Genomic DNA, 54,172 nt, shown 5'->3' with positions numbered 1-54,172 from the left:
CCACGGCGCCGTGCGACGCGGTTCTGGTGGAGGTACGAGCCGAGCTGACGGCACGGGCCGAGGCAAGCTCTGGGGGAAATCGACGCGGCGCTGTTCCGCATGTCCAGGGGCGCCTTCGGGCGGTGCGAACTGTGCTGGGCGACGATCCCCGCGGACCAACTGGAGGCGATCCCGACGACGCGCCTGTGCCTGCGCTGTGAGCAGCGTCGTCGACGGATTGGTACCAGCTGCGCTCGGCCGTGAATTTCGTCGTCTTTTGCGGGTACCGGCGGTGTGTTGACGAGGGAGGCAGCCATGCAGACATACCGTCTGTTCTGGAGAGCCGGAGCCGGTGCGGTCCTGCTGCTCTTGCCGCTGGGGTCGTCACGTTGTCGCTCCAGATTTGGCTCATCCTGGGGTTGCCGGCGGCCCTGCTCTGGCTGGCACTTTCGACGGCGGGGGACACCGCCGATGACCGCCGGGGGTTACGTCGGCGGATGGTTCGGGTGGCGTTCACGGTCTATCTCGCGACCATCGCAACGCTCGGATCCGCAGTGCTCATCGACTTCGGAGCGGCGGTCGTGCTTGCCCTCGTGCTCGGGAGTTCGCCGCGCGCGATCCGCTGGTACGCCGGTCGGCTCGGCTCGGACCGCTCGTCGGGGCACGAGCCGACCGCCCGCAGTACCAGCGAGCTGTGCCGGGAATGGCTCGACAGCTATGTGGAGCTGAATCGCGCGCCTTCGCCCGTGGCACGCCTTCGCGTTGTGATGGCACGCGAGCGATGCCTCGATGAGCTCGAACGACGTGACCCGGAGGGCTTGCACGCCTGGCTGGCGTCGGCAGCGACCGCCGCCGGCGATCCACGCCGCTTCTTGTCCGACACGAACGGCTGAACGCGGGACCTGCTAGCTGCCGAGAAGAGCTCTGGATCCTCTACCGCGGATGTTCAGACTGTGGCAGGTTGCGGGTGTCGACCAGGTCTTGGGCGACGTTGCGGAGCTTGCGGTTGTTCTGCTGGGAGTAGCGTTTCAGGACCTGGAAGGCGCGGTCGGCGTCGAGGTCGTAGCGCTCCATCAGGATGCCCATAGCTTCGCCGACGAGCTTGCGGGCATCGACGGCGCTGGCCAGGTTCTCTGCGTTACGCGCCGTGGCGAGTGCCACCGACGCGTGCCGCGCAAGAATGTGCGCCACCGCCTCGTCGTCTGCCCCGAAGGCATCAACCTCGGCGCTGTAGAGACCGAGAACGCCGACGACGCCGCTACCCGTCGTCAGCGGCACGTCGAGGACGCTCCGTACCCCCAGTTCGCGGACGCGATCGGCCCATTCGGGCCAGCGCTGGTCGATCGCGGTGTCCCGGACCACCACAGTGACGTGGTCTCGCATCGACTCCACCAGCGGACCTTCTCCGCCGCTCACCTGGAATTCGTAGATCTTCGTGACCACCGGATCGGTCGCTGCCGGCACCTCGAAATCACGACCGCGGACAGCGAGAGCGATCCCTGCGTAGGAGCAACTCAGTGCCTGCAGCGCGAACTCGACGACTACGTCGACGGTTTCCTGCACACCCTCGGATTCGTGCAGCTCGACCGCGAGTTCGGCGAAGCGTGCCACGATCCCGCGAGTCTGATCAACACCGCCCATCCTCGCTCCTCTCAGCGCGGCAAAATCCGCCGTAAGTCGAAGTTACCTGTTCGGGGACGTGGACGCATGGTTAGGCGTTGATGGGGTACCCGCAAGTCGGCCGTGCAGGTGATTAGCCTGGGTGGGAGAGTACGGCGATGCGGTGCCGGAGGTATCACGATGGATGACGGGCGGATGCTGGCAATCGGGGTCCGGGACCGGGCGACCGACGTTGTCGTGGCCGTCGCGGGGGAGCTCGATTTCGGGTCGACCCGTGAACTCCTGGCCGTCGCGGAGCCGCTGGCCAGGGCGGGCCGCTCGATCGTTCTCGATCTGGTCGATCTCACCTTTTGTGACTCGACCGGCCTCAGCGCGCTCGTGCGACTGCATCGGCAGGCCGAAGCCGCCGGCGGCGAGCTGCGACTCGCGCGGCTGCGCACGCAGGTCGAGGGGCCCATCGTCGTAACGATGCTGGACCGCTTGCTCGAAATCTGCCCCGAGGTGCCCGAGGCTCCAGCTGGGGCCGGTGCGGCGGGAGTCGACGAGCCGAACGCTCGGAGAGCCGATGCGCCATGACCGAAATTGGACCGCCGTTCCCTCCGGCAGACACGCCTACGTCTGACCTCGAGACCCAGGTGTCGGCCTTGCGGGCGGAGGCTCGGCTGGTCGATACCCTGCAAGTGATCGGACGGAGGCTGACTGCTCAGCTGGATCTCGGCGAGCTGGTCCAGGACGCCACCGATGCGGTGACGGGCGCCACCCAGGCCGCTTTCGGAGCGTTCTTCTACAACCTCGTCGATGAGTACGGCGAGTCGTACACGCTCCACGCCCTGTCCGGCGTACCCAGGGCGGCGTTCGACGGCTTCGGTACGCCGGCCTTCAGTGAAACCTCTACGGTCCGCCTGGACGACATCACTCAGGATCCCCGCTACGACTGCAACACACCGCACGGCGGAAGCCCGCTCGGGCACCTCCCGGTGTGCAGCTATCTCGCCGTGCCCGTCGTGTCGCCGTCGTCCCATGAGGTGCTGGGCGGCTTCTTCTTCGGCCATCCGGAGCCGGCCCGGTTCAGCGCCCGCCATCAGCAGTTGGCCGAGGGCATCGCCGGGTACACGGCGATCGCTCTGGACAACGCCCGCCTGTTCGCGGCGCACCGGAGTACGGCCGCTGAGCTCACCCGGAGCATGCTCCCGGTCGTGCCGTCGGTCGTCGACCTGGAAATAGCCTCCAGGTACCTGCCGGCGGCGGTCGGCTCCGAGGTCGGTGGCGACTGGTTCGACGTGATCGAGCTACCGGCCGGCCGCACCGCCTTCGTCATCGGCGATGTCGCGGGCCGGGGCGTCAAGGCTGCGGCAGTGATGGGTCAGATGCGGACCGCCGTCCGCTCCTACGCATCTCTCGACCTGCCGCCGGCAGAAGTCCTGCGCCACTCGTCGGAGCTGGCGCGGACTACGCCAGGAGCCGAATTCGTGACCTGCTTCTACGCCGTACATGACCCGGTCGACCGCACTCTGATCTTTGCCAACGCCGGCCATCCACCGGCAGTCCTCGAATCCCCGTCGGATGGACCGCGGCTGATCGGGGAAGGCCAAGGGATGCCACTGGGGGTCGGTGAGATTTTCCCGCAGGACGATGTCGAGTTCCCGGTGGGTGCACGGCTCACGCTGTATACGGACGGTCTGATGGAGAGCCGGGAACGAGCCATCGATGACGGCCTCGCCGAGCTGCTCGGCGCCCTGAACACCTTGTCGCACGACCCTAGCTTGCCCGCCGCCTGTGACCGGTTGATCGAGGAGATGACGCAAGGCCGCCATGACGACGACGTGGCTCTGTTGCACGTGCATCACGTCGGTGGTCAGCGCAGAGTGGCGTCGAGGCCGGTGGCGACCGATCCCTCGGCCGCCGCGGACGCGAGAGCCTTCGTCGCCGGAATCCTCGGCGACTGGAGGCTGACCGCGCTCACGGACACCGCGCTGACGATCAGTAGCGAGCTGGTTGCCAATGCCGTCCAGCATTCGAAGCAGCCAGGCGAATTGCGACTGCACTACGACGGCCGCTCGCTGACGATCGAGGTTGCCGATCGCGGCCCGGCGATGCCGCAGCTGTATCACGCGGCAATCGACGGTGAGGGGCATCGCGGGCTGTTCCTCGTCGACGCGTTCGCCAGTCGCTGGGGGACACGGATGACCCGGCGCGGCAAGGTCGTCTGGGCGGAGCTCAGCGCCGTCTCAGCGACCCTGGAAAGGCCGGTGGCTGCAGGATGACCGGCGTCCTCCCTGACGCGAAACCGATCGTGCCAACCAGCGGTCAGGAGCGCGATGACGCGCCTAGAGTGTTCGGTATGCAGCGTGAGCGAGCACCTGAGACCGGCGCGCCCCGTCACGTCTGCTGGCAGTACGACAGCCCCGACGAGTTCCAGGCCAAGGCGCGCGCGTTCCTCGCGGAGGGATTGTCTCGCACATACCGCGCTCTCTATGTCGCAGACAACCCCGAACAGTTGCAGGCCGATAGCATGATCCAGGTCGCCGGCTGCGAGGACTTCCTGCCGTCCGGGCCGCAGTTCGATCCTGAGAAAGCGCTTGGAGCATTCAACCTCGCGACCGAGAAGGCAATGGCCGAGGGGTTCGCTGGACTGTCCGTGGCTGTCGACTGCACGACACTCGCTCTCGATGCGCTCGAGTCCTTAGCGCGCTTCGAGTACCTGCTTGGTGAGTACGTGGCTACTCATCCGCTGTCCGCCCTGTGCGGCTACAACCGCTCACGCCTGGATGGCGAGCGGACCGCTCAGGTGGTCTGTTTGCACTCGGACAGCAACGTGGACGGTCCCGGTTTTCGCCTTCATGCAGGTGATTGTCGAACGCTCGTACTCAGCGGCCAACTCGATCTGTTCAGCGCCGACCTGCTCGCGCTGACGTTGCGCAGAGCGGCCCTCGAGCCGCAGAACGGTGAGCTGGTAGTAGACGCGTCGGCGCTGACCTTTCTGGATCACAACACTTTGTTGCGGCTGGCTGAGTACGCGCAGTCCTTGAGGTCTGTCCTCGTCCTCCGTACCAGTTGGCCGGGTGCGGCCCAGCTCGCCAGGCTTCTCGATGTATCGGGCGTACGGGTGGAGCCGGCACCATGACGGCTGGATTCGTCCACCCAGCGGTCTTCTACAGGTCGGACGAGGAGTACCTTGCGATGCTGCGGCCGTTCGTGACCGAAGGTCTGGCGGCCGCTCATGCTGTCGCCGTTGCGGTCCCAGGCCGAAGGCTGGACCTGGTGCGGGACAGCCTCGGAGATCTCGCCCATGATGTCGAGTGGATCGACATGGCCGAGGCTGGACGTAATCCCGGCACGATCATTCCCACGGTGCTGCGCCGGTTCGCCGATGCGTACCTCGGCCGGTACGTCCGCATCGTCGGCGAGCCGGTCTGGCCGGGCCGGGGCGCCGACGAGTATCCCGCCTGCGTTCAGCACGAAGCGTTGATCAACAGCGCATTCGCCGGTCGGGATATCACGATTGTCTGTCCGTACGACGTCACCGCACTCGAGCCTCGCCAGATCGCTGACGCCCGGCAGACGCATCCGCTGGTCTGGGAGGCAGGGGAGCGTCATCAGAGCCCGCAGTACGCACCGCAGACCGCCGTACGCCGTTTCAACCTGCCTCTCCCGCGAGATTCCCGCGTGGCGCAGTTCGTTGTGAAGGTGCAGAGGGATCTTCGCGCGGCGCGCACGTTCGTGGCGGAGCAGGCCGCCCGGTGTGGCGTGGGATCGCGGACGGCCGATCTGCAGCTGATTGCCACTGAGCTGTTGAGCAACTGTCTTCGGTATGCGTCCGGTGACTCTCGAGTGCGGATGTGGTGTACCGACGAATACGTCGTGTGTGAAGTCGAGGGCGGCGGGAATCTCGCTGATCCACTGGCCGGCCGTCGACCTGCGAACGACGGCCACGGCCGCGGGCTCCTGCTGGTGAACCAGTTGGCAGACCTTGTGCGCATCTACAGCAGCGGCCACGGCACCGCCGTCGCCGCACTCCTTCGGGCCGACCGACAAACGGATGGTGAGACATGACACGGTCTGAACCGGATCCACAGCCGACTGATCAGCGGCAGGTGGACTCGAGCAGCGAGGAGCTGTCCGCTGCAGAGGTTTTCGCACAGTTGGCGCTCGAGTTGCATGACGCGAAGGGTCTCGAAGAGACCGTCGAAGCCGTTGTCGACTTCGCGCTGCAGGCGGAGGCGTGCACGTACGCCGGTGTGATGCTGATCGCCCGTGGTATTCGCGAGGTCGGCGCGGTGACCGATCCGGTGGTTGCCGAGATCATCCAGTTCCAGCTGGACCGTGGCGAAGGGCCGATTCTGTCGGCACTGGCCGAGGGCGCCGCCGTGAGCGTTCCCGACATAACCGCCGAGACGCGATGGCCGGGAATCACCGAGCGGGTAGGCAGTTATGGTATCGGTTCGGCGCTACACGTACCACTGTGGCTCGACGTCCAGTTGCTCGGTGTGCTCTCGCTGTTCAACCTCAAGCCGAACGCCTTCGACGTGGATGACGAGGCGATCGCCCACATCCTGGCGCGGCACGCCTCGGTCGCTGTCGCGAACGCGCGGGACGGCGAGACGATGACCGCCGCGGTCGATGCTCGCAAGCTGGTCGGACAGGCGATGGGGATCTTGATGGAGCGCTACGACCTGGACTCCGATCGCGCGTTCGCCGTACTGCGAACCTACTCGCAGGAGACCAACACCAAACTCCGCGATGTCGCCCAGCAACTGATCGACAACCGCACTCTGCACTAACCGACCGTGTCGGAAGCTGATAGGTCGATCAGCGCCAGTCCGATGTCGGGTCGTTCAGTCTTGCGCAGACGGCTTCGCGTTTCCCGCACGAGGACTTCCAGAGTCGGCCACACGGAGCCGGCGAGCAGGTGTCCGCCACGCACCTGCCCGTCGGACAGGCCGAGTACGACGTGCAGGTGCGCCACAGGTCCGTTCTTCGAGGCCGCGATGTCGCCGAGCAGTGAGAGAACCTCACATTGCTGGCCGATCTCGATCCGCCGGTAGTCCTTGGCCGCTCGATCGAACCAGCCAACCGTCGCCTTGCTGAACGCCCCGACCGCGGTAACCTGCGCCGCCGTCACTTCCTGCTCGCGCGCGAACTGATTGATGATCTCAATCGCGTCGTCGCCTTCGTCCCCAACGACCGCGTAAGTCAGCACCTCGTGCCGATCTTCGAGCACACTCCACTTCATCCGCCACCTCCCGTCTTCGGCCGGAGCCATGCGATCGGTACCCGCCTGCCGGCCACCTATGCACGCGGCTCAGTGGCTTGGGCGCCGCTGATGCGTTGGGCTGCTTCGGCGAAGCTTGCCATGCCGGTGCTGAGGGCGTCGCGGGCTTCGGGGGGCATTGCGGCCAGTACGTCGCTGAGGCCGCTTTGGCGGGCGCCGCGTAAGCGGTCCAACGCGCGGCGGCCGCGGGCTGAGAGGGTCAGTAGGAGTTGGCGGCGGTCGTGGGGATGGGGTCGCCTGAGTAGTAGGCCGTCGTCAACGAGGCGCGTTACCAGGCGGCTTGCGAATGGCTTGGAGAGCTGAAGGTCAGCCGCGAGGTCGCTCAGGTTCAGCCGCTCGTTCCGGTCCACGCTCAGCAGGACGCGGACCTGCAGCACCGACAGCTGGCTCGCGGTGGATAGCGCTTGCAGCGTCAGTTCGACCATTGCCAACGACGCAGCCTCGATGCTTGCTGCCGGGACTCCTTCGTCTTTCACATCCCCAACTGTACCGTCGCCGACCAGATAGTTGCTGATCAGCAACAGTTGAGAATCGGCAATCAAGTCCCAGAGTGCCGGGTTTCCGGTGGAACTTCCCGGGTACCGGCGGATTCGGACGACGCGCGTGCGTTTGCCCTTCATCGGATCCTGAGAGGAGTGTCCATGAACTCGGGCAGCGAGACCGGCATGGGCGTGATGTCGTTGGACGACCTGGAAGCCGGCCTGCGGGAGTCGGTCGACGGCGAAGTGCGCTTCGACACCGGCTCGCTGGCGGCGTACTCGTGTGACTCGTCGAACTACCGCCAGATCCCCCTCGGCGTTGTGATCCCGCACTCTGTCGACGCAGCGGTGTCGGCAGTCGCGGTATGTCGCCGGTTCGAGGTACCCGTACTGTCCCGTGGCGGCGGCACGAGTCTGGCCGGCCAGACAACCAACACGGCCGTGGTCATCGACTGGACGAAGTACTGCCACCAAGTTGTCTCAGTCGACACTCAGGCTGCGACGTGTGTCGTCGAGCCGGGCGTCGCTCTCGACGACCTCAACGCTGTCCTGGCCGGAGACGGGCTCATGTTCGGTCCTCGGCCCTCGACGCACCAGAGCTGCACGATCGGCGGCATGGTCGGCAACAACTCGTGCGGCGCGACCGCACAGGCCTACGGCAAGACAGTCGACAACGTCATCCGGCTGGAAGTTCTCACCTATGACGGGGAACGTCTGTGGGTCGGTCCAACGACGGAGGACGAGTACGCCGAGATCGTGACCGCGGGTGGCCGCCGCGCGGAGATCTACCGGGCCATGCGGGAACTGTGCGACCGGTACCTGGCCGACATCCGGACCGGTTACCCCAAGATTCCGCGCCGGGTCTCGGGCTACAACCTCGATTCGCTCCTGCCCGAGGCGGGCTTCGACATCGCGAAGGCGCTTGTCGGCAGCGAGGGCACGTTGGTGACCGTGCTGCATGCCGAGCTGCGCCTCGAGAAGGTTCCGGGCCACAAGACGATGGTCGTGCTCGGTTACCCCGACATCCAGTCCGCCGGCCGTGCCGTCAAGCGGATCCTCCCGCATCATCCCTGGCAGTTGGAGGGGATGGACGACGTACTGATCCAACTCGAGCAGGCCCAAGGCCGGGCCGGGAAGGCGATCAGGCAGCTACCGCGCAGCCGCGGGTGGCTGATGGTGCAGTTCGCCGGCGAGAACGCCGAGGAGCCACGCGATGCGGCGCACAAGCTGATCGAGGATCTCCAGGAGGACCAGGAGCCGCCTGCGGTGGAGTACCTCGACGACCCACATCGTGAGGCGGAGCTGATCGAGGTTCGAGAAGCGGGACTTGGTGCGACGGCGCACCCAGCGGCCAAGCACGAGACCTGGGAAGGCTGGGAGGACTCGGCGGTTGATCCGGCCGATCTGGGTGAGTATCTGCGGGACCTTCGCGACCTACTCACCGAGTTCGGCTATGACGAGTCGGAGACCGCCTTGTACGGGCATTTCGGTCAGGGCTGTGTCCATACCAGGATCCCGTTCGAGCTCCGTACCGCGGACGGCATCGCGCACTACCGGCGGTTCGTGGAGCGAGCGGCACAGTTGGTCGTCCGATACGGCGGTTCGCTGTCGGGAGAGCACGGTGACGGGCAATCGCGCGGCGAGCTGCTGAAGGTGATGTTCGGGGCTGAACTGGTGGCCGCCTTCGGCCAGTTGAAGGCGATCTTCGATCCCGGTAACCGGATGAATCCCGGCAAGGTGGTGGATCCTAATCCGCTCGACTCACACCTGCGCCTGGGGACGCAGTTCGCGCCGGGGCCCTTTCGCACACACTTCTCGTATCCGGAGGACGGCGGGCGGTTCAGCAAGGCTGCGATGAGGTGCGTCGGGGTCGGGAAGTGCCGCAAGTCGACCTCGGAAGACGACGGGCAGGTAATGTGCCCGTCGTACATGGTGACGCGCGAGGAGGAGCATTCTCCTCGCGGCCGCTCGCGGCTGTTGTTCGAGATGATCCGGGGTGAGGTCATTCCGGACGGCTGGCGATCGACCGAGGTACGGGACGCTCTGGACCTCTGTCTGGCGTGTAAGGGCTGCAAGGTCGACTGCCCGGTCAACGTCGACGTCGCTACCTACAAGGCCGAGTTCCTGTCGCATCACTACGCGCATCGCTTGAGGCCGATGTCGCACTACTCGATGGGCTGGCTGCCGCTCTGGGCCCAGCTCGCGAGCCGATCACCTCGAGCGGCCAACGCGGTCGCTCAGCAACCGTTCCTTGCCAGGGGCATCAAACGTCTCGGTGGAGTGGCGCAGCAGCGGGACATCCCGCCGTTCGCCCAGCAGCCGTTCACCGAATGGTGGCGATCTCGACGACCGCAGGGGGATGCGCCGAGAGGACCGGTGATGATCTGGCCAGACACATTCAGCAACTTCTTCCATCCCGCTATCGGCCGGGCCGCGGTCGAGGTACTGGAGGCTGCGGGTTTCGAGGTGCTGGTGCCGGAGAAACCGCTCTGCTGTGGCCTGACCTGGATCTCGACCGGCCAACTGGGGATCGCCGAACGGATCCTGCGTCGTACGGTCAAGGTCGTGCGGCAGCCACTGCGTCAAGGCGTCCCGATCGTCGGGCTGGAGCCGTCGTGTACGGCGGTCCTGCGATCCGACGCCGGCGAGCTCCTGCCGGGCGATGACGACATCCGCAGATTGTCCAGGCAGACCTTCACGCTGGCGGAGTTGCTCGAGCAGCGCGCGGCAGATTGGCAACCACCAGCCATGAGCGCCGCGGCGATCGTCCAGACCCACTGCCATCAACATGCGGTCATGGGCGCCGACGCCGATGCCGATCTGATGCGCCGCGCCGGGGTGGAGGCCGAACAGCTGCAGTCAGGCTGCTGCGGACTGGCCGGAAACTTCGGCTTCGAGCAAGAGCACTACAGCCTGTCCATGGCCGCCGGTGAGCGGGTTCTGCTGCCGCGGGTGCGAGATGCCGAGGCGGAGACCGTCGTACTTGCTGACGGTTTCAGTTGCCGCACGCAAATCGAGCAGGGCTCGACCGGGCGGTCCGCAGTACACCTCGCGGAGCTACTTGCGGCCGGCCTCGCCCGGCAAGAGCTCGGTCGCTATCCGGAACGCACGATCGCGCATCACCGACAGGAGGAATCATGACCAGCAAGGTTGCTGACGAGGTCCTTGATCGACTGCGCCAGTGGGGTGTCGAGCACGTCTTCGGGTACGCTGGTGACGGCATCAACGGACTGCTCGCCGCCTGGCAACGGGCCGGCAACGAACCGCAGTTCATCCAGGCCCGCCACGAGGAAATGGCGGCCTTCGAGGCGGTCGGGTACGCCAAGTTCACCGGCAGGGCCGGCATCTGTACGGCGACCAGCGGACCCGGCGCGGTGCACCTGCTGAACGGGTTGTACGACGCCAAGCTCGACCATGTTCCAGTCGTGGCGATCGTGGGCCAGACCGCGCGTACCGCGATGGGAGGCAACTACCAGCAGGAGATCGACCTGCTGTCGTTGTACAAGGACGTCGCCTCGGAGTACTGCCAGCAGGTGATGGTCCCCGAGCAGTTGCCAAACGTGCTCGACCGGGCGATCCGGATCGCGTCATCTCGTCGTACGGTGACCGCCGTCATCATCCCGGCCGACGTCCAGGAGCTCGAGTACACCGCTCCGGGGCATGCCTTCAAGATGGTGCCGTCGAGTCTGGACCTGGGATGGTCCAAGCCGGTTCCGTCAGAGAACGACCTTCAGCGAGCTGCAGACGTACTGAATGCGGGGGAGAAGGTCGCGATCTTGATCGGGCAGGGCGCCCGGACCGCGGCCGCCGAGGTGACCGAGGTGGCGGACGCCCTTGGCGCGGGCGTCGCGAAGGCGCTGCTCGGCAAGGACGTGTTGCCGGACGAACTGCCGTGGGTGACCGGTTCGATCGGGTTGCTCGGCACCCGGCCGTCGTACGAGATGATGATGGGCTGTGACACGTTGCTGGTCGTCGGGTCGAACTTCCCGTACTCGCAGTTCCTGCCGGCCTTCGACCAGGCGCGCGCGGTCCAGATCGACGTCGATCCCACGATGATCGGTATGCGGTACCCGTTCGAGGTCAATCTCGTCGGCGACGCGGGCGAGACCTTGCGCCGCCTGCTCCCGCTGCTCCACGAGCACACGGACCGATCCTGGCGAGACGGCATCGAGTCGAAGGTGCGGCGCTGGTGGGAGGTCATGCAGCGCCGCGCGTACACCTCGGCCGACCCGATCAACCCCGAGCTCGTGCTGCACGAGCTGTCGCCACGGTTGCCCGACGACGTCATCGTCGCGTCGGACTCCGGCTCCGCCGCCAACTGGTACGCGCGGCACCTGCGGTTCCGCGACGGTATGCGCGGTTCGCTCTCCGGCACGTTGGCCACGATGGGACCGGGGGTTCCGTACGTGATCGGCGCGAAGTTCGGCAATCCGTCGCGGCCGTGTGTGGCCGTCGTCGGTGACGGAGCGATGCAGATGAACGGCATCAACGAGCTGATCACCATCGCGAAGTACTGGCGGGACTGGGACGACCCGCGGATGATCATCGCGGTCCTGCACAACAACGACCTGAACCAGGTGACGTGGGAGCTACGGGCGATGAGCGGTTCGCCGCAGTTCCTGCCGTCGCAGGAGCTGCCAGACTTCCCGTACGCCGGATTCGCGCGCAGCCTGGGCCTGGACGGCGTACTGGTCGAGAAACCCGAGGACGTCGGGCCGGCCTGGGAGCAGGCGTGGGCGGCGGACCGGCCCTGTGTGGTCGAGTTCCTGACCGATCCCGCCGTACCGCCGATCCCTCCGCACGCCACCTGGGACCAGCTCGAGAAGGCGATCGAGTCCGTCGTCCGCGGTGACTCCGACCGCGTCGACGTCATCAAGGAGGGCGTCAAGTCGAAGATCCAGGAGTTCCTGCCCGGTACGAAGGACCGGCCTTCCTGATGAGCGTCGGCGACATCTCCGTGTCGGCGTACATCGTTCCGACGGATGCGCCGGAGGCGGACGGGACCTTTGCCTGGGACAGTACGACGTTGGTGCTGGTGCAGGTCAGCGCCGAAGGCCAGACCGGCACCGGCTGGACGTACGGCTCGGTTGCGTGCGGCACCGTGATCGAGCGGGACCTGCGGCCGGTGCTGGACGGGCGCGATCCGATGGATGTCGGCGGTGCCTGGTCGGCGATGGTCGCGGCGATCCGGAACATCGGCCGTCCCGGGGTGGCGGGCATGGCGTTGTCCGCCGTGGACTGCGCCCTGTGGGATCTCAAGGCGCGGATCCTCGGTGTGCCGTTGCATCGCCTGCTCGGCCGAGTCCACGAGAGCGTTCCGGTCTACGGCAGCGGGGGATTCACGACATACGGCAGACAGCAGTTGAACGATCAGCTCAACGGGTGGGTCTTCGATCAGCGGATACCGCGGGTGAAGATCAAGATCGGTGAGAGCGGTGGAACGTGTCGCCGGCGCGACCTCGAGCGGGTTCGCGAGGCGCGCCGCATCGTGGGATCGTCCGCGGAGTTGTACGTCGACGCGAACGGGGCGTACACACCCGGACAGGCGGTTCGCGTCGGTCATGGGCTCGACGAGTCGGGTGTGCGCTGGTTCGAGGAGCCGGTGTCCAGCGACGACCTTGACGGCTTGCGATACGTCCGTTCGCGTCTCGGTTGCGACATCACGGCCGGTGAGTACGGGTACGACCTCGTGTACTTCGAGCGGATGTGCCGAGCCGGTGCGGTGGACTGCTTGCAGGTCGACGTCACGCGCTGCGGTGGTGTGACCGAGCTGCTCCGGATCGCCGCCGTGGCCGCGGCGCGTGGGCTCGACGTATCCGGCCATTGCGCACCCCACCTGCACATCGCAGCTCTCGCCGCAGTACCGAACCTGCGCCATCTGGAGTGGTTTCACGACCATGTGCGGATCGAGCAAATGCTGTTCGACGGTACCGCGGATCCGCAGGACGGGACGGTGGCCCCGAGCAACGAACCTGGACACGGCTTGGCCTGGCGCCAGGACGTTGCCGCGCCGTACCGGGTGAGCTGAAAGGAATGGATCCAGTCGGATCTGACGGACAGCAGGAAAGGGTGAACATCGAGATGGACAGGTCGAAGGTTGTCGTGGTGACCGGGGCCAGCGGCGGTATCGGTCGGGCGACCGCGATCGCGTTCGGCCGACGTGGCGCCAAGGTGGCGTTGCTGGCCCGGGGAGAGGCGGGCCTGGAGGGTGCGGCAAAGGAGGTGGAAGCAGCCGGCGGTACGGCGCTGCAGGTGTCCGTGGACGTGGCCGAGTACGACCAGGTCGAGCGGGCCGCGGCCTGGATCGAGGACGAGCTCGGCCCGATCGACACCTGGGTGAACGTGGCGTTCACGTCGGTGTTCGCCCCCTTTACCGAGATCGATCCCGACGAGTTCAAGCGCGCGACCGAGGTGTCGTACCTCGGCTACATCTGGGGCACGCGGGCAGCGTTGGACCGTATGGTGCCGCGCAACCACGGAACGATCGTTCAGGTCGGATCCGCGCTGGCCTACCGGGGCATTCCCTTGCAATCGGCGTACTGCGGGGCCAAGCACGCGATCCAGGGATTCCACGACTCGTTGCGCTGTGAGTTGATGCACGACAAGAGCAAGGTCCGCGTGACCATGGTGCAGATGCCCGCGGTGAACACGCCGCAGTTCTCCTGGGTGCTGTCTCGACTCTCCAAGCACCCGCAACCAGTGCCGCCGATTTATCAGCCAGAGGTAGCGGCAGAAGGGGTCCTGTACGCCGCGGACCACCCGCGCCGACGTGAGTATTGGGTCGGCGCCCCGACCATGGCGACGATCATCGCGAACAAGTTCGTCGCGGGACTGCTGGACCGCTATCTCGCGCGGACCGGATATCGCTCCCAGCAGATCGACATGCCGGACGATCCCAATCGAGCCGCCAATCTGTGGGCGCCTGCTGATCGTGAAGGCGGCCACGACTACGGAGCACACGGTGTCTTCGACGAGAAGGCGACCTCTCGCAGCTACCAGCTGTGGGCCTCCCAGCACCGCGGACTTCTCGCCCTGGCCGGTGCTGCAACGGCGGCCGGAGTGGTCGTCGCGAGCCGTAAGAACTGAGGCCGGGCGATGCCGCTGCAACTCGAGGACTACGGCCTGATAGGCGATACGGAGACCGCCGCTCTGGTCGGGTACGACGGATCCATCGACTGGCTGTGCGTGCCGAGATTCGATTCCGGCGCGTGCTTCGCGGCCCTCCTCGGTGACCCAGGACATGGGCGCTGGCTGCTCGCACCAGCGGGCGATCATCGCGCGACCGGCCGTCGCTACCGGGAGAACACTCTGATCCTGGAGACGGACTTCACCACTGCGGACGGCACAGTCCGCGTGATCGACTGCATGCCGATCCGGCACCGGCGGCCCGACCTGGTACGTCGGGTCGAGTGTCTGTCGGGCAGCGTACCGATGCGCAGCGAGGTGGTGATGCGTACGGAGTACGGCCTCATCACCCCGTGGGTGAAGGAGACGGGCCGCCGGACGTCGGCCTTTGCCGGACCCGACCGGCTGACGCTGGACTCCGATGTCGAGCACCGCCACGAGGACGGCGATGTCGTCGCCGAGTTCCGGCTGGCCGCGGGGGAGCACGCTGACTTCCGGCTGTCGTGGTCGATGCCGAACGAGAAGCCTCCGGAGACGCTCCACGCGGCCCGGTCGATCAAGGAGACGGAGCGGTGGTGGCGCGAGTGGGCCTCGCGCTGCAGCTACAACGGCGGGTATCGGGAGTTCGTGGTTCGCTCGCTGATCACCCTGAAGGCAATGACCTACGGTCCTAGCGGTGGAATCGTCGCCGCGCCGACCACGTCGTTGCCCGAGCAACTCGGCGGCGTCCGGAACTGGGACTACCGCTTCTGCTGGATCCGCGACGCGACGTTCACGCTGCTCGCCTTCCTAGGCGCCGGCTACGAGGCGGAAGCCGCGGAATGGCGTGAGTGGTTGTTGCGGGCGCTCGCAGGGCGGCCCGATCAGATGCAGTTGATGTACGGCGTCAACGGTGAGCGACGGCTGACGGAGTACGAACTCGACTGGCTGCCCGGCTACGCGGACTCGCGGCCGGTGCGAGCGGCAACGCTGCCTCCGAGCAGTTCCAGTTGGATGTGTACGGCGAGCTGATGGATGCCCTGCACCAGACCCGGACCCACGGGATTCCGCCGGAGGAGGCCGCGTGGGACGTCCAGACGACGCTGCTCGACTTTCTCGAAGGGCACTGGCGTGACCCGGACGAAGGGATCTGGGAGTTTCGCGGCGATCGACGCCAGTTCGTGCACTCGAAGGTGATGGCATGGGCCGGCGTCGACCGCGCCGTACGGGCCGTCGACGACTTCGGCCTCGACGGTCCGGGCGACCGGTGGAAACGACTCCGCGGAGAGATCTTCGAAGAGGTCTGTGAACGCGGTTATGACAGCGAGCGGAACACCTTCACCCAGTACTACGGGTCCCGGACCCTCGACGCCTCCCTGTTGCTGATCCGCTCGGTTGGCTTCCTGCCCGGCAACGACCAGCGGTTCCGGGGCACGATCGCGGCCGTCGAAAAGGAGCTGAACCACGATGGCTTCCTCAACCGGTACTCGAGCGCGAAACATCTCGACGGCTTGCCGCCGGGGGAGGGGGACGTTCCTGCCCTGCACGCTGTGGCTCGCTGACGCGTACGTACTCTCGGGTCGCAGGGACAAGGCGCGCGAGATCTTCGAACGGGTCACCGGCGTCGCGAACGACCTCGGTCTGCTCTCAGAGGAGTACGACGTCGGCAATCATCGCCTGATCGGCAACTTCCCGCAGGCGCTGACTCATCTGGGCGTGGTCAACACCGCCCTCGACCTGGAGTCGGATCGCGGCTCCAGCCAGCGCCGTTCCGGTAGGAGTCGTGAAAGGTGACAGGCCCGTCCGCCTTGGGTCGTCGCCTTCCCGTCGTACTGCTATCGCTCGCTGGGTTTGCGATCGCGATGACGTTAACGCTGTTCCAGGCCGGCGTACTGGACAGCGTATGGGAGCCCTTCTTCGGTGACGGCAGCCGGCAGGTACTGACCTCATCGGTAGCGCAGGCGATCCCGATCCCCGACGCCTCGCTCGGGGCCGCGGCCTACCTGATCGAGGCCGTCCTCGAACTCATCGGCAGCCCGTACCGCTGGCGCGATCGTCCATGGCTGGTCGTCCTACCCGGCGTCGTCGCAGCCGGCCTCGCAGCCGCCGCAATCGGCCTCGTCGCGGCCCAGATCTTCATCGTCAAGGCCTTCTGCACGCTCTGCCTGGGCTCGGCCGCCATCTCCCTGCTCGTAGCAGTGCTGGTGGCACCGGAAGCCGCGGCAGCAGTCCGTCGCCTCAGAAATCGGTCCAGCTGAGGTGTGACCTAAGCTGCGGTCATGACCTTCTCTCCGACACCCCAGGAAGCTTTCGAACTGCTCCTGGACGGCAACCAGCGTTTCGTCGCCGGCCTGCCGGAGCACCCGAACCAGGATGCCGCGCGCCGTACCGAGATCGCGCCGGGCCAGCGCCCGTTCGCCGTTCTGTTCGGCTGCTCGGACTCGCGACTGGCCGCGGAGATCATCTTCGACCGCGGACTCGGGGACCTGTTCGTCGTACGAACCGCGGGGCATGTGATGGGCCCGGAAGTGCTGGGCAGCGTCGAGTTCGGCGTGGACGTGCTGAACTGCCCGCTGGTCGTTGTCCTCGGCCACGACTCGTGTGGCGCGGTGGGTGCGGCCATCGCCGCGCTGGCGGATGGGGTGCCGCCGTCCGGGTATGTCCGCGACGTCGTCGAACGTGTGACGCCGAGCGTGCTGACGGCACGAGCAGCAGGCCGTGTGGAACCGGACGAGATCCTGGCCGAACACATCAAGCTCACCGTCGACCTACTCCTGGACCGCTCCCGTGCACTCGCCGAGCGCGTCGAGAGTGGCCAGGCCGCCGTCGTCGGCCTGTGCTACCGCCTGTCCGACGGCAGCGCTGAGGTGGTGGCCGGCCGCGGCCTCGTTACATCCTGACGCCACGCATGGAGTACGTGGTATCGGGCACTGAAGGTGCACGGAGGAATCGCCACGCAGTTGGTGCCGCCCTCTGAGAGATCGGATTGCCGATGCCTGATTCCGGCGGGACCCCGGCCAGTCGCGGATTTGCCGATGCCAGCAGCGCGATCGACATCGCCGAAGGAATCCTCATGGAGCGCCACGACGTGACCTCCCGGGACGCGCTGGAGATCCTCCGCCGCCACGCGACAGGACGCCAGTTGCCCGTCAGCGAGATCGCCCGCTGGTTGATCAAGACCCGACACCTGCTGTGAAGGGACGCATCGGTTAGAGAGGTATCAGCCTGACGCCAGTGGCCGCGCTGATCACGGCGCGGTCGCCAAGTGGCGTCGCCAGGGTGACGCTGGCAGCCGAACGATGCTCGACGTCAAGTCCGCAGGTGTCGGCTCGCCTCGGACCGTAACTCCCACCGACGACGACCATGTCATCGAATTCGACGACGTGGGCATGCAGGTCGGTCTCACAACCGCCGTAGAGCACGTTGAAGATGAGGGTGTTTCCTTCAACCCTGGTGAGGTCGTCGACTCCGAGCAGGCCAAGTGGCAGTTCTGCGAGGCCGGGTGGTGGGACAGGCGCGAATCTGGGTTTGAGCACCTCGTTGGAGACGGCGATGACGACGATCGACCGCGAGAGACCCTTCGCGGTGAACGACCAGGCGGGAACGGTCGCCGGTCCGCGACTCGTGACAACGTCGGCGGTCCGGAGCGACGCGCTGGTGACGGTGAGCGTGTAAGCCGCTGCCGCGAGTCCCCTGCAGTTGCTCGGAGTGCTTCCGACCTGTCCGGCAAGGGCGGTCCGGGCACCGAGGACGTTCACCGGCAGGCTTGACCCGTCCGCGAAGTCGAGGTGCGAATCACCGGCTGCTTCGAGTTGAATGCCAGGAGCGAGAACGACCTGTCCGGCCGACCACGCCAGCTTCTGCTCGGTCGTGTCGAAGGCGAGGCCAGGAGTGCGGGACGAGTACAGGAAAATGCCCGACGGTGGAGCCGGAACGCCGGCCGCCCGGACGGCGCGCTGCACTGCGTCTGCTCGGGCGCGAAACGCCGGACTGGCAGGGCTAGACGGGACCGTCGTCCGCACCGCGCCCCGGGAGACTGCCGTTGCGCCGCTAGCCCCTGAAGCTCGGGCGGCTTCGGTCCCGCAGGCCGAGAGGAGGGCGCACAGGAAGACGATGGCAAGACCAACAGCCGCACCGCGTTTGACCCGGATGCACGCGGTGTCTGGCTGCAACCGGCCGATCCGGCGCGCCATGGCTTTGGTCGCCATAGGCAGAGTATCCACACCGCCGTCGGCGGGATCAAGAAGCGCGACGCGCAGCATCTGCAAGCGACGGTCAGTCGGCGAGGCCGTACGTCTGGAGTGCTTGCAGGAGCTTGCCGGTGGCCCGTGCGTCGACCAGCTCGAGCGCCACTGTGCTGAGCCTTACCGTGGCGGTTTGTGAGCAGCGCACCAGGAGGTCTGCAGCGACGTCTGAGCTGATGTCGTAGCGGTGCATCAGGATGCCCTTCGCCTGCCCGATCACACGTCGGTTGCCGAGCGCGGTCTGCAGGTACTCCACCAGTTGCCGGCCCTTGTCGTAGCCGGCATGTCGAGCGAGCAGCAACACGACGTCGTACGGCGTACTTAGGAACGCGTCGGGTTTGGTGGAGAAGAGACTGAGCGCCGACGGGGTGCTGTCGGAGTCCGGGAGCGCCAGGAACAGACAGCTGTTGTAGCCGGCGTTGATCCCGGCTTTGCCGAAGACGGGCCATCGGCCCTCGGCGGCCAGGTTGCCGATGCGGCGCGGTTCGCCGTACGTCAGGACCTGCTGCAACGGGCCAACCGAGCTGCTCAGTTGTGCGTCGAGCGCCTCACGGGACGATCTGCCGACGTGATCCGCGGTCCTCTGCCGGCGAGCGAGGATCTCTGGAGTCTCGTCCGTCAGAACGGCGATCGCAGCTTCTTCGCACTCGGCGATCGTTTGACAAACGCGGCAGACGAACCAGTCGAACGCGGTGGTGAGGTCGTCGTCGTCCACCAGCCGCCGGATGTCGGCCAGTTCCTGCGCCACCTCCAGAGTCTCTCTCGCCATTTCAGCCCATCCCTTTGTGCCCGGCCCGGATCACGGAGTACCGCCGACTACTTCGGGGCCGCCGGCGCGGCGGATGGGTGGACGACTGTCACCCATCGGGTGCAGGTGGGCGCAGAGGCCGGGCAGAGCGCCGAGAGGACGAATCCGGGTCTGACTCTCGACGCCCTGCGTCCGTGGGGCCCACAGCCTGTTCATGCGCTTGCTTCGGACCGGCGATGCTACCGGATGGGTCACAGGTCCGAAGATGTGAGGCCGAAAGGCGGGTACAAGAATTGGTCGGGTAGTTCGACATCGGGAACGAGGTCGCCTGACTTCGTGCCGCATCCGCCATTTCGTCGCAGTTCGTCTTTCTCGTCGTCGTACCCATCTGGATCGTTCCATGCTCCGAACTGGTAGCTGGAAGCAACCTTTGTTGCCCAACGACACCTAGGAGATATGACATGGACTACCACTCGGGTCTCAATATCGTCATCGGGCTGTACGTCGAGATCAGCTCCCGCTGGAGCGGCGGCGGCCACTGGGGCCACAGCCTCCTCGGCCTGTTCCACTGATCGACCGGCTGGGCGAGCTGACAGCCCCACCGGCTGAGTAGCGGTGGTGGTTGTCCGTCCGGCCGGTCACGTTGTCCCGTCGGCGCGCCTCGGCGCTCCTGAGTGCGTTCAAAGGCGTGACGACATGGCAACGACTGCTTCCCCGGGCCTCCGGTCCGAGCGCGCCTGGCAGGTTCCGATGTCGGGACCATCGTTCCCTGACAGGTGATTGCGTGGCCGGACCTGATAGCCAATGGGGCCCGGGGAAGCCTCTCCAACGGTGCGGCCACCCGGCCTGAGCTGATACCCGGGCGTCCTCCGGTCTGCCGGAGTACCGCCGTACCAGGCGCGGCTACACGGCCGCGCCCCGAATCTCAGGTGATAGGGAACATATTCGACAAACTGTTCATCCGTGGCTTTGACAGTTCACCAAGGCCTACGCGATCCACCCGTTCGTCCAGGCCGCCGACGAGAAGGTCCTGACCAAGACCATCGCGCGCTACGGCCGCGTCGACCTGCTCTGCATCGATGAGCTGGGCTGCAAACACGGCACCTTGATGCCGGGCGCCGCACGGCCCTGGCCTCCCAGGAACGGCGATGAGCACACCCCAAAAGACGAGCTGGCTATCGGACGGTCCCGACCCTTGACCATTGCGCCGGGACCGCCGACCACACCACCGTGGGTGCCGAGACTGCGATCCGGGAGCCTGGCATGTGACCTAGCTGAAATGGTCCGGACACGTCCTCGTCTACACCGCACTTGCACGAGCAGGCGAAACATCTCGTGAACGACTGCCACGCCCCTCTGCCCAGGCACAGACATGACATTTGCGGTTCTACAGCGGGGCGCTCGACCGCGAGCCCGACACCGAACATGGCCAGGATCGCGTCTCCCACACGAAGAATCGCTTCGGTCACCCGCTCATCGCGCAGCATCTTGGCGGTCGCCGATGAACGGAGGGATGACGCTCATCCACTCCAGGGAATACCGCACACTTCGAATATGCACTCGTTGCCAGTCGTTTCGCCCTGCTCGACCCCACCATCATGCACCTCACTACCGCCCACACAGGGGGCTGAAGTTTGGGGTCTTGACTCGCCAATCTGCCGCCAAAGGTCAGCAGTGATCGGACCGGTCGGCGGATCCGGCTCGTGTCCCGCTGGTTGTGTCAGAAGTGGCCGACTCAGACCCGCAGCCGACCCGGCGGCCGCGCCGGGCGAAGGCCGTCCGACCGACGCCCAGGACCCGTTTCTCGACGCTCGCGGCGGCGTACAAGTCCCGCTCGGCCTGGTCGCGGCGGCCGGTCCAGCAGCACCGTGACTTGCCTCCACAGCAACTGAGCGAGAACTTGTTGCGCAGCTGGTCCGGCACCACCTCACGCGATCGTAGCCATCATGTACTGCAAGTTACGGCCAGACAGCCCGCGCATCTGCGACTGCAGGTGCGCAGCTGGGCTCCGGTGGTATCGGTCGTTACCTGACGCAGGGCGGATCGGCCAGACTGAGTCGGCCGTCAGACCGGATAATTCTGTTCCGCGCTATGACGGCCAAGTGTGGGCCACCTGCTGACCCGCCGGCCAGACCTGGCCGTCAACGATGCCTTGCCTTCGGCCTCAATCGCCGCCGCCAGGTCGGCGTCAGTGGGTGGCTCGGCGTAGGCACCCAACGCGGCCAACGCATCGGACAAGGCACGAACGGAGACAGCCTCAGGCCGGTTCACACCGGACACCGTAGAACTCCGGGCCTGTTATCTGAAGCCGGTCTTGGCCAGCTACCACCAGCCTGGAGCTTGTTATCTGAAGTGAGATGGGGCTTCCCTGCTTATCTGAACTCGTGCAGGGCGGCGGCTGAGACAACCGGGATCGTCTGTTGCGGGTTTCCGGCGTACTCCAGCCGGCCCCCAACTACATGATCGGCAATGCTCGTCAGCCGGGCAGCGCGCGGGCGAAGACATGGCACGCGACGTCGACGAACGAGCGGATCAGGGGGCTGGTTTCGGTGTCGCGCCAGGCGAGTACCAGTTCGTTGGGTTTCCGGTCCTCGGCCGGTACGACGATCAGCCTGGCCGGAAGCAGTTGGTCGACCGGTGCGAGGGCCGATTGGCCGTTCCAGAGGACTGCGTGCAGGCACTCCTGGATCGTGTGCATGGCGCGCCCCGCGTCGGCGTGCCTGGCGCCCGCCCCGGTCCAGTAGGTGACCCAGGCGGCGTCGGTGTCCGGCGGCAGTTGGATCCAGTTGCGGGCGGTCAGCTCGTCGACCCGCACGGAGGTGGCATCGGCGAGCGGGTCGTCGTCGCGCATCACGAGCCCGACTGGCTGGCGGGCCAGTAGCTGGGTTCGCAGCCCGCTGGTGTCGAAGGGCATCCGGGTCAGTGCCACGTCGCACGCGCCGGTGCGCAGCCCGGCGGTGGGGTCGCCGAGGTCGAATTCGTGCAGCACCACGTCTGCGCGGGCGTGCAGTTCGCGGAACGCAGTCACCAGGCGCCCACCGACCAGGTCGAGGGTGTCCGCGAGTGAGCCGACCGCGAGCCGTGGTTCGCCGGCGGCACGGCGTACGTGGGCCCGGATGGCGTCGGCCTGCTCCAGCAACGCCGCCGCGTGCTCCTGCAGCGCCCGGCCGGCCGCCGTCGGCTCGACGCCGCTGCGAACCCGGTTGAGCAGAGTCACGCCCAGCTCCTCTTCGAGCCGCCGCATCGCCCGGCTGAGTGGCGGCTGGGTCATGTGCAATCGCGCCGCCGCCCGCCCAAGATGGCGCTCCTCGGCGACCACGACGAAGTAGCGCAGCACCTGCAGGTCTACGCGCTCACGGTAGCCGCTGACCTGCGGTGATACCGCGACGGTATGCCCGTGTCCCGAAGGGTCGTGGACGCCGGTCCGGATCCGGCGCAGCGTGGATCACATGACCACCACATCCACACTCGACAATCTGAGCGTGCGGCTCGGCGCCTACCGCTACGCCACCACCAAACCCCTTCTGGACGGCACCATCACCCTGCCCGGCGCCCGGGAGACCCGGACCTCGACCGGCGCCACGCTGCCCGAGGTGTTCAAAGCCTTCGCATACGGCGACACCGACGTCTCCGAGTTCGGCCTGACATTCCTGCTCCGCGCGCTCGAGGCGGGCGAGGAGTACGTCGCGGTGCCGGTCTTCCCCAACCGGGTCTTCCGGCACTCCTGCGTCTTCGTCAGCGCCGCCAGTGGCATCACCTCCCCCGAGTAGCTTGTTGACCGCAGCATCGGCGAGTTCGGCATCTACGGCCAGGACTCCGGTGTCTGGGCCAAAGGGATCCTCATGGACGAGTACGCCTTCCGGCCCGAGGCCAACCGCTGGGTGATCGGCGGCCTCGAGTACCCGATGGCGCCGTTCGACTTCACCACCCACCCGGCCCCCGACGACGTCGACGTCAAGGCCGTCCCCGACCGCTCACTGGTCGAGATGCTCGCCGAGGGTGAGCTGGACGCCTTGTTCACCGCCAACGTCCCGTGGCTCGAGCTGGACGGCGATCCGCGGATCAAACGGCTGTTCCCGGATTACCAGGAGCGCGAGCGCGACTGGTACGCCCGGACCGGCATCTTCCCGATGATGCACACCGTCGCCGTACGACGCGGGCTCGTCGAGCGCCACCCCGACCTGCCCCGCGCCGTCTACGACGCGTTCAGCGCCGCCAAGCAGTCGGCCGTCGACGAGGTCGAGCGCGGCCGCTACGTCTACGGCGTCACGTCGATGCTGCCGTGGACCAACGCGCTCTACGAACAGGACGTCGCGCTGATGGGCCGTGACTGGTGGCCCTACGGCATCGAGGCCAACCGGCACGCTCTCGACACCTACCTGCGGTATCACCACGAGCAGGGGTTGTCGGCGCGTCGCTGGACGGTCGACGAGCTGTTCGCCCCCGACCTGCTCGACACATGAACGCCGAGTCGTTCGGCCCTGTCGTCGCACTGGACGAACATGTGGTGCTTCCCGTCGTCCTGGACGCGTGGCGCCGGGTCGAGCCACGGGACGGTGGCGCGACCTCGCCCCGTCGAGCGAGGGCCGTTCGGGTGCGGAACCCTTCGGCCTCGGGGAACAACAGACTAGCCGCTAGCGCTAAGGCGGATCTCGTGCGCTCCGCGGTCGTTCGGACCGATGCCATTCTTGGGGTCCTTGGTGGTGTTGCGCAGTTGATGTCGGAGGCTACGCCGGGGCGACGGCCAACTGCGCGGCGACGACCAATCCGACAGCGACGGCTGCGACAGGTTTGCGGGTCATGGACGGTTCGCCCTTCGGGTGGGCGGTTCCCCGAGTAGCCAGAGGATAGGACGCCTCGACCTGGCCGAGGAAGATCAGCAGTGCCTTGGCCATCTCGGTGGCCGGCCCGGGGACCCGGGTGTCGAGCGGGATCGGTCCGCCGAGGACGTTCACGTGCACGCCCATCGCGGTCAGCTCGGTGAACAGCTGGATCATCTCGGTCTGCGACCGGCCGAGCCGGTCCAGCTCGGGAGTACCTCGTATGGCGTCCAGACGTTCAGGCCGCGCAGTGGCAGCCCGGTCGTGTCCCATACTTTCTCCAGGGTCGCCCGGGGCCGGGTGTGCCGGGAGGTTGCCGCGAGGCTGACCTCCTCAAGCAGCGAGCGGAGGAGCCGGAACCACACCGCGGCGGGCACTGCCCGGCTGGGGAGATCGACCCGGCCGGGCGTCCAGGGCGCTGTAGGTGTATCGCTCGAGCGTGGCCAGCGGTTCGGGGATCGGTCGCGGCGGCATTGGCCGCCCGTTGTTCAGCAGTGCTGTGGCAGGTGGCGGTGTAGAAGTCCTCGAGGTAGCAGCCGTGCACGCCGCAGCCGAGCAGCGCTGGCAACCGCCACATGAGGTCACGGCCTCGGCCGGGCTCGGTCAGGCAGACCGGGCAGGCGCGGGTCAGCGGCTCCGGTGGCTGCCGGGGTCCCATCCAGCGGCGCAAGTGCCCGTCGGGGTCTTGCACGCCAGCTTCACCGAGTGGGAACAGCACCGGGTTGCCGCGCACGTAGTTGGAGAACGTCTGCATCACGCGGCGGGCGTTCAGGGGCGGCAGTTCGTCGGTCAGGCACGGTCCCAGCCGGACGTGTCATCGCCTGCAGCCGGTCGACCGGAACGCCGGTGCGATCGGCCAGCGTCCGGCCGTGGCCGCCGGCGTCGCCTGGGCTCAACGGCGCGGCATCCGGAAGGTGGAGGTCCAGGTCGACGACGGTCCATGGCAGCCGGCGCAGTTGGCTGCGCAGGACACCATCGACACCTGGCGCCAGTGGACCTTCCACTGGAACGCCACCCCCGGCACACACAAACTCACCGTACGCGCGACGGACGCGACCGGCCGGCTGCAAACAGCCGACCAGGCACCACCACGCCCGAACGGCTCAAGCGGCCTGCACAACGTCGTCTTCATGGTCGACTGACCCCAACCGGGACGGTGAAACCGTTGGCGAGGCAGCCCCGAGTACTTCGCTGCCGAGCCCCGGGGGTCAAACGACTTGACTGCGGGAGAACGATCAGGTGGTGTCGGTCACTGCCATGCCTGCTGGGACAGTTCGTCGCGGGTCAGGACGCCGGGTTGCTCGCCGAGGTGCTGCTTGCGGGCCGCGGCGAAGGCGTCGCCGAGTTCGTTGCGGCGCTGCACGGAGAGGTTCGAGCGCATGCCGGGGAGGACCTTGGTCTCCTCTTCCTCGACATGGTGTGTCACCGCTTCGACAAGGTTCTGGAGAACAGTGTCGAAACCGGGGTCCACGGTCATGAGGGCTCGCTCTCGAGGATCGTTTTGATGGCGGTCAGGGTCCGGTCGAGTTCCTCGTCCACGCCGGTGGACTCGGTGGTGTGCAGCCGGACGGTCAGTGTCGAGGTTCCGTCGGCAACGAAGCCGACGATCAGCTCACCGCCGTACCGATGCTCACCGTCCATGCCCCAGCGCAGCGTCCGCTCCTCGTCGAGCACCTCGATCCAGCCGTCGCGGTGTCCGCCGCCGACCGTGACATCGACATGCTCGTGCACGGCCTGGTGCGGCCGCCGCGTCTCAGCCCCTTGCGCGGTGGCCGGAACCTCGGGGGTCGGGTGCAGCGACGTCAGCCAGGGGATGTATCCGGGGAGTTTGCTGAGGTCGGAGAGCCTCTCGAACACGATGTTCGGCGCGACGTCGACCGTGGTCGATGCTTCGTGTTCACCCATGGGAGTACTCCTTCCGGAGTTGGGGCAGTACCTCGGTTCGGTAGAGGTTCATCATGTCGACGCTGTGCGGCCCGATGTTCGCGACGTACACCTCGTCGAACCCGGCTTCGGCGTACGGCGTGAACGCCTCGAGGTGCGCCTTCGCGTCGGGGCCGCAGGCAACTGACTGCGCCGTGGACTCTTCGGTCACCAGTTGTGAAGCCTGCTCGAAGTGCCGCGGTGACGGGAGCACTTGAGCGAGCTCCCCGGGGAGACCGGCGTTGGGCCAGATCCGGTGGGCCTGTTCGACGCCCTCGTCCGCGGTCGGTGCGTAGCTGACCTTGAACCCGGCCTGGGCCGGTCTGTCGCCGCCGCCGTGGTCGCGAAACCGCCGCAACAGCTCGGGATCCGACGTCGTGGTCAGATACCCGTCCGCGATCCGTGCCGCGACATCTGTTGCCTCCGGCCCGAATCCGGACAGGTAGATCGGCAGCGGCTCGTCCGGCCGGGTGTAGATCCGCGCGGTGTCGACCATGTAATGCTTCCCGTGGTGGTTGACGAACCCGTCTTCGGTCCACAGCCGCCGCATGATCTCGACCGCCTCCTCGAGCATCTCCAGCCGTACGTCGACGCTCGGCCAGACGGAGCCGAGGACGTGCTCGTTCAACGCCTCGCCGGTGCCGACGCCGAGCCGGAACCGTCCGTTCAGCAGTACCGCGCTGGTCGCGGCCGCCTGTGCGATCACGGCCGGATGGATCCGTACCGTCGGACAGGTGACCGCGGTCGTTACCGGCAGCTCGCAGACCTGTGAGATCGCGCCGATCGTTGACCAGACGAACGCGCTCTGGCCCTGCTCGTCGTTCCACGGATGGAAGTGGTCGCTGATCCACAACCCGTCGAACCCGGCCTCTTCGGCCAGCCGCGCCTGCTCGATCAGCTGGGCGGGCGTGTACTCCTCACTGGACAGGAAGTATCCGAACTTCACGCTGCAACCCTCCGATCAGTCGCCTACCTTCCGGTGCCCGCAGCGACGCCCTGCATTCGCCGGAATGCAGACCAGGGCGGCGGGCACCCGGCGGGGATGATGACTCCGGTCGCCACAACTACCCGTCCCACGGGCTCCTTCTCAGTGCGCTGCCTGGCGCTCGAAGATCTCGGTGATCTCCTCGACCGACAGTTCCTTGGTCTCCGGGATGAACGAGTTCACGAACAGCAGCGCGACTGCCGACAGGACGGCGAACATCACCATCAGCCAGGCCAGCCCGAAGCCGTTCAGCATCGTCGGCACCAGCAGGATCAACGCGAAGTTCGCGATCCAGTCCGCCGCGGCGCCGAGCGCTGCGGCGCGGCCGCGGACGGCGGTCGGGAAATACTCGCCCTGGATCAGCCAGCCGGTGCCGCCGACGCCGATCGCGAACGCGGCGATGAAGACGTTCAGGCCGACCATGATCAGAATGATCCGGGCGAGCCCGCCGGTGAACGCGACGCCGGCCGCGCCGATCAGCATCGCAACCGCCATCACGGCGTATCCGCCAAGGGCGAGCTTGCGGCGGCCGACCCGGTCGACGAACTTGAACGCGAAGAACGTCGCGACCACGTTGACGACGCTCATCAACGCCGTGACCGCGACGGCCGCGATGGCGGCCTGCACCTTGTCGCTGCCGCTCTGCAGATAGGGCTGCAGCACCTTCGGCCCGTAGTAGAAGGTCAGGTTGATCCCGGTGATCTGCTGGAACGCGAAGAATACACAGACCACGATCAGCGCCCGCTTCACGCCGCGTGTCCAGTTCCGCTGGTTGCGGCCCGCCCGGGCCTCCTGTTCCTCGACCTCGTGGGCGCTGCGTTCGATCTGTTCCGCGCTGACGTCGATGTCGAGTTTGGCGAGCGCGTCATGCGTGTCGTCGTACCGCCCCTGCCGCATCAGCCAGCGGGGTGACTCGGGCATCCGGGTCCGCAGTACCAGCGCGAAGAGGGCCGGTACGGCGCCCAGTCCGAGCAGCAGGCGCCAGTCGAACGAGTGCGCGTGCTGGGGGAGCGGCACCAGGACCGCGAGCGCGATCAGGTACGAGACCGTGATCATCCACTGCTGGAGGATGCCGAGCGCACCACGCCGTGCCTTCGGTGCGTATTCGGCGATGTACGCGGTCGCGATCGCGGAGTCGGCACCGATCGCGAGACCGATCAGCGTCCGTGCGAACAGCAGCACCCACGCGTCCCACGCGAACGCGGACAGCAACGCGCCGATCGCGTAGATCGCGGCGTCGGCGATCAGCAGCGACTTGCGGCCGAGCCGGTCCGAAGTCGGACCGGCGGCGAGCGCGCCGACGGCGGCGCCGATGACGCGCCGGCCACCAGGTATCCGAGCGCGAGTGAGCCGAGGTTCCAGGGCAGGAAGTTGACGACGGACCCGATGTTCGCGGTGTCGTACCCGAACAGGAATCCGCCGACGGTTGCGAGCAGGGTCAGCGACCAGTAGAACGATGTCGGCACCTGGGCGTCGAGATGATCCAGCACCCCGGTGGCCGATTCATGCTGCGGCGCCATGCTGAACACGCCTCCTTGATCGATCCGATATCCCATCCCCCGGTTGACCGGAGCGGGCCGCTCGAAACGTGTTTGCTGCAAAGTGCCCCGGGTCCCGGCCACGAGGTCTGGAGGTCGCCAGTGATGGCACACGTCGAGGTCGACAGCCTGGGCATGCCCGATGGCTGGCTGCCGCTGGTGGCGCACGCCGTACAGCTCGCCGGATTCCTGGCAGGAGGGTTGCAATGAGCACGACAGTCGCCGATTTCGTACTCCAGCGGCTGCGCGAGTGGGACGTCGACCACGTCTTCGGGTACGCCGGGGACGGAATCAACGGGCTGCTCTCCGCCTGGCAGAAGGCGGCGAACGAGCCGCGGTTCGTCCAGGCCCGGCACGAGGAGATGGCCGCTTTCGAAGCGGTCGGCTACGCCAAGTTCACCGGCCGGGTCGGCGTCTGTACGGCGACCAGCGGCCCGGGCGCGATCCACCTGCTGAACGGGTTGTACGACGCGAAGCTCGATCACGTCCCGATGGTGGCGATCGTCGGGCAGACGGCCCGGAGCGCGATGGGCGGCAGCTACCAGCAGGAGGTCGACCTCCAGTCGCTCTACAAGACGTCGCGTCCGACTACTGCGAGACCGTGATGGTCGCGGAGCAGCTGCCGAACGTGGTCGACCGGGCGATCCGGATCGCGGTGGCCCGCCGTACCGTGACAGCGCTGATCATCCCGTCGGACCTGCAGGAGTTCGAGTACACGCCGCCGTCGTACGCGTTCAAGATGGTGCCGTCAAGCACCGACCTGAGCGGGTCGGCGCCAGTGCCGGTGGCCGAGCAGATCGATCGGGCGGCGGAGATCCTGAACGACGGCTCGCGGGTCGCAATCCTTGTCGGGCAGGGCGCGCGCGGCGCGGTCGACGAGGTGACAGAGCTGGCGGAGCTGACCGGTGCCGGGGTGGCGAAGGCGCTGCTGGGCAAGACGAGGTTGTAGAAGAACGCTCCGAAAGTGGCCTGGGTGGACGAGCTGCCCGATGCGTTGCCGTGGGTGACCGGGTCGATCGGGCTGCTCGGCACGCGGCCGTCGTACGAGCTGATGATGGACTGCGACACGCTGCTGATGGTCGGGTCGAACTTCCCGTACACGCAGTTCCTGCCGAAGTTCGGGATCGCCCGAGCGATCCAGATCGACCTGGATCCGACCATGATCGGGATGCGGTACCCGTTCGAGGTGAACCTGGTCGGGGACGCCGCCGGGACGCTGGGCGCGCTGATCCCGCTGGTGCGGTGCAAGGAAGACCGGTCGTGGCGGTCGGGGATCGAGAGCAACCTCCGACGCTGGTGGGAGGTCATGGACCGGCGCGCGCACACGTCCGCGGATCCGATCAACCCGGAGCTGGTGTTCCACGAGCTGTCCGACCGGTTGCCGGCGGACGCGATCCTGGCGTCGGACTCGGGGTCGGCGGCGAACTGGTACGCACGGCACATCAAGATCCGCGGCGACATGCGCGGCTCGCTGTCCGGGACGCTCGCGACGATGGGCCCCGGCGTGCCGTACGTGATCGGCGCGAAGTTCGGACTGCCGGACCGGCCGGCGTACGCGCTGGTCGGCGACGGCGCGATGCAGATGAACGGGGTCAACGAGCTGATCACGATCGCGAACTACTGGCAGGACTGGGCGGACCCGCGGCTGGTGATCGCCGTCCGGCACAACAACGACCTGAACCAGGTGACGTGGGAGCTCCGCGCGATGGGCGGGTCGCCGCAGTTCCTGCCGTCGCAGGAACTGCCAGAGTTCCCGTACGCCGGGTACGCGCGCCTGCTCGGCTTACACGGGGTGACGGCCGAGAAGCCCGAGGACGTCGTACCGGCCTGGGAGGAGGCCTTGGCGGTCGACCGGCCGTGTGTCGTGGAGTTCCGGACCGATCCCGCCGTACCGCCGATCCCGCCGCACGCGACCTGGGACCAGATCGAGAAGGCGCTGGAGTCGATCGTGCGCGGTGACAGCGACCGGGGCGCGATCATCAAGGAGGGCGTGAAGTCCAAGATGCAGGAGTTCCTGCCCGGAAAATCATGATCGCTGCGGCCAGAACCCGATCCGGATGCTCGCGTGATTGAACGTTCCGGGCATCGGGCCGGCCAGCCGGGCGCGCGTGGTGGGATCGACGTCGAGGTCGTACTGGGTGGCGACGTGGCTGACCACTGTGCTGGTGGTGAGGAGTACGACGTTCCGCCCCGGGCAGGCGGCCGGGCCTTCGCTGAACGGGATGATCGGCCACGCACCGTCGGCGCGACCGTCCAGCCAGACCGCGGGCTCGAAGTCGTCGGCGAAGGCGAGCGCCTCGTCGTCGCGGTGGAACACCGAGCTGACGATCGCGAACTCGGTCCCGGCCGGCGCGATCCGGTCCCGCCAGACGGTCGGCTCGTCGGCCTGGCGCAGTACGACGAGTGTGGTCGGCCAGAGCCGCAGCGACTCCTGCACGGCGGCACCTGCCTGCGCGAGCAGTGGTGAAGCCTCCGGATGGCGCGCCTCTGCGACGATCGGCTCGAGCAGCGCCGGACGGGTGCCGAGCAGGGCGAAGAGCCGCCAGAGCGCGATGCCGGCGGCGTCGAACGCGAACAGCCAGTGCGGCACCTGCCCGGCCGGATCCAGCTCATCAGGCTGCTGGGCGAGCGATTCGACGAGGCTCCCGGGCTCGGCCGTGTCGACGTACTGCTTGATCGAGGCGAGGAAACGGCTGCGGAGCTCGTCGTGGCTCGGGCCGACCTGGGCCCAGTTCGCGTCGCCGCGGAGCTGGTCGAGCTGGGTGCTGAGTACGACGTCGTGGCGCGCTGCGTCGCCGAGAACGATCCGGCGAACGACGCGCGACCAGATCGCCCGGAAGTCGTTCCAACCGAACGTCGCGTGCAGGGCGCCGAGTTCCTCCTGCACCACCTCGACGAACCGATGACCGTGACGGTGGACCGGCTGATGGCTGTCGAGCGCGCGCTCATTGAGCTCCCGGCGCGGGGTACGCAGCGACGAATTGGTGACCAGGACCGCGTGCGGCTGGAAATGCGTCAGCGCGGCGATCTTCTCGCTGGTCGCGGCCGCGAACGGCTCGGGCGTCTCCGCGAGTAGCCGATGCACGTCCTCGGCCTCTAGTACGAGCGCGATCGTGCGATCGGGAAGACGCAGCAACACCGGGCCGTCGCCGTACCTGCGCCGCAACTGCCGTACGCAGCGCAGCGCGCGGTCGTCCGTGCGCAGTCGCTCGACGACCGCGCCGAGCCCGGGCCGCCGAAGGATCGGTCCTTGGGCGACGACGGGGCCGAGAACGTCCCGCAGAATCCGGCCACTGTCCAGCACGGACGCGAATGGCAGAAGAGTCGACATGCTCTCCCGGTGTCCGCCGCAAAACCTCCAGTTTGCCGGGCAACGGCACGGGCACCGGAGAGGTCCGTACGGGGATTCGTCCGCGCCGGGGATCCCCGGCCCAGCCAAGGGAAAAGGACCATGGGCTTCATTCTGTGGATCATCGCGGTGATCCTGGTGATATCCGGAATCGTGACGATCTTCCGTGGCGCGGTGCTGTGGGGCATCGCTCTGATCGTGATCGGCCTCGTGATCGGGCCGGGCGGCGTCAGCATCTTCACCTGACCCCGCACCCACAGCTCTCTGCCGGATCCAGGCGCCCCGTGATTCCTCCGCACGGGTTGTCTTGCCGCTCATGTCGCGAGGTACCGGTAGGGCGCGATTCGAGGACGGTGAGACAGCAGTGAGGTTCATGACGTGGAACGTCTGAGGACGGTTCGCTGTCGAACAACACGTATTGTCGACCGAAACCGTGGCGCTGCGGGCCGGGATCCGGCTCGAAGCGACAGGCTTCACCTCATCACCAGTTGCCTGGACTGCGAGGAGGACTACCAGCAGGAGCGGTTCGAGCAGGCGACATCGCTGGCCGGGCTGGTGCCGCAGGTGCACGACGGCGTCACCTACAGCTTCCGCAAACCGTATCTCGGCAAGGGCGATTGGCTCGAGGACCACCGCGTCGACTACGTCCTGCTCGATGGGTGGGTGCCGTACGTCGCCTTGTTCTGCGAGGAGGCGAGCAATGCGGTGTGCGTCGTCTCAGTGCAGCAGCCGTAGGTACGCGATGACCTCGAACTGGTCGTTGTTGGGCGCTGGTGGACTCGGTCGGTTGCCCGGAGCAACTTGTGGTCGGACCGGGAAGTGAACCGCGGAGCGGCCGGGTACGTGACACAGAAGAATGGACGCGTGTCTGCGTCCGGCAAGCGGATTGCGAAAGGGAGGCGAGATGAAATGGCTACGCAGGCGCAGCGTAGGGCGTTGTGGATTGCCGTCGTGGTGGCGATCGTGATCGTGGTCGTCGTACTGCTGACCCTGGTCGGCGGTGGCGGCGGTGGAGGTGGCGGCTACTGACCACGCCACCACGCGGCGTAAAGCCCGCCTGGTGGGGTACCGGGATGGAGTCACCGACCGGTGGTTGCTCGCACGTTGCCGCCGGCCGGTGGCCGCCCGTTCGACCCGGAGACCGTCGTCGAACGCACATACCACGAGGACGTCTACAGCTATTGCGGATAGCCGCCGTTCCTGGGACCGTTCCCGCCGCGTTGAGATGAGGAGTGTTCGGGTACCGGGCGGGCAACGGAAGGGGAGCACGATGCCCGTTGGTTCGAATTCCATGCGTGAGCGGCAGTACGAGCACATCAAGGCCGGGCTCAAGAAGCGTGGTCGTACTGAGGGAACCGCGGAGGAGATCGCCGCGCGGACCGTGAACAAGGAGCGCGCCCGTGCCGGTGAGTCCGAGCAGAAGAGCCGGACGTCTACGCACGACATGTCGTCCAGCAAGCGGGGCGGGCAGCGGTCTCACAGCGGGTCGAAGGGCCGGACCAAAGAGCAGCTCTACAACGAGGCCAGGCAGAAGAACATCAAGGGCCGTTCGAGTATGAGCAAGGCTCAGCTGGCCAAGGCGGTGGGGCGTTAACCAGCTGTGGACGAGGGAGCGACCAGCCGCAGGAGGGGGTGTTCGTAGGCTCTGCGCCCGACGAAAGCGGCTGGTCACCCGGTATCGAGTGTTGCGCTCCGGTCCGGAAAAGGACAGTCGGCGTATCCAGCGCCGCCCACGGGCGAGGGCGAGTTGCAGCTGGTTGATGATCGCGCGCAGGCGTGGCTGCCGGATCGCCCAGGCGCAGTCGCGGAAGTGGTGCCGGATGCCGCCGCGGATGGTGGGTACGGCGTACGACCGGAAGTCGGCGCCGGCACTCGGGCGGTAGTTGCGGACAGCAATGACGAGGTTCTCGCAGGCGATCTGCTCCAGGCCTCGTCGTCGACTTCCGCGGGATGCGTGTGCGGATCGTAGGGCTCCAGCCGGGCGGACCCTTTGGCGCGCGACTGGGACAGTGCGACCTGCCATGGCGGGGTTGTCCTTTGTCCGGATGCGTTCCGGCCGATGCGGCAGGTTCTTATACCGCCGCCGGACCCCGTCGGAGTACCCGGCGCTATACGTCCGAACCCCGGCGAGTCGCGAGCTAATGGCTGTGGGCACCGGACGGACCAAGGAGAAGGTGGCACAGATCATGGCGGACGGCTACGACCAGCTTGCCGAGCGAGGGAGATCTCGCGGACCACGAGACCCTGCGGTACGCCGTTTGACGCCGTACCGGTCGACCTGCCGGGCGAGGGCCATGGCGTTGGCTGCTCGTTCGCTGCCCTGGCAGCGTCAGCGGATGCGGGCGCACCGGTACCGCCGTACCGACTGAGATGACTGTTTGCCGACGTTGGCGACGGGCACCCGAGCGGTAAGGACGAACGAGCGTTGGGAGGCTTGCATGATCGAGATCCGGAGTGACCTGTCGGTGGACGAGCAGAAGCAGACCGTCGAGGCGCTGCAGTCGGCACTCGTCGACCTGGTCGACTTCACACTGACGGGCAAGCAGGCGCACTGGAACGTGGTCGGCCCGCACTTCCGCAGCATCCATCTCCAACTCGACGAACTCGTCGCGGCCGCCCGCAAACACACCGACGTGGTGGCCGAGCGGATCGTCGCCCTCGGAGGCAACCCGGACGGGCGCGCGGAGACCGTGGCCCGGCACCGCTCGACCGGCGAACTCCAGCCCGGCTACCTGCCCGGCGTGAAAGCCGTGGAGGCGATCGTCGACCGCCTGGCCGTCGTGATCTCAGGGATGCGCGAGGACATGCGGGCCACCGAGGCCCCCGACCCGGTCAGCCAGGACCTCCTGAACGACGCCCTGCACGACCTCGAGGAACAGAGCTGGATGTTCCAGGCCATGCTGCAACCGGAGACCTGATCCGTAGGCGAGGACCATGAACGTCGCCCAGAAGCTGATCGCCTCGCACCTGGTCGCCGGCGAGCTGGTACCGGGCTCCGAGATCGAGGTGCGGATCGATCAGACGCTGACACAGGACGCGACCGGCACGATGGTGATGCTCGAGCTCGAGGCGATGGACCTGGACCGCGTCCGGACCGAGCTGAGTGTGCAGTACGTCGACCACAACCTCCTGCAGGCCGACGAGCGGAACGCGGAGGACCACGCGTTCCTGCGCAGCGCCTGCGAGCGGTTTGGCCTGTGGTACTCCAAGCCGGGCAACGGAGTCTCGCACCCGACGCACATGCAGCGGTTCGGTCGCCCGGGCGCGACGCTGCTCGGGTCGGACTCGCACACCTGCGCGGCCGGTTCGCTCGGCATGCTGGCGATCGGTGCCGGCGGCATCGATGTCGCCCAGGCGATGGCGGGGGAGCCGTTCCGGTTCCGGATGCCGGAGATCTGGGGCGTCGAGCTGACCGGCGAGCTGCGGCCGTGGGTGTCGGCCAAGGACGTGATCCTGGAACTGCTGCGCCGGTACGGCGTCAGCGGCGGGGTCGGCCGGATCGTCGAGTACCACGGCCCGGGACTGGCCTCGTTGACCGCGATGGACCGGCACGTGATCGCGAACATGGGCGCCGAACTCGGTGCGACCACGACCGTGTTCCCGGCCGACGATGCGGTGCTGGAGTTCCTCCGTGCGGAGGGCCGGGAGGACGACTTCTCCGAGCTGGTCGCGGACGGCGACGCGACGTACGACGTCGCAGACAGAATCGACCTAGCGGGCCTGGAACCCCTGGTCGCGACACCGTCGTCGCCCGGCAACGTCGTACCGGCACGGGAGATTGCCGGGACCGCGATCGGCCAGGTGGTGATCGGGTCCAGTGCGAACCCGGGGCTGCGGGACTTCGCGATCGCGGGCGCGATGGTACGTGGACGGCAGACCGGTTCGGCTGTGAGCTTCGACGTCAACCCGACATCGCGCAGCATCCTGGAGGACCTGACCCGGATGGGGGTGACGCTGGACCTCGTCCGGGCCGGGGCGCGCATCCACCAGGCGGGGTGCCTGGGCTGCATCGGGATGGGACAGGCTCCGGCCGGCGGTACGAACAGTCTCCGCACGGTGCCGCGGAATTTCCCCGGGCGCAGTGGTAGTGCGGACGACGCGGTGTACCTGTGTTCGCCCGAGACGGCGGCCGCGAGCGCGTTGAGCGGTGTGATCGTCGATCCGCGCGACTGGGCGCGGGAGCACGAGGTCCCGTACCCGGAGCTCGAGCTGCCGGTGCGGCACAGCGTCAACCTGGCGATGCTCGATCCTCCGCCGGCGGAGGCGGGTGAGTTGCGGAAGGGCCCCAACATCGGAACGCTGCCGGACTTCGACGGCCTGCCGGATCGGCTCGAGGTACCGGTGGCGTTGAAGGTCGGTGACAACGTGTCGACGGACGAGATCTCCCCGGCCGGCGCGGCCGCGCTGCCGTACCGGTCGAACATCGCCAAGCTGTCCGAGTTCACGTTCCGCCCGGTCGATCCGGACTACGCTGCACGGGCGCGTGACACGGGTGACCACGCGGTCGTTGGTGGCGTCAACTACGGGCAGGGGTCGTCGCGGGAGCACGCCGCGATCACGCCGAGGTACCTCGGCCTGCGCCTGGTCGTCGCCCGCTCGTTCGCCCGGATCCATTGGCAGAACCTGGCGAACTTCGGCGTACTCGCCTGTGAGTTCGCCGACGACGCGGACTACGACTGGATCGCCGTCGGCGACGTGATCGTCCTCGAACGGCTGCGCGACGTACTGCGGACCTCGGAGATGCTGGAGGCCCGCGTCGGCGACCGGAGGATCCAGCTCCGCCACCGGCTCTCCAGTCGCCAAGTCGACACCGTCCTGGCCGGCGGCGTCATCCCGCTACTCCGGCGGTAGGTCGCCGGGCATGTCAGTGGGCACCAGGGGGAATGAGGTGTTAGGAGGCTGAGAGCGATGGGAGCGGTTGGGCGGCGGTCCGCGACCGCTCGTGGTCGCCGGTGTGTTGCTGTCGGCGCTGTTCTTCTCGCCCACCGAGATGCTCCTCCTCTTCGTCCTCTCCGGAGCGGTCGTGGGCACATTTCGTTATGCCTACACGGATGGGAACGCACGGTTCGGAGAGATCGCCGCGTACTCCGGCGCGGCGGGGATGGTCGTCATCGCAACCGTTGCTTATGGAGAGGCGGCCGGTCACGCCCTATGGGCGATCGCCCTGGTTGGGCTCGGGCTTTGCGCTGGTCGGCTGGTCCGCAGACTGCGGCAGTCGGCTCTCACCGTGCCGCCCGAGGTCAGGGGGAGGTCGACGGCGTGCCTGTCGACGGTGCTGGACTGAGTGACCGGGAGTTGTGTGCTGCCTGGTGCAGGAGCTCTGTGCTGCTCGAGCGGGTGACCTTATCCGCGGAGCGCGCTCGGCTGGCGCTCCTGCGGCCGACGTATCTGGACGAGTTCGAACGCCGGCATCCGTTGACGTTCGCCAAATGGCTCGAGACCGAACCTCGAGGTTCCGCCGATCCGGCGAAGTACTTCGATGCGCACGCCGACTGACGATCCGTTTGGTTCCTCGCAGCGCGGGGCACCGCGTTCGGTGATGTCGACGGATGGGGTGATCGTGTTGTTCGGGCAGCTCAATGGGCGGCGGGTTGCGATCCTGGCCGCGAACGGTCTGGAGCAGATCGAGTACGAGGAGCCGAAGGCCGCAGTGGTCGCGGCCGGTGGCCACGTGCAGCTGGTGTCGATCGAGGGCCGTCAGGTCCAGGCGATGCACGGCGACATCGACAAAGGCGATCGATTCGAGGTGGACCGCGCGGTATCGGAGGTCAGGACCGACGATTTCGACGCGTTGATCCTGCCGGGCGGCACGATCAACCCGGATCGGCTCCGCGCAGACCCGGACGCGGTGGAGTTCGTCCGGTCGTTCGTGGCGTCGGGCAAGCCGGTAGCGGCGATCTGCCACGGCCCGTGGACACTGGCCGAGGCAGGAGTGCTTCCAGGGCGCCGCGTTACGTCGTACCCGAGCATCCGGACCGATCTCCGCAACGCCGGCGCCGAGGTGGTCGACGAGGAGGTCGTCATCGACGGCAACCTGCTCACCAGCCGCGACCCGGGGGATCTACCGGTGTTCTGCGAGTCCCTCGTAGAGCATTTCGCCAAGAAATGACCAGGGACGGGCTACCGCGCCGGCCGGATCGTCACGGCGGGGGAGCTGTTCGTCCGGGTCGGGCTCCGCGTACGGCGTGGCGTCCGGATCGTCCGCCGGCCGGGTGCGACCGGGCATCCGGTCGGGATCGGTCGGGTCGTCCAGCGCGGGACCGGGCCCTGAGGTGACGGAATCGTGCTCATGGCGGCCTCCTGGTCGACGGACGTGACGTCCGGCGCCGGTCGGTCGCGCGGGTAATCATGCCGCTCGGCAGGGCCGGGACGCGGGAGACCCAGTTCTCGTGCCAACCGCACTCGACGTGTCCCGGCTCGACCGAGCTGCGATCGGTCGCGACCGATCGGTTGCGCGGAGAACGTAACCATCGCCCAGATGGACGTGGCCGACCGCAAAGGCATACGACGACTCGGCGGCGAGTCGCGGTCGGCCGGCAAGAAGTTCGTCCATCAACTGTCCTCACGGACTGGACAGCGGCCCCACGCTGTTGGAGGGCTCCGCCTCCATCTGACAGCTGTGCGGATGCCGGGTCAACCCCTGCAATCGTTGTCAAACCAACGATTGCAGGGAACCGGCATCGTCGTTGCGAGCAGCAAGCTGCACCCTGGGGTGAGGGGCGCGAAGACTCCCTGTGCATCGCGGCAACACTCCGGCGGTGGCGGCTCGGCGTACGTCGTCCGCGGGTCGTCGAGGAGTACGCGCACGATCGCCGGCGCCGTACGACGGATCGGCGACGACCTGGAGGACGGGGAGACGCGCGCGTACGGGAGCCGTCGGCGGCGCTGGCCGAGCGCACCGGGGAGGGTGGTGCGCTCGGTCGTAGCAGCCTGGTTGGGCGGGCCTTGGGGACACCTTCACGGGCCCGCCCCTGGCCTATCTCGCCGGCGCGGGCATGCGGCGGCGAGCTGGCCGGCTCTCGAGGGCTCGCGCGAGTGGGGTCGCGGCGTGGAGTGCGAGTACGTGGGCGACGGTGACAGTGTCCGGGGCGAAGCCGTGCGGCGTGTCGGCGTACCAGGTGAGGAATCCAATGGTCCTGCCGACAGTGTCCAGGCGCGTGGTCAGGACGCTCCGTACGCCGAGTTCGGTGACCGGGCGGTTCCAGGCGGGCCAGCGGGGCTCGTCGGCGGTGTCGTCGACGAGGAGCTCGGGTGGTCCGTCGGGGCGTGCGAGGCACGACCAGCACGGGCCTTGCCGTACGGCGATCTGTACCTGGTCTGCCTCCGCCGCCTCGGCGTCCGTCGACCGTCCGCGGCGCAACGTCCGACCGCGGCCGCAGAGCAGCAGGCCGACGTGGCGACAACCGACTATCGGGGCGGCAAGCTCCACGATCGCGTCGAGAACTTCGGCCAGGTCCGCCCGGTCCTGTAGTAGTGCCGCAGTTTCCGCGAACTCCCGCGCGAGCTGACCGTGCATGCCGATCGTGCCTCCTGATACCGGACGGTGGTCCGGTGCGCTGCTCGCGCCGACGCGTGCCGCTTGCCGTGGGCAAAGACCGACGCGTGACGAGCATCGGGATCCCCGCGCTGTTGGAGGATTCGGATCCATCAGACTCCAGCCTTCGGCGTGTCGTCAAGCGGGCCGTCGTTGTCATCGGTGCACCGTCCGTTTGCCGGTGACCAGGAATCCGGGTGACCAGGAATGCAGTGTGTGCCGCAGGGCCCGGGTCTGGTGAGCCGAGCGGAGATCACGTAGCCGCTGGGTGGCGGAAGGAGTGCGGATGACGCGACGCTGGAGCAGTTTCGCGGCACTGGTGATCTGGTCGTTCCTTGCCTGGGCAGCGTTGTTCTGGACCATGACGGCTGAATCGGCAATCGTCGGCGCAGTGATTGCCGTCCTGATCGCCTGGTCGCTGGCACCGCTCGGACCGGCGCTTCGCCCGTGGCGGCTCCGGAGCCCCGGTGGTTCACGGCGATCCTGCGACTGACCGGCGCAACCGTTCTCCAGGTCGTTCGCGCGAACCTGGTCCTGGCGCGGCGGATCTGGACCCCGTCGCTGCCGCTGGCCACCGGAATCGTCGCAGTGCCGACCCGGTTCGGTGACGAGGGCCGGGTCGGTGCGGTCGGCATCGTCAGCTCGCTGATTGTCGACAATCAGATCGTTGACATTGATCTCTCCCGGCGTGAACTCGCCTACCACTGCATCGTCGTACCGCCCGCCGGGAAGCGGTACGACGCGATCAACGGGCCGTTGGAACGTCGGATCGCCGCACTGACGGGTTCTGACGATGGTTGAGGTCCTCGGGCTGTTCGCGATCGCGGAGCTGGTCGTGGCGGCCTGCTGGTCCGGCGTCTGGGGGTCGGGCCGTCCGTCACGGATCGCGTGGTCGCGCTGAACGCGGTGTCCACCAGACGACCCTGGCGCTGATGTTCTTCGCCGCGTACGCCGACCGGACGCCGTACCTCGACGTCGCGCTCTGGATGGCGTCGTTCGGCCATCTCGGGACCCTCGTGTGGGCGCGGTTCCTGGAGCGGGGGTGCACGTCCAAGGTGATCACCATGGGTGCACTGCCGGCGCTGCTGGCCGTTGCCGTGAGCAAGGGGATCTTCTCGCCGTACGGCGGCGTACGCGTCCTGATGGTGGCGTTTCTGATCCTGGTCCTCAACCCCGCCGCATCCCACGCCCTCGCCAGGGCGGCGTACAAAACCGGCATCCGCCAGTGGCGCGGCGCGGTCGCGGACGAGCCGCATGATCGTGGAGGCCAGTGATGTTCTGGGTGCTCGACTACCTGTGCCTGGCGGTCGTCCTCGCCGGCGCGGTGCTTGTGGTCCGCCTGCGCAGTCTGGTCGGCGCCGCAATGGCGTTGTCCATGATGGGGACCGTGCTCGGTCTGCTGTTCGTCGTACTCGGTGCCCCGGACGACGCGCACGCGCAGATCGTGGTCGGCGCGATCGCCCTGCCGACCTTGTACCTGATCGCGATCGGCAAGACCCGGACCGACGTCGAGGACGAGATCGAGCTCGGCGAACCCGCCGACGATCCCGAAGAGCGACAATGAGGCGTCGGCCCGCCCACCCTGGATCCGTGCACCGGCCAGTCGTCGGATGGCTGCTCGGTGTTGCCACGGCGGTGGTCCTCGGTCTGGCCCTTGTCGGCCTGCTGCGCGAAGGTGTGCCTCTCCCGCCGATCGCGCGGCAGGCGATGACGGTCGCGCTGCCGCAATGGCGTACGACGGAACCGGTCAGCGAGGTGGTCTACGGGACGAGGGCGTTCGACACGTTCGGCGAGACGTTCCTGTTGCTGGCGGCCGTCGTGAGCGTGCTGCTCCTGGCCCGGCGCCGGGACTTCTTCGGCGAGGAGGAAGCAGGCCTGGAGGAACAGCAGTACGAGAACGCAGGCAACGAGCCAATCGGTCCGGCCGAATGCCAAGCCCGTGCCGCCGACGACCGTGAAGAGCGCGAGCCTGGGCCGGAAACGCCGGATGCCGGGCCGATCGGTTCGCCGGCGTCGGAGCGAGCGGTGGCGATGACGGCCGTGGTCCGGGTCGCGGTGCGGACAGTGCTCCCACTCCTTGCGGTCGCCGGATTTTACCTCGTTCTCCAGGGCTATTCGCCGGGCGGCGGATTTCCGGCCGGTGTCGTGCTGGTCGGGCTCGTACTCCTCATCTATGCGGGCTTCGGGTACCGGCGGATCGCCCGGATCGTTCGGCCGGGTCCGCTCGAGGTCCTAGAACTCGCCGGCGCCCTGCTGGTTGTCGTCGTACTCGCCCTCGGACTGATCCTCGAAGGATCGTTCGGAGCCAACTGGTTGCCGCTGGCACCGGAACGCACGCTGCGCAGCGGCGGCACCCTGCGGGCGTTCTCATTGGCCGAGCTGATCGAGGTCGGTACCGGGCTGACGATCGTCGTCTTCTCGATCCTGGCGATCCGGCACGACTGGACGCCCGCCAACCCCGACGACGCGGGGGAGGACGACCGATGATCCTCGTCAACTACCCTCGTCGCGGCGGCCCTGTTCGCGCTCGGTGTCGCCACGATCGTGACCCGGCGCAATCTGATCAAGATCGTCATGGGCCTGTCGCTGATTGAGTCGTCCAGCTACCTGTTGATCCTCTCGACGGCGTACCGCCGCGGATCGACCGCCCCCGTGCTGCTGGACCCGCTGAGCGGCCAGTCGGAGGAGTCGCTGGCGCACAGCAACGTCGCGGACCCGGTACTGCAGAACATCTGCCTGACCGCGATCGTCATCGGCGTCGCAGTCACCGCCGTACTCCTCGTCACCGTCGTACGGATCGCCCAGCACTACCGGACCCTTGACGCCGATCAGGTCCGCGACCTCCGCGGATGAGCATGAATCCCGCACCGCTACCACTGCCGGTGGTGCCGCCGATAGCCGGCGCGGTCCTGGCCCCGCTGCTCAGCAGGGTCTCCGCTCGTGCACCCCTGGTGGTCTCGCTGCTTGCTCTCGGTGGTTCGAGTGCTCTCCTGTTGCTCTTCGCTCCACAGGTGTACGGCGGTCAGCTGATCGGTCACGCACTGGGACATGTGGGCCCGGTCCGTGGACAACAGCTGGGTATCACCGTCACCGCCGAGCCGTTCAGACTCACGCATGCGTTGCTCACAGCAATGATCGGCACGCTGCTCCTGCTCTACAGTCTGTCGGACCTGGGCGGCCTGGGCGCACACGAAGCAGGGTGGTACGCGTGTCTTGCGCAGCTGTTGCTGGCAGCCATGATCGGTACGGCGCTCACGGCCGACCTGCTGAACCTCTTCGTCTGGTTCGAGGTGGCGGCCCTGTCGAGCTACGGGCTGACCGGGTTCTTCCTCGAGCGGCCGTGGGCGCTCGAGGCGACGTTCAAGATGATGGTGCTGACCAACCTCGCCGGCTTCCTGGTGTTCCTCGCAACGGCGCTGCGCTACTCCGGGCACGGAGCCCTCAGCACGCGCTGGCCGCGAACGTCCGTACGGCGGACCTGGTGGCGCTCGCCCCGCTGCTCGCCGGATTCGGGATCAAAGCCGGCCTGATGCCTTTCCACGGCTGGCTGGCCGACGCACATTCCGCGGCGCCCGGACCGGTCTCGGCGATGTTCTCCGGGTTGATGGTCAACCTCGGAGTCATCGCGATCGCACGGGTCGCCCTCGACGGGTACGCCGTACATCGCACCGCGTTGCCGACCCGCCTCATGGTCTTCGGCGCGACGTCGGCGATCCTCGGCGCCGCCCTCGCCCTTGGACAGGACGAACTGAAGCGGCTGCTCGCGTACGACACGATCTCGCAGATGGCCATCCTGCTGACCGCCACTGGGGCGGGCACACTCAAGGCAGTCACCGGGCTGACCTACCACCTGATCGATCACGCGCTGTTCAAGACGCTGCTGTTCTTGTGTGCGGGAGCGATCGTCCATGCGACCGGTATGACGCGGCTGTCGCAGATGGGCGGTCTGGCCCGGCACCGGCCGGTGGTCACGGCGGCCTTCCTGCTGGGTATGGCGTCGATCGCCGGGCTGCCGCCCTTGAATGGGTACGCCTCGCTGGGGCTGATCCACGACGCGCTGCGGGTGGACCATCCGGCGGCGTTCGCCGCGGTCCTTGTCGCACAGGTGCTGACCGTCGCCGGGCGGCGTACCTTGCGTTCTTCCGGCGTCGGGACGACGAGTACGACCCGTTGGAGCGGATGCGTCCCGGCATGTTGGTCGCCTTCGGTGTCCTGGCCGGCGGCTGCGTCACGTTCGGCGTACTGCCGCGCTTTGTCATCGAGCACATCGCAGCTCCGGCAGCCGCCGTACTTCTCGATCACGGTGCGTACGCCACGGCGGCACTGGCAAGCCAGGCCCAGGTGCGGGTGATCCCTCCGGCCTTCGAGTACTTCGCCCCGGCGGAACTCGTCATCGCGGGTGGCTGCGTCCTGGCCGGTCTTCTGCTCTGCGCCTGGTTCGTACGACGTCCCGCCGAGCCGCGGGCGCTGACACTCCTACGACTCCTGCAGACCGGCTCGGTGAACGACTACGCCGCCTACTCGGCAGTGGGCCTGCTGATCTGCGCAGCTGCACTCGCAATAACCTGAACGAACGCCTCAACCGGGGGAGCCGGCGCGGGTTGGTGATGCCCAGGGCTGTCATCGAGATATCGGTTCCCGCCATCGCTCCGACTCCGGCCACCATCGAGGTGACTGGAGCCGGAGTCCGTGCTCCCAGTGATCATGCCAGGCCGAGGGCTGCCGCGACGCCGACCCCGGTCGCGATACCCATGAGCGCGCCGAGGCCGCTGAGCCGGTTCGGTCGCGTCTCGTCGTCGCCGGGAATCGGGATGTGGGTCTTGCCGGACAGTTCGTCGACCGCAGCCTCGGGGGTGTTGCTGGCTGGACGGCCGCGGGCAGCCATGTCGAGATAGGTCGCCGCGTTCAGGGCAGTGGTTCCGGCGGCACCGGCGGCCATTCCGGCGGTGAGCAATTTCAGGACTGGCATGTCACACCTTCTGTTCTGCTCGGGCGAGGAAGTCGACCAGTTCGCGGTTGAACTCGCCGGCGTGGCTGACGTTCAGCCCGTGCGGCGCACCCTGGACGACCGCGAGCTCGCTGTGCCGCACGGCTTCGTGCGTACGGCGGCCGGATCCGTCCAGCGGGACGATGCCGTCGGCATCGCCGTGGATAACGAGCGTCGGAACGGTGATCCGGGTCAGGTCGTCGCGAAAGTCGGTCGTACCGAATGACTGCATCGCAGCCAGCGCCGCCGCCTTGTCCGCCTGGCCGCAAAGCCTGACGGCTTCGAGCTGTTCCTCCTTGTCCACAAGAAGCTCGCCGTCGGCATTGGCCGAGAAGAACTCCTTGGTGAACTGCTCGTAGAACTTGTTCGGACTCGCCTTCAATTGGGTGTTCATCTGCGCCGCGGTTGATTCGTCCAGCGGACCCTCGGGATTGTCAGGGCTCTTCATCATCATCGGTGTCACCGCGGCGGCGAACACCACGCTGTGCAGACGGCTTTCGCCGTACTTCGCGACGTATCGAGCGACCTCTCCGCCGCCCATCGAGAAGCCGATCAGCGACACCTCCCAGAGATCGAGCCTGTCCAGCAGCCCGGCGAGATCGTCGGTCAATGTGTCGTAGTCGTAGCCGCTCCGAGGCTTGTCGCTTCGCCCGAATCCACGACGGTCATACGTGATCACACGGAGCCCTGCGCTGCTGAGCGCGGTGACCTGATGCGCCCATGATGCGCCGGACAGCGGCCAGCCATGGATGAGCACGACCGGTCGGCCCGGCGGGCCGTAGTCATGCACGTGCAGCTTGACGTCTTTGAGGCCGAGGAACTGCGAGTTCACCTTGAGTTCGGTCATTGCGTCTCCCTTTGTCGATCGAAGTCGACCTTCGACGCGGTTCCCGCGGTCACCGCGTCGAAACCCCAGGCGAATGAGAGCGGGTACCGGGATACGTCAGTTGTGGTTGAGGAAGAACTCGGGTCGGTGAGCGGCGTGGTGGCCTACGGGATGGCATGGCGTCTGCTGTGTGGTGTGGTCGGAGCGACGGGTGTGGTCGCTGCCATTCTCCTCTTGCCGCCGCTGATGGTCGGAGTTCTCGGTCTCCTCGCACTGATCTGTGCGCTGACTGCCTATATCGGCCATGAGGATGGTCCGTCCGCCCACGGGAGACTGCGCAGCACACTCAACGCTGTGCTGGGCTGTCTGACGTTGGTCGCTGTCATCGGCCTCGCGGTCGTCCTCGCCGTGAACGAACTGTGGCTACTGTCGATCGTCGCCTGCACGTCCCCACCGGCCGTTCGCTCGCTGCGACGAGCCGCAGTCGGCGACCCGCGCGGAAGGTCACTTGGTGAGACCACCGAGGACCTGTGTTCGGAGTGGCGCCAGACGTATGTCGACCTGCAGCAAGCACGCACGCCGGCCGCTCGCCTCCGGGTTGTGATGCGCCGACAAAGGTGCCTGGACGAGCTCGAGCGGCGCGACCCCGACGCTCTGCACACCTGGTTGAGCCTCGCCGCCTCCGCGTCCGGCGATCCGACGCGCTTCTTCGAACGCCCATCCAGTGCAGAGCCGCCAGACCTCACCTGACGAGGCGAGGTCTGGCGGGGTGCTTCACGCCTTCACGCTCGGTGCTTCATCAAATAGCTCAGCGCAGTTCCGTCGTTGGCGGCGGTCAGCATTCCACCTTGGCCACGGGTCGCCTGGCGAACCGTCGTACTCGTGATGGACCGGCATGAGCAGCCAGCAGACGGGTTGTGGAGGCCGTCGAACGAGCATCCTGTGACGTCATAGCCAGTGAGCCGTTGGTAGAACTCACACCTGCCGGAGTTGACGCGGCGTTCGATGACGTGCTGCTAGTGCACCTTCCGGACACCGGGCTCCGGCCGCGCTGCACGCGGCCGGTGGAAGGCGCGTGCGGGATGCGCTGCGCCCCGCGGTTCCGCTGGTCGACTTCGCGATCGAGGTCGAGCTGGCGAGGTGGGTCGACGTCCTCGATCTCCTCAGTATCAGGTCAACGCTGTTCAGGCTGCCGCGCCGTCGGTGGCGAGCATGCCAGCTACTCGCATCACGGCGCAGATCGTCAACCTCGCACGAGCCGTTGGCCTGTACGGGCAGGTCGTGTTGAACGACGTTACGGCTGCGACTGGGCGATGGACACGGCCGATGCGCCGACGGTCGCCCGCCGCCGCGGACTGGGGCCGTGACTGTCTCTGGACGATGCCTTGATGGGAGGCGCCGAGCGACGCCCCGCTCAGTCCGCGGCGGCGCTCGAGGGATTCTCGAGACGTGGTGTCGTCGGGCGGGAATGGCGCGGGAGGTTGTTAGCCTATGGGGCCATGGAGGCTAACGCGCCCTGGTGGGGGAGCAGTGTGATCGCGCTGCTCGCGTCGGTCTTCACAGTTCTACTCGGGTCCGCAGTTGCAGTGTGGCGTGAGCGGACCGTGCGCAGGCGGCTTGATCGGGATCGCAAGCTGGAGGTGTACGGCGAGGTGCACGATGCTGCTGCCGAGATCTGGAGGGTTCGGGTCTGGCCGGCGGTACCCGGTGATCTCGAGCAGCTCTACTCAGGCTTCCGGCTGTATGTGAATCGCGCGGCTTTCGTCGTCGCGCCGCAGGTCGCCGAGGACCTGGTGCAGCTGTCCGGCGCCGTCAAGCAACATCTGGCCTTGGTGGCCGAGATCAGGGTGACGTCGTCGCCGGGGCGACAGGATGCGGTCGATGTGCGGTTCCGCGAGGCGTTCGACGGGTCTCGGAAGTCACTGGCCGCGCGGATGGACCGATTCGTTGTGGCGGCGCGGGGCGAGCTCGAGGTCTCTGGCCGCTACGTTCCTGTTCGGGCCGGCGATGACGCGGTGGGGTCGTTGTGATCGCATGCCTGCCGCTGTTGCGGGTTCCGATCGACTGCGGCACCTGGCGTGTGGCGCCGTGCCTGCGTCCCCACCAGGGTCTACGTTGGCTCGTTGGCTCGTTGGCTCGTTGGCTCGTTGGCTCGTTGGCTCGTTGGCTTGCTCATGAGTGAGCGGTGGGAGACGGTCGGCGTGCGACGGCGGGTGCTGGCTGTTACGCGGACGATGACCTCGCTGAACAGAATCCTGGACGTGTTGGCGGTCTTCGCCGACGACGTGCGAGTCCAGATCGAGTTCGCCGTCAGCCGCGGCTCGAAATTCGGTGCCGAGGTACCATCGTTACTCGACGATCTCGGTGTGCGCACGATCGACTGGAACCAGGCGATCGAGAACGAGTTCGACCTGATCATCTCGGCGAGCGACCACGCGGACCTGCATCAGCTTCGCGGTCCGTTGATGCTGCTTCCGCACGGCGCGGGATTCCAGAAATTCTCGCCGCACGATCCGCAGGAGCTGGCGGGCTTGACCCGGGCGGCGCTGTGGCATGAGGGGACCGCCGTACCTGACGTGTTGGCCCTCTCCCACGAGAGCCAACGTGACCTGGTTCCCGGGCTGCGCGATCGGACCGTCGTCGTCGGCGATCCCACCCTCGACCTGATGAGCGCTCTGGCGGAGCGACGCGAGGGGCTGCGTGCCGATCTCGGCGTACTGCCCGGCCAGAAGCTCATCACTGTCACCTCCACGTGGGGTCCGCGGTCGTTGCTCGCTCGCTGGCCGACGCTCCCCGCGCAGCTCCTGGCAGAGCTTCCGTTGGACGAGTTCCGCGTGGCCGCGGTCCTGCACCCGAACGTCTGGGCGGCGCACAGTTCCTGGCAGATTCATCACTGGCTACGGACCAGCACGAGCAGCGGACTGATCCTCCTCCCGCCGACAGGTCCCTGGCCGATCGGAATCGCAGCCGCAGACGGCATCATCGGCGATCACGGCTCGCTCTCCGCCTACGGTGCCGGCCTTTCGATACCGCTGGCGCTCGGGGCTTTCGGTGCCGAAGAGGTCGCACCTGGCTCCGCGGTGTCACGGCTCGCTGCCGTTGTCCCGCGGTTGCAGACAAGCGCGTCACTCGCCGATCAGGTACGGCGGACGATCACGGAAGCCGACGTACAGACGCTGACCGCGGCCACCACAGACCTGTTCGCTTACCGGGGTGAGTCGCTGCCGATCCTCCAACGGGAGTTGTACGACGTACTCGGACTGGTCCCGCTACGAAGACCAGTACCCCGGCCATTGCCGACCTGGAAGCAGCGGGCAGTGGAGATCAAGGCATTTCACGTCGAGACCAGCCAGCACGACGGAGCGATCCTCGTCGAGCGTTTCCCGGCGGCGTTGGCCGAGTTCTCCCGGCCGAGGGGATCGCGGCACCTGATCGCTCAAGAGGGTGCGGGCGAAGTGGTCCTCCAGAACTCCTCGGCGATCATCGCGAGCAGCCCAGACGATGCCTCGGTACAGAACCTCCTGGAACGCTACCCGGGCTGTCGTGTGGTCGTCAGCGACCGCGGCGCCGACGGGTTCGTTCTGACGGAGCGCGACAAGCGGCAGACGGCCGAGTCGGCGACGACCACCGATGCGGAGGTTGTCGCCGCGATCTGGTTGTATCTCCTCACGAGCGACCTGCGGGACTCGGCCGAGGTGGTGCTGGCCCGCACGCGGAGTCGAGTCCGCTTCAGCCGGCCAGGCCCTCGAGACGCGCCCTGATCTGTGCCTCGCGTGCTCGTGCGCGGCCTCGCACGATCGTCTGCAGTCGGTTCAGGTACTGCGATTCGGCGCTCGGAACAGCTACCTCCCGCGCAAGGTCGGCCAACTGCTCGAGTGGCAGGATCGCGAGATCGGTGTTCCCGAGAGCCAGGCATCGCTCAAGCGCGAGGTTCAGAGTCGCGGCCGCGTCGTCGAGCCGTCCGACAACGCGGAGGACCTCAGCCCGGCTGGAGAGGATGCGGGACTCGGCACGGTGATCCGCGAACGGCGCGATCAGCTCGGCGGACCGGTCGAACGCGGCCAATGCGTCGTCGTACCTGCCTAGACGGTTCAAGCAGCGACCCCGGAACTGCGACTGCAGCGCGATGCCGCGGCGATCGTTGATCTGTTCGCTCAGCGCGAGTGCATGGTCGAAGAACGCGAGCGCCTTGGTGAAGTCTCCCTGGTGATAGTGCAGGTGGCCTGTGAAGTCGTGGACCGATGCCAGGAGCGCCGGGTCCGCCGATCGCTCGGCGAGCTCCAGCGCAGTGGTCAAATCGTCCCCTGCTCGGGAGAAGCTGGCCTGCTCGATGAATGCGCGTGCACGCTGACACCGTGTCCGTGCTTCCGCGCGCAGGTCTCCGCAATGCTGGGCGGATTCCACGGCGAGATCGCCGGCCCGAATCCATTCGAGGTACTGGCTGTGGCTGTTGAAGTACGGCCACATGGCCTCGAACAGCTGCCACACCTCCTCGTGGAGGCCTTGCGCTGAGGCTTGGTTCATGGCCTCGGTGAGCGACATATGCCATGTCCGGAACCAGGTCATTGCCTCCTCGGCCGTCGCGAAGTGCTGTCGTGACCCGGCGACCCGGTGTGGCATGACCCGGAATCGATCCTCCGTGACACGACGGTCGGCTGCGGATGCCAACGTAAGCCAGCCCTGCGTCGCGCGCGCTCGACGTTCGTCGAGGATTCCCTGGGAAATGCTGCCCATAGCCTTGGCCGCCGCGTGTTGACGGACCATGAGCTGCATCGTGTACCCGTCACCGTGCCGCTCCACCAGAAACGAGCGGGCCAGTTCATCCAGCGAGAGGTGTGGGTTGACGTCACTGCCCGACATCATCTCGGTGACGACCTCGACCGGCCAATGAGTGCCGGGCGCTGATCCCAGCGAGCAGTAGAGATCAGCGGCCGCGTCACTCAATCTGTTGTAGGCGGAATCGAAGACCGTCATGACCTGGTTCCAGTACTGTTGTCGCTCGTCTGCAATCGCCGCATCCGGTTGGCGGGTTTCCAGTTCGTCGGCGAGTTCCCTGATCCGCAGTCCGGGCTGGGCACGGAGACGGCGCGCCGCAACCTTGAGCACGTGTGGTGATCCGGAACAGAGACGGACCAGTCTTCGCGCTGCGTCGTCCTCTGCGGCGATGCGTCGCGGATCAACAGTGGCAGCCAGGAGTTCCACACCGTGATCGTCGTCCAGGCCGCCGAGTTGATGCACGGTGGCGCCGTCCACGGCCAGTTCGTCCAGCGACACCTCTCCGGCCGCGATGACCACCGCGTGTGGGGAGTTCGGAATGAACTGCTGAACCTGGGCTGCCTCGGACACGCCGTCCAGGAGGACGAGAAGTCTCCGGCCTTCGGTCTCGCTCAGGAATCGACGCCGGCGGCCCCGCAGATCTGGAGGGATGTCAGCTTCCTCGACGTGGAGGTCACGGAGGGCCGCCCTGAGGGCGTCCTCGACCGCGACCTGACCGTCGACGACGAACTCGTCCAGATCCTGGTCGACGGCCACGTCGAAGAGCTCGCGGAGCACGCCGGCGCAGCGCCTGAGCAGTTGCGTCTTACCGGTTGCGGGCGGTGCGAAGATCGCCATCACGGCCGGTCCTGGTCGATCCGACTCGGCGAGCTCGGTGATCGCGGCGACGATGTCGGTGCGATCGACGAACGGCGATACCGGGGGCTCGACCGGCCAGACATCGACCCTGGCGGGGAGACGTAACCCGGCGAGAATCTGCCCGGAGTCGCTAAACGCCTGATGCAGACGCCTTCCGACATCCTCGTTGTCGTCAGCTCGCACGCGCACCCCTCGAAGCCGGTCCACGGCCGTTCACGCGGCCGATCACTCTCAGCCAACTCTAAATCACACCCGGGGCACGCGAGGATGCCAAGCCGAAGCTGATTATGGCGCCAATCTCCTCGTGGTGGCGGCAGCGCAAGTGCTGTCCAGCCCGGAGGCTAGGACTTGTCGCTGCGCGGCAGATCTGCAGTCGCACGGCGTCAGGTTTGCAGTCAGCGATCTGGCAGGTTTGCAGACACTGCGGCGGCAGATTTGCAGTCTGGTGCATAATCGCGGGATGAGCGATGGATCGGAACCTCGAGCTGAGCCTGAGTCACCGTTGGGGCGCGTAGTGCCACGCCATGCCCGTACGCAGGTCGATGAGGCGATGGCCGATACGAGGGTTGTTCTGGTGAACGGTGCGCGGCAGAGCGGCAAGAGCACGCTCGTGCGGTTGGTCGGGGCCGCCGTGGACGCGGAGTGGTACACCCTCGACGACACCGATGTTCGTGAGGCGGCCGGCGAGGATCCCAGGGAGTTCGTGGCGGGCTCGAGGCCGATGATCATCGACGAGATCCAGCGACTTCCGGAACTTCTCCTGTCGATCAAGGCACGGGTCGACGAGCGGGCGAGGCCTGGTCAGTTTCTGCTGACCGGGTCGGCGCGGGTCCTCGGGCTGCGCACGTTGCCGGATGCGCTTCCGGGGCGGATGGAGACGATCGAGTTGTGGCCGTTCGCGCAAGGGGAGATCGACGGAAGGCCGGACCGTTTCATCGACGCGATCTTCACCCATGGCCCGGACTTGCGGCACGTTTCCAGTCTCGAGCGTGCGGACTACGCCGATCGTGTGGTGCGGGGTGGTTTCCCTGAGGCGGTTGCGCGTGATCAGCCGCGCCGGCGGCAAAGGTTCTTCGACTCCTACGTCAGCAATCTCATCACGCGCGATGTCAGTCAGGTCGGCGAGATCGAGAAGGTCGGCGAGATGGCGAAGCTGGTCCGGTTGATCGCCGCGCGGTCCGGTGGACAGTTGGTCATCAATGAGCTGGCTGGCAAGGCGGGTCTGGCGAATCACACAGTCGCACGCTATGTGAGCCTGCTGCAGGAGATCTTTCTGATCAAGCTGATCCCTGCCTGGTCCCGCAACCTCAGCACCAGAGTCACCGGTACTCCGAAGGTTGCGGTGACCGATTCGGGGATCGCAGCGAACCTGGTGGGAGCAGACACCGCTCAGTTCAAGCGACCGGGGAGCGCGTTCGGCCCGCTGCTCGAAGGCTTTGTGTTGATGGAACTCGCCAGACAACAGACTTGGAACGACACCCGTGTCGACCTGTATCACTACCGCACCCGCGACCAAGTCGAGGTCGACGCCGTCCTGGAAAACCGCCGCGGCGAGGTGGTGGGTATCGAGGTCAAAGCGTCATCGACCCCACGCTCCGACGACTTCCGCGGCCTGCGGCATCTCCAAGATCGACTCGGCGACGACTTCATCGCCGGTCTGGTTCTGCACACAGGTCAGCACACTCTCCCGTTCGGCCCCAAACTGCGCGCCATGCCGATCAGCGCACTCTGGGAGCTGGAGCCATGATCGGGCCATTGTGCGGATGCATCCCATAGAGTGGTTGCCGTTGGTTTGGGGCCGGTAGGGCCGGGTCTTCTTGGTGTGATGCCGAGGTCGGTGCAGGTGTCGCGCCATAGGTTGGAGCGGTAGGCCGATCCGTTGTCGGACAGGACGCGTTCGATGGTGGTGATGCCGCGGTCCGTCAGCCAGGCGACGGCGCGGCGGAGTACGGCGGTCGCGGTCGCGGCGGATTCGTCGTCGTGGATCTCGGCGTAGGCGACCCGGGAGCGGTCGTCGAGAACGGTGTGCACGAAGGCGGTGCCGGGCTTGGGATTGTGATAGGGGCTGTGGGGTTTGTTCGGTGTGGCGGCCCTGTTCCTGTCACCTTGCTGCCGGCCGACGAAGCGCCAGCCGCCGTCGGGAATGTTGCCGAGTTTCTTGACGTCGACGTGCGCACGACAGGCGGTTGAGCCGGCAACGTCGCAGTACGGCCTACACCGTCGAGGCAGGTACGCCGGTGTAGTCGGCGAGCTGTACCGGGCCGAGTCGATGCCGGCGGCGCAGACTCACGAGCTGCCGTACCACGCCAGGCTGGGTCTTGTTCGGCTGCCGGTGCGGGCGTGACGACCGGTCCTTCATGCCGTCAGCACCCAACTGGCGGTACCGCTCCGACCAGCGCTTCGCGGTCGGCCACGTGACCTGGAACAGCTCAGCGGCACACTCACCGCGTGTCTTCACACTTTCTCAACCAACGTGCCTGGACAGTACAGTTTGTGGCTCCTCGTGCTCGTCCAGGATGCCGATAACGGCGCCTCGCCGGACTACTTGGTGGCCAAGAGCGCCGCCTGCTCGCCGCGTTCGAAGACTGGGATTGCCAGCAACTCCTTAGGTGAACGATGCAGGGCCAGGGATCCGATCGCTGATCCAGACCGTCAACGGTCCCCGAGGAGGCTTGGGGTCGCCGGCCGCAGACTCGAGCCGGGCGCGTAGGCCGTTGGAGTTGCGTCGCTCGACTTCGTCCAGATGCTGGCGAGCGATCACGATGCGAAGCCGTGCAGTCGGTGTACTCGCCCGGCTCATTGCCTCGAGACTGGCGTGCCACTCGCGGCACAGCTTGAGACTACGCGGAGTACGACCGGATCGAGATCGGCGAGGCTCCCCGCCGTAGAAAGTTGCTGTCAGGCCTTGACCCGGAGCCCACGCATGGACAACATCAGACATCTGAGGTCAGACACTCCCCGCCTTGGAGGCCTACTGATGACCCGTCCCTTCCCCCGTGGTTTTGCCGTGCTCTTGGCGGCCGCCCTGCTTAGCCTGGGTGCCGTGACCGCCGGACAGACCGCGGCGTCCGCCGCCGAGCCGGCGCTCGCGTCCCAGGACCTGGCCGCCGCCGGTGTCGGCTCGCCGTAC

The 54,172-nt window shown here is 67.1% G+C and carries 58 protein-coding genes and 6 pseudogenes; 44 read left to right on the top strand and 20 right to left on the bottom strand.

The window, feature by feature from the left end; genetic code table 11:
• The first annotated feature begins 99 nt into the window (after positions 1–99).
• Together ACFV9C_RS38295 and ACFV9C_RS38290 are read left to right on the top strand one after the other, a co-directional pair.
• On the top strand, positions 100–243 hold the full coding sequence (locus ACFV9C_RS38295; RefSeq protein ID WP_380201711.1) for a TraR/DksA C4-type zinc finger protein: 144 nt from the start codon (positions 100–102) through the stop codon (positions 241–243).
• A 125-nt stretch (positions 244–368) separates the two neighbouring features.
• A complete protein-coding gene (locus ACFV9C_RS38290) occupies positions 369–872 on the top strand; it encodes a hypothetical protein (RefSeq protein ID WP_380201709.1) in 504 nt (167 codons plus the stop codon).
• Positions 873–912: 40 nt separating this feature from the next.
• Here ACFV9C_RS38290 and ACFV9C_RS38285 read toward each other — a convergent pair whose 3' ends face one another.
• Complete coding sequence (locus tag ACFV9C_RS38285) at positions 913–1,620, bottom strand: GAF and ANTAR domain-containing protein (RefSeq protein WP_380201707.1); 708 nt, start codon at positions 1,618–1,620, stop codon at positions 913–915.
• Positions 1,621–1,779: 159 nt separating this feature from the next.
• On the opposite strand from ACFV9C_RS38285, the gene ACFV9C_RS38280 reads away from it, so the two are divergent.
• The 5 genes from ACFV9C_RS38280 to ACFV9C_RS38260 all read left to right on the top strand — a co-directional run bounded on the left by ACFV9C_RS38280 (position 1,780) and on the right by ACFV9C_RS38260 (position 6,380).
• Complete coding sequence (locus ACFV9C_RS38280; protein ID WP_380201705.1) at positions 1,780–2,175, top strand: STAS domain-containing protein; 396 nt, start codon at positions 1,780–1,782, stop codon at positions 2,173–2,175.
• Positions 2,176–2,279: 104 nt separating this feature from the next.
• Positions 2,280–3,863, top strand: coding sequence for a SpoIIE family protein phosphatase (locus ACFV9C_RS38275; RefSeq protein WP_380201703.1), 1,584 nt, complete (start codon positions 2,280–2,282; stop codon positions 3,861–3,863).
• A 77-nt stretch (positions 3,864–3,940) separates the two neighbouring features.
• Positions 3,941–4,723, top strand: a complete 783-nt coding sequence (locus ACFV9C_RS38270; RefSeq protein WP_380201701.1) for an MEDS domain-containing protein — start codon at positions 3,941–3,943, stop codon at positions 4,721–4,723.
• Complete coding sequence (locus ACFV9C_RS38265) at positions 4,720–5,652, top strand: anti-sigma factor RsbA family regulatory protein (protein ID WP_380201699.1); 933 nt, start codon at positions 4,720–4,722, stop codon at positions 5,650–5,652. Before ACFV9C_RS38270 ends, ACFV9C_RS38265 begins: the two co-directional genes overlap by 4 nt.
• Positions 5,649–6,380 (top strand): GAF and ANTAR domain-containing protein, encoded by a 732-nt coding sequence (locus tag ACFV9C_RS38260; RefSeq protein WP_380201697.1) that lies wholly within the window; start codon positions 5,649–5,651, stop codon positions 6,378–6,380. Before ACFV9C_RS38265 ends, ACFV9C_RS38260 begins: the two co-directional genes overlap by 4 nt.
• On the opposite strand, the gene ACFV9C_RS38255 is transcribed toward ACFV9C_RS38260, so the two are convergent.
• Positions 6,377–6,832 (bottom strand): PPC domain-containing DNA-binding protein, encoded by a 456-nt coding sequence (locus ACFV9C_RS38255; protein ID WP_380201695.1) that lies wholly within the window; start codon positions 6,830–6,832, stop codon positions 6,377–6,379. The genes ACFV9C_RS38260 and ACFV9C_RS38255 overlap by 4 nt on opposite strands.
• Before the next feature lie 56 nt (positions 6,833–6,888).
• Positions 6,889–7,491, bottom strand: coding sequence for a MarR family winged helix-turn-helix transcriptional regulator (locus ACFV9C_RS38250; RefSeq protein WP_380201693.1), 603 nt, complete (start codon positions 7,489–7,491; stop codon positions 6,889–6,891).
• A 21-nt stretch (positions 7,492–7,512) separates the two neighbouring features.
• On the opposite strand from ACFV9C_RS38250, the gene ACFV9C_RS38245 reads away from it, so the two are divergent.
• The 9 genes and pseudogenes from ACFV9C_RS38245 to ACFV9C_RS38205 all read left to right on the top strand — a co-directional run bounded on the left by ACFV9C_RS38245 (position 7,513) and on the right by ACFV9C_RS38205 (position 17,650).
• Positions 7,513–10,491, top strand: a complete 2,979-nt coding sequence (locus tag ACFV9C_RS38245; protein ID WP_380201691.1) for an FAD-binding and (Fe-S)-binding domain-containing protein — start codon at positions 7,513–7,515, stop codon at positions 10,489–10,491.
• Complete coding sequence (locus ACFV9C_RS38240) at positions 10,488–12,287, top strand: thiamine pyrophosphate-requiring protein (RefSeq protein ID WP_380201689.1); 1,800 nt, start codon at positions 10,488–10,490, stop codon at positions 12,285–12,287. Before ACFV9C_RS38245 ends, ACFV9C_RS38240 begins: the two co-directional genes overlap by 4 nt.
• The gene (locus ACFV9C_RS38235) at positions 12,287–13,378 is read left to right on the top strand and encodes an enolase C-terminal domain-like protein (protein ID WP_380201687.1); all 1,092 of its coding nucleotides are present in this window, start codon (positions 12,287–12,289) and stop codon (positions 13,376–13,378) included. The genes ACFV9C_RS38240 and ACFV9C_RS38235 overlap by 1 nt, the downstream gene beginning before the upstream one ends.
• Positions 13,379–13,419: 41 nt before the next feature.
• Complete coding sequence (locus tag ACFV9C_RS38230) at positions 13,420–14,436, top strand: SDR family oxidoreductase (RefSeq protein WP_380201685.1); 1,017 nt, start codon at positions 13,420–13,422, stop codon at positions 14,434–14,436.
• Positions 14,437–14,445: 9 nt separating this feature from the next.
• Positions 14,446–16,016, top strand: a pseudogene (locus ACFV9C_RS38225) (glycoside hydrolase family 15 protein).
• Complete coding sequence (locus tag ACFV9C_RS38220; protein ID WP_380201683.1) at positions 15,922–16,248, top strand: glycoside hydrolase family 15 protein; 327 nt, start codon at positions 15,922–15,924, stop codon at positions 16,246–16,248. The pseudogene ACFV9C_RS38225 and the gene ACFV9C_RS38220 overlap by 95 nt, the downstream one beginning before the upstream one ends.
• The gene (locus ACFV9C_RS38215; protein ID WP_380201681.1) at positions 16,245–16,712 is read left to right on the top strand and encodes a vitamin K epoxide reductase family protein; all 468 of its coding nucleotides are present in this window, start codon (positions 16,245–16,247) and stop codon (positions 16,710–16,712) included. Before ACFV9C_RS38220 ends, ACFV9C_RS38215 begins: the two co-directional genes overlap by 4 nt.
• A gap of 21 nt (positions 16,713–16,733) precedes the next feature.
• A complete protein-coding gene (locus ACFV9C_RS38210) occupies positions 16,734–17,354 on the top strand; it encodes a carbonic anhydrase (RefSeq protein ID WP_380201679.1) in 621 nt (206 codons plus the stop codon).
• 92 nt (positions 17,355–17,446) lie between these two features.
• Entirely contained in the window at positions 17,447–17,650 is a 204-nt protein-coding gene (locus tag ACFV9C_RS38205) for an ANTAR domain-containing protein (RefSeq protein ID WP_380201677.1), read from the top strand.
• A gap of 13 nt (positions 17,651–17,663) precedes the next feature.
• Here ACFV9C_RS38205 and ACFV9C_RS38200 read toward each other — a convergent pair whose 3' ends face one another.
• Both ACFV9C_RS38200 and ACFV9C_RS38195 read right to left on the bottom strand, forming a co-directional pair.
• Positions 17,664–18,716 (bottom strand): hypothetical protein, encoded by a 1,053-nt coding sequence (locus ACFV9C_RS38200; protein ID WP_380201675.1) that lies wholly within the window; start codon positions 18,714–18,716, stop codon positions 17,664–17,666.
• 13 nt (positions 18,717–18,729) lie between these two features.
• Complete coding sequence (locus tag ACFV9C_RS38195) at positions 18,730–19,467, bottom strand: ANTAR domain-containing protein (RefSeq protein ID WP_380201673.1); 738 nt, start codon at positions 19,465–19,467, stop codon at positions 18,730–18,732.
• Positions 19,468–20,452: 985 nt separating this feature from the next.
• On the opposite strand from ACFV9C_RS38195, the pseudogene ACFV9C_RS38190 reads away from it, so the two are divergent.
• Positions 20,453–20,536, top strand: a pseudogene (locus ACFV9C_RS38190) (AAA family ATPase); the annotation flags it as partial.
• Between the two features lie 1,386 nt (positions 20,537–21,922).
• On the opposite strand, the gene ACFV9C_RS38185 reads toward ACFV9C_RS38190, so the two are convergent.
• On the bottom strand, positions 21,923–22,783 hold the full coding sequence (locus ACFV9C_RS38185; RefSeq protein WP_380201671.1) for a LysR family transcriptional regulator: 861 nt from the start codon (positions 22,781–22,783) through the stop codon (positions 21,923–21,925).
• A 112-nt stretch (positions 22,784–22,895) separates the two neighbouring features.
• Here ACFV9C_RS38185 and ACFV9C_RS38180 point away from each other — a divergent pair, with 112 nt between their 5' ends.
• The gene (locus tag ACFV9C_RS38180) at positions 22,896–23,216 is read left to right on the top strand and encodes a hypothetical protein (protein WP_380201669.1); all 321 of its coding nucleotides are present in this window, start codon (positions 22,896–22,898) and stop codon (positions 23,214–23,216) included.
• 72 nt (positions 23,217–23,288) lie between these two features.
• Positions 23,289–23,909 carry a hypothetical protein gene (locus ACFV9C_RS38175; RefSeq protein WP_380201667.1) on the top strand — a complete coding sequence of 207 codons (621 nt, stop codon included), beginning with the start codon at positions 23,289–23,291 and terminating at the stop codon, positions 23,907–23,909.
• 264 nt (positions 23,910–24,173) lie between these two features.
• Here the strand turns inward: ACFV9C_RS38175 and ACFV9C_RS38170 are convergent, their stop codons facing one another.
• The gene (locus tag ACFV9C_RS38170) at positions 24,174–24,539 is read right to left on the bottom strand and encodes a hypothetical protein (protein ID WP_380201665.1); all 366 of its coding nucleotides are present in this window, start codon (positions 24,537–24,539) and stop codon (positions 24,174–24,176) included.
• A gap of 596 nt (positions 24,540–25,135) precedes the next feature.
• Between ACFV9C_RS38170 and ACFV9C_RS38165 the strand changes: the two genes are divergently transcribed.
• Entirely contained in the window at positions 25,136–25,408 is a 273-nt protein-coding gene (locus ACFV9C_RS38165; protein ID WP_380201663.1) for a hypothetical protein, read from the top strand.
• A gap of 107 nt (positions 25,409–25,515) precedes the next feature.
• Here the strand turns inward: ACFV9C_RS38165 and ACFV9C_RS38160 are convergent, their stop codons facing one another.
• The 5 genes from ACFV9C_RS38160 to ACFV9C_RS38140 form a co-directional block, all read right to left on the bottom strand.
• The gene (locus ACFV9C_RS38160; protein WP_380201661.1) at positions 25,516–25,743 is read right to left on the bottom strand and encodes a hypothetical protein; all 228 of its coding nucleotides are present in this window, start codon (positions 25,741–25,743) and stop codon (positions 25,516–25,518) included.
• The gene (locus ACFV9C_RS38155; protein WP_380201659.1) at positions 25,740–26,171 is read right to left on the bottom strand and encodes an SRPBCC family protein; all 432 of its coding nucleotides are present in this window, start codon (positions 26,169–26,171) and stop codon (positions 25,740–25,742) included. Before ACFV9C_RS38155 ends, ACFV9C_RS38160 begins: the two co-directional genes overlap by 4 nt.
• Complete coding sequence (locus ACFV9C_RS38150) at positions 26,164–27,135, bottom strand: TIGR03557 family F420-dependent LLM class oxidoreductase (RefSeq protein WP_380201657.1); 972 nt, start codon at positions 27,133–27,135, stop codon at positions 26,164–26,166. The genes ACFV9C_RS38155 and ACFV9C_RS38150 overlap by 8 nt, the downstream gene beginning before the upstream one ends.
• Positions 27,136–27,276: 141 nt before the next feature.
• Positions 27,277–28,488 carry a sugar porter family MFS transporter gene (locus ACFV9C_RS38145; protein ID WP_380201919.1) on the bottom strand — a complete coding sequence of 404 codons (1,212 nt, stop codon included), beginning with the start codon at positions 28,486–28,488 and terminating at the stop codon, positions 27,277–27,279.
• On the bottom strand, positions 28,419–28,694 hold the full coding sequence (locus ACFV9C_RS38140; RefSeq protein ID WP_380201655.1) for a hypothetical protein: 276 nt from the start codon (positions 28,692–28,694) through the stop codon (positions 28,419–28,421). Before ACFV9C_RS38140 ends, ACFV9C_RS38145 begins: the two co-directional genes overlap by 70 nt.
• Positions 28,695–28,918: 224 nt before the next feature.
• Between ACFV9C_RS38140 and ACFV9C_RS38135 the strand changes: the two genes are divergently transcribed.
• The 3 genes and pseudogenes from ACFV9C_RS38135 (at position 28,919) to ACFV9C_RS38125 (ending at position 30,744) form a co-directional block, all read left to right on the top strand.
• A complete protein-coding gene (locus ACFV9C_RS38135) occupies positions 28,919–29,317 on the top strand; it encodes a thiamine pyrophosphate-binding protein (protein ID WP_380201653.1) in 399 nt (132 codons plus the stop codon).
• A pseudogene (locus ACFV9C_RS38130) lies at positions 29,317–29,880 on the top strand (thiamine pyrophosphate-requiring protein); the annotation flags it as partial. The gene ACFV9C_RS38135 and the pseudogene ACFV9C_RS38130, both read left to right, overlap by 1 nt.
• Positions 29,872–30,744 carry a thiamine pyrophosphate-dependent enzyme gene (locus ACFV9C_RS38125; RefSeq protein WP_380201917.1) on the top strand — a complete coding sequence of 291 codons (873 nt, stop codon included), beginning with the start codon at positions 29,872–29,874 and terminating at the stop codon, positions 30,742–30,744. The pseudogene ACFV9C_RS38130 and the gene ACFV9C_RS38125, both read left to right, overlap by 9 nt.
• On the opposite strand, the gene ACFV9C_RS38120 is transcribed toward ACFV9C_RS38125, so the two are convergent.
• Entirely contained in the window at positions 30,739–32,043 is a 1,305-nt protein-coding gene (locus tag ACFV9C_RS38120; RefSeq protein WP_380201651.1) for a cytochrome P450, read from the bottom strand. The two genes, ACFV9C_RS38125 and ACFV9C_RS38120, sit on opposite strands and share 6 nt — an antisense overlap.
• Before the next feature lie 120 nt (positions 32,044–32,163).
• Between ACFV9C_RS38120 and ACFV9C_RS38115 the strand changes: the two genes are divergently transcribed.
• The 4 genes from ACFV9C_RS38115 to ACFV9C_RS38100 all read left to right on the top strand — a co-directional run bounded on the left by ACFV9C_RS38115 (position 32,164) and on the right by ACFV9C_RS38100 (position 33,944).
• Positions 32,164–32,307, top strand: a complete 144-nt coding sequence (locus tag ACFV9C_RS38115) for a GPGG-motif small membrane protein (protein ID WP_380201649.1) — start codon at positions 32,164–32,166, stop codon at positions 32,305–32,307.
• A gap of 132 nt (positions 32,308–32,439) precedes the next feature.
• Positions 32,440–32,796 carry a hypothetical protein gene (locus ACFV9C_RS38110; RefSeq protein ID WP_380201647.1) on the top strand — a complete coding sequence of 119 codons (357 nt, stop codon included), beginning with the start codon at positions 32,440–32,442 and terminating at the stop codon, positions 32,794–32,796.
• A 556-nt stretch (positions 32,797–33,352) separates the two neighbouring features.
• The gene (locus ACFV9C_RS38105) at positions 33,353–33,655 is read left to right on the top strand and encodes a plasmid stabilization protein (protein WP_380201645.1); all 303 of its coding nucleotides are present in this window, start codon (positions 33,353–33,355) and stop codon (positions 33,653–33,655) included.
• A 166-nt stretch (positions 33,656–33,821) separates the two neighbouring features.
• A complete protein-coding gene (locus ACFV9C_RS38100; RefSeq protein ID WP_380201643.1) occupies positions 33,822–33,944 on the top strand; it encodes a hypothetical protein in 123 nt (40 codons plus the stop codon).
• Here ACFV9C_RS38100 and ACFV9C_RS38095 read toward each other — a convergent pair.
• Positions 33,917–34,084: pseudogene (locus tag ACFV9C_RS38095) on the bottom strand (hypothetical protein); the annotation flags it as partial. The gene ACFV9C_RS38100 and the pseudogene ACFV9C_RS38095 overlap by 28 nt on opposite strands.
• 415 nt (positions 34,085–34,499) lie before the next feature.
• Here ACFV9C_RS38095 and ACFV9C_RS38090 point away from each other — a divergent pair.
• The 5 genes from ACFV9C_RS38090 to ACFV9C_RS38070 all read left to right on the top strand — a co-directional run bounded on the left by ACFV9C_RS38090 (position 34,500) and on the right by ACFV9C_RS38070 (position 38,170).
• A complete protein-coding gene (locus ACFV9C_RS38090) occupies positions 34,500–34,979 on the top strand; it encodes a Dps family protein (protein WP_380201641.1) in 480 nt (159 codons plus the stop codon).
• 16 nt (positions 34,980–34,995) lie between these two features.
• The gene (locus ACFV9C_RS38085) at positions 34,996–36,912 is read left to right on the top strand and encodes an aconitate hydratase (RefSeq protein WP_380201639.1); all 1,917 of its coding nucleotides are present in this window, start codon (positions 34,996–34,998) and stop codon (positions 36,910–36,912) included.
• A gap of 103 nt (positions 36,913–37,015) precedes the next feature.
• The gene (locus ACFV9C_RS38080; RefSeq protein WP_380201637.1) at positions 37,016–37,345 is read left to right on the top strand and encodes a hypothetical protein; all 330 of its coding nucleotides are present in this window, start codon (positions 37,016–37,018) and stop codon (positions 37,343–37,345) included.
• A 38-nt stretch (positions 37,346–37,383) separates the two neighbouring features.
• Positions 37,384–37,557 carry a hypothetical protein gene (locus tag ACFV9C_RS38075; protein WP_380201635.1) on the top strand — a complete coding sequence of 58 codons (174 nt, stop codon included), beginning with the start codon at positions 37,384–37,386 and terminating at the stop codon, positions 37,555–37,557.
• A 43-nt stretch (positions 37,558–37,600) separates the two neighbouring features.
• The gene (locus ACFV9C_RS38070; protein WP_380201633.1) at positions 37,601–38,170 is read left to right on the top strand and encodes a type 1 glutamine amidotransferase domain-containing protein; all 570 of its coding nucleotides are present in this window, start codon (positions 37,601–37,603) and stop codon (positions 38,168–38,170) included.
• 11 nt (positions 38,171–38,181) lie between these two features.
• Here the strand turns inward: ACFV9C_RS38070 and ACFV9C_RS38065 are convergent, their stop codons facing one another.
• Together ACFV9C_RS38065 and ACFV9C_RS38060 are read right to left on the bottom strand one after the other, a co-directional pair.
• A complete protein-coding gene (locus tag ACFV9C_RS38065) occupies positions 38,182–38,352 on the bottom strand; it encodes a hypothetical protein (protein ID WP_380201631.1) in 171 nt (56 codons plus the stop codon).
• Between the two features lie 685 nt (positions 38,353–39,037).
• On the bottom strand, positions 39,038–39,577 hold the full coding sequence (locus ACFV9C_RS38060) for a GAF domain-containing protein (RefSeq protein WP_380201629.1): 540 nt from the start codon (positions 39,575–39,577) through the stop codon (positions 39,038–39,040).
• A 465-nt stretch (positions 39,578–40,042) separates the two neighbouring features.
• Here ACFV9C_RS38060 and ACFV9C_RS38055 point away from each other — a divergent pair, with 465 nt between their 5' ends.
• From ACFV9C_RS38055 to ACFV9C_RS38020, 8 genes and pseudogenes are all read left to right on the top strand, one after another.
• Positions 40,043–40,396: a Na+/H+ antiporter subunit E gene (locus tag ACFV9C_RS38055; protein ID WP_380201627.1), complete on the top strand. Its 354-nt coding sequence runs from the start codon at positions 40,043–40,045 to the stop codon at positions 40,394–40,396.
• Positions 40,397–40,518: 122 nt separating this feature from the next.
• On the top strand, positions 40,519–40,869 hold the full coding sequence (locus tag ACFV9C_RS38050; protein ID WP_380201915.1) for a monovalent cation/H+ antiporter complex subunit F: 351 nt from the start codon (positions 40,519–40,521) through the stop codon (positions 40,867–40,869).
• Positions 40,869–41,159 carry a Na(+)/H(+) antiporter subunit B gene (locus tag ACFV9C_RS38045; protein ID WP_380201625.1) on the top strand — a complete coding sequence of 97 codons (291 nt, stop codon included), beginning with the start codon at positions 40,869–40,871 and terminating at the stop codon, positions 41,157–41,159. The genes ACFV9C_RS38050 and ACFV9C_RS38045 overlap by 1 nt, the downstream gene beginning before the upstream one ends.
• 26 nt (positions 41,160–41,185) lie before the next feature.
• Entirely contained in the window at positions 41,186–42,082 is an 897-nt protein-coding gene (locus ACFV9C_RS38040) for an MnhB domain-containing protein (protein WP_380201623.1), read from the top strand.
• Positions 42,083–42,106: 24 nt separating this feature from the next.
• Positions 42,107–42,448: pseudogene (locus ACFV9C_RS38035) on the top strand (sodium:proton antiporter); the annotation flags it as partial.
• 2 nt (positions 42,449–42,450) lie between these two features.
• A complete protein-coding gene (locus ACFV9C_RS38030; RefSeq protein WP_380201621.1) occupies positions 42,451–43,125 on the top strand; it encodes a proton-conducting transporter membrane subunit in 675 nt (224 codons plus the stop codon).
• Complete coding sequence (locus ACFV9C_RS38025; RefSeq protein WP_380201619.1) at positions 43,077–43,946, top strand: complex I subunit 5 family protein; 870 nt, start codon at positions 43,077–43,079, stop codon at positions 43,944–43,946. Before ACFV9C_RS38030 ends, ACFV9C_RS38025 begins: the two co-directional genes overlap by 49 nt.
• On the top strand, positions 43,937–44,164 hold the full coding sequence (locus ACFV9C_RS38020) for a hypothetical protein (protein ID WP_380201616.1): 228 nt from the start codon (positions 43,937–43,939) through the stop codon (positions 44,162–44,164). The genes ACFV9C_RS38025 and ACFV9C_RS38020 overlap by 10 nt, the downstream gene beginning before the upstream one ends.
• A 133-nt stretch (positions 44,165–44,297) precedes the next feature.
• On the opposite strand, the gene ACFV9C_RS38015 is transcribed toward ACFV9C_RS38020, so the two are convergent.
• Positions 44,298–44,564 carry a hypothetical protein gene (locus ACFV9C_RS38015; RefSeq protein ID WP_380201614.1) on the bottom strand — a complete coding sequence of 89 codons (267 nt, stop codon included), beginning with the start codon at positions 44,562–44,564 and terminating at the stop codon, positions 44,298–44,300.
• Position 44,565: 1 nt separating this feature from the next.
• Positions 44,566–45,429 carry an alpha/beta fold hydrolase gene (locus tag ACFV9C_RS38010; RefSeq protein WP_380201612.1) on the bottom strand — a complete coding sequence of 288 codons (864 nt, stop codon included), beginning with the start codon at positions 45,427–45,429 and terminating at the stop codon, positions 44,566–44,568.
• Between the two features lie 126 nt (positions 45,430–45,555).
• Here ACFV9C_RS38010 and ACFV9C_RS38005 point away from each other — a divergent pair, with 126 nt between their 5' ends.
• From ACFV9C_RS38005 to ACFV9C_RS37995, 3 genes are all read left to right on the top strand, one after another.
• The gene (locus tag ACFV9C_RS38005; protein WP_380201610.1) at positions 45,556–46,158 is read left to right on the top strand and encodes a hypothetical protein; all 603 of its coding nucleotides are present in this window, start codon (positions 45,556–45,558) and stop codon (positions 46,156–46,158) included.
• A 782-nt stretch (positions 46,159–46,940) separates the two neighbouring features.
• Complete coding sequence (locus ACFV9C_RS38000) at positions 46,941–47,438, top strand: hypothetical protein (protein ID WP_380201608.1); 498 nt, start codon at positions 46,941–46,943, stop codon at positions 47,436–47,438.
• A 144-nt stretch (positions 47,439–47,582) separates the two neighbouring features.
• Entirely contained in the window at positions 47,583–49,169 is a 1,587-nt protein-coding gene (locus tag ACFV9C_RS37995; protein ID WP_380201606.1) for a hypothetical protein, read from the top strand.
• Here ACFV9C_RS37995 and ACFV9C_RS37990 read toward each other — a convergent pair.
• On the bottom strand, positions 49,138–51,225 hold the full coding sequence (locus ACFV9C_RS37990) for a tetratricopeptide repeat protein (RefSeq protein ID WP_380201604.1): 2,088 nt from the start codon (positions 51,223–51,225) through the stop codon (positions 49,138–49,140). The two genes, ACFV9C_RS37995 and ACFV9C_RS37990, sit on opposite strands and share 32 nt — an antisense overlap.
• Before the next feature lie 367 nt (positions 51,226–51,592).
• Here ACFV9C_RS37990 and ACFV9C_RS37985 point away from each other — a divergent pair, with 367 nt between their 5' ends.
• Complete coding sequence (locus tag ACFV9C_RS37985) at positions 51,593–52,789, top strand: ATP-binding protein (protein WP_380201602.1); 1,197 nt, start codon at positions 51,593–51,595, stop codon at positions 52,787–52,789.
• On the opposite strand, the pseudogene ACFV9C_RS37980 reads toward ACFV9C_RS37985, so the two are convergent.
• Positions 52,784–53,476: pseudogene (locus ACFV9C_RS37980) on the bottom strand (DDE-type integrase/transposase/recombinase); the annotation flags it as partial. The gene ACFV9C_RS37985 and the pseudogene ACFV9C_RS37980 sit on opposite strands and share 6 nt — an antisense overlap.
• Positions 53,477–54,172: the final 696 nt, after the last annotated feature.

The organism is Kribbella sp. NPDC059898 (assembly GCF_042730855.1).
GTDB lineage: Bacteria > Actinomycetota > Actinomycetes > Propionibacteriales > Kribbellaceae > Kribbella.
Note: the sequence above shows the minus strand (reverse complement) of the source record. Positions and strands in the feature narration are given on the sequence as shown.

Excerpts from the sequence above, each read along its gene's own strand:
- ACFV9C_RS38295 (WP_380201711.1), top strand. The coding sequence starts at position 100 with ATGTCCAGGGGCGCCTTCGGGCGGTGCGAACTGTGCTGGGCGACGATC.
- ACFV9C_RS38285 (WP_380201707.1), bottom strand. The coding sequence starts at position 1,620 with ATGGGCGGTGTTGATCAGACTCGCGGGATCGTGGCACGCTTCGCCGAA.
- ACFV9C_RS38280 (WP_380201705.1), top strand. The coding sequence starts at position 1,780 with ATGGATGACGGGCGGATGCTGGCAATCGGGGTCCGGGACCGGGCGACC.
- ACFV9C_RS38270 (WP_380201701.1), top strand. The coding sequence starts at position 3,941 with ATGCAGCGTGAGCGAGCACCTGAGACCGGCGCGCCCCGTCACGTCTGC.
- ACFV9C_RS38265 (WP_380201699.1), top strand. The coding sequence starts at position 4,720 with ATGACGGCTGGATTCGTCCACCCAGCGGTCTTCTACAGGTCGGACGAG.
- ACFV9C_RS38260 (WP_380201697.1), top strand. The coding sequence starts at position 5,649 with ATGACACGGTCTGAACCGGATCCACAGCCGACTGATCAGCGGCAGGTG.
- ACFV9C_RS38255 (WP_380201695.1), bottom strand. The coding sequence starts at position 6,832 with ATGAAGTGGAGTGTGCTCGAAGATCGGCACGAGGTGCTGACTTACGCG.
- ACFV9C_RS38250 (WP_380201693.1), bottom strand. The coding sequence starts at position 7,491 with ATGAAGGGCAAACGCACGCGCGTCGTCCGAATCCGCCGGTACCCGGGA.
- ACFV9C_RS38245 (WP_380201691.1), top strand. The coding sequence starts at position 7,513 with ATGAACTCGGGCAGCGAGACCGGCATGGGCGTGATGTCGTTGGACGAC.
- ACFV9C_RS38240 (WP_380201689.1), top strand. The coding sequence starts at position 10,488 with ATGACCAGCAAGGTTGCTGACGAGGTCCTTGATCGACTGCGCCAGTGG.
- ACFV9C_RS38235 (WP_380201687.1), top strand. The coding sequence starts at position 12,287 with ATGAGCGTCGGCGACATCTCCGTGTCGGCGTACATCGTTCCGACGGAT.
- ACFV9C_RS38220 (WP_380201683.1), top strand. The coding sequence starts at position 15,922 with ATGGCTTCCTCAACCGGTACTCGAGCGCGAAACATCTCGACGGCTTGC.
- ACFV9C_RS38210 (WP_380201679.1), top strand. The coding sequence starts at position 16,734 with ATGACCTTCTCTCCGACACCCCAGGAAGCTTTCGAACTGCTCCTGGAC.
- ACFV9C_RS38205 (WP_380201677.1), top strand. The coding sequence starts at position 17,447 with ATGCCTGATTCCGGCGGGACCCCGGCCAGTCGCGGATTTGCCGATGCC.
- ACFV9C_RS38200 (WP_380201675.1), bottom strand. The coding sequence starts at position 18,716 with ATGCTGCGCGTCGCGCTTCTTGATCCCGCCGACGGCGGTGTGGATACT.
- ACFV9C_RS38195 (WP_380201673.1), bottom strand. The coding sequence starts at position 19,467 with ATGGCGAGAGAGACTCTGGAGGTGGCGCAGGAACTGGCCGACATCCGG.
- ACFV9C_RS38180 (WP_380201669.1), top strand. The coding sequence starts at position 22,896 with ATGACCACCACATCCACACTCGACAATCTGAGCGTGCGGCTCGGCGCC.
- ACFV9C_RS38175 (WP_380201667.1), top strand. The coding sequence starts at position 23,289 with ATGGACGAGTACGCCTTCCGGCCCGAGGCCAACCGCTGGGTGATCGGC.
- ACFV9C_RS38170 (WP_380201665.1), bottom strand. The coding sequence starts at position 24,539 with ATGGGACACGACCGGGCTGCCACTGCGCGGCCTGAACGTCTGGACGCC.
- ACFV9C_RS38160 (WP_380201661.1), bottom strand. The coding sequence starts at position 25,743 with ATGACCGTGGACCCCGGTTTCGACACTGTTCTCCAGAACCTTGTCGAA.
- ACFV9C_RS38155 (WP_380201659.1), bottom strand. The coding sequence starts at position 26,171 with ATGGGTGAACACGAAGCATCGACCACGGTCGACGTCGCGCCGAACATC.
- ACFV9C_RS38140 (WP_380201655.1), bottom strand. The coding sequence starts at position 28,694 with ATGGCGCCGCAGCATGAATCGGCCACCGGGGTGCTGGATCATCTCGAC.
- ACFV9C_RS38135 (WP_380201653.1), top strand. The coding sequence starts at position 28,919 with ATGAGCACGACAGTCGCCGATTTCGTACTCCAGCGGCTGCGCGAGTGG.
- ACFV9C_RS38125 (WP_380201917.1), top strand. The coding sequence starts at position 29,872 with ATGATCGGGATGCGGTACCCGTTCGAGGTGAACCTGGTCGGGGACGCC.
- ACFV9C_RS38120 (WP_380201651.1), bottom strand. The coding sequence starts at position 32,043 with ATGTCGACTCTTCTGCCATTCGCGTCCGTGCTGGACAGTGGCCGGATT.
- ACFV9C_RS38115 (WP_380201649.1), top strand. The coding sequence starts at position 32,164 with ATGGGCTTCATTCTGTGGATCATCGCGGTGATCCTGGTGATATCCGGA.
- ACFV9C_RS38105 (WP_380201645.1), top strand. The coding sequence starts at position 33,353 with ATGCGTGAGCGGCAGTACGAGCACATCAAGGCCGGGCTCAAGAAGCGT.
- ACFV9C_RS38100 (WP_380201643.1), top strand. The coding sequence starts at position 33,822 with ATGATCGCGCGCAGGCGTGGCTGCCGGATCGCCCAGGCGCAGTCGCGG.
- ACFV9C_RS38090 (WP_380201641.1), top strand. The coding sequence starts at position 34,500 with ATGATCGAGATCCGGAGTGACCTGTCGGTGGACGAGCAGAAGCAGACC.
- ACFV9C_RS38085 (WP_380201639.1), top strand. The coding sequence starts at position 34,996 with ATGAACGTCGCCCAGAAGCTGATCGCCTCGCACCTGGTCGCCGGCGAG.
- ACFV9C_RS38070 (WP_380201633.1), top strand. The coding sequence starts at position 37,601 with ATGTCGACGGATGGGGTGATCGTGTTGTTCGGGCAGCTCAATGGGCGG.
- ACFV9C_RS38065 (WP_380201631.1), bottom strand. The coding sequence starts at position 38,352 with ATGAGCACGATTCCGTCACCTCAGGGCCCGGTCCCGCGCTGGACGACC.
- ACFV9C_RS38060 (WP_380201629.1), bottom strand. The coding sequence starts at position 39,577 with ATGCACGGTCAGCTCGCGCGGGAGTTCGCGGAAACTGCGGCACTACTA.
- ACFV9C_RS38045 (WP_380201625.1), top strand. The coding sequence starts at position 40,869 with ATGTTCTGGGTGCTCGACTACCTGTGCCTGGCGGTCGTCCTCGCCGGC.
- ACFV9C_RS38030 (WP_380201621.1), top strand. The coding sequence starts at position 42,451 with ATGAATCCCGCACCGCTACCACTGCCGGTGGTGCCGCCGATAGCCGGC.
- ACFV9C_RS38015 (WP_380201614.1), bottom strand. The coding sequence starts at position 44,564 with ATGCCAGTCCTGAAATTGCTCACCGCCGGAATGGCCGCCGGTGCCGCC.
- ACFV9C_RS38010 (WP_380201612.1), bottom strand. The coding sequence starts at position 45,429 with ATGACCGAACTCAAGGTGAACTCGCAGTTCCTCGGCCTCAAAGACGTC.
- ACFV9C_RS37995 (WP_380201606.1), top strand. The coding sequence starts at position 47,583 with ATGAGTGAGCGGTGGGAGACGGTCGGCGTGCGACGGCGGGTGCTGGCT.
- ACFV9C_RS37985 (WP_380201602.1), top strand. The coding sequence starts at position 51,593 with ATGGCCGATACGAGGGTTGTTCTGGTGAACGGTGCGCGGCAGAGCGGC.